The organism is Agromyces sp. GXS1127, from assembly GCF_050565425.1.
GTDB lineage: Bacteria > Actinomycetota > Actinomycetes > Actinomycetales > Microbacteriaceae > Agromyces.
Window position 1 is genome coordinate 113,681 of sequence record NZ_JBOCIG010000003.1, and the last position, 56,878, is coordinate 170,558.

The window sequence follows — 56,878 nt, forward strand, 5'->3', positions numbered from 1 at the left end:
CCTCGATGCCGCGGGGGCACGCGTCGGTGCAGTTGAAGGTCGTGCGGCAGCGCCACACGCCCTCCTTGTCGTTCAGGATGTCGAGTCGGACCTTCGCCTCGTCGTCGCGCGAGTCGAAGATGAACCGGTGCGCGTTCACGATCGCCGCCGGGCCGAAGTACTGCCCGTCGGTCCAGAACACCGGGCACGAGGAGGTGCACGCGGCGCAGAGGATGCACTTGGTGGTGTCGTCGAAGCGCGCTCGCGACGCGACGTCCTGGATGCGCTCCTTGCCGGGCTCCGGCGCCGTGGACGCCTGCAGGAACGGCTGCACCTCGCGGTAGCTCGCGAAGAACGGCTCCATGTCGACCACGAGGTCCTTCTCGAGCGGGAGGCCCTTGATCGCCTCGACGTAGATGGGCTTCGTGATGTCGAGGTCCTTGATCAACGTCTTGCAGGCGAGGCGGTTGCGGCCGTTGATCCGCATCGCGTCGGAGCCGCAGATGCCGTGCGCGCACGAGCGGCGGAAGGTGAGCGAGCCGTCCTGCTCCCACTTGATCTTGTGCAGCGCGTCGAGCACGCGGTCGGTCGCGTACATCTCGACGTCGAAGTCCTGCCAGCGCGGCTCCGTGTCGACGTCGGGGTCGAACCGGCGGATCAGGAAGGTGACGGTGAAGGACTTCGTCGCGGCATCCGTCGACGTGGTCTCGAGCGTGGCGGTCGTCACGTCAGTACTTCCTCTCCATCGGCTGGTATCGGGTGATGGTCACGGGCTTCCAGTCGAGCCGGATGTGATCGGACGCGACCGACGAGTGGGCGTCGCCCGACAGGTAGGCCATCGTGTGCTGCATGAACTTCTCGTCGTCGCGGTTCGGGAAGTCGTCGCGCATGTGGCCGCCGCGGCTCTCCTCGCGGTTGCGGGCGGAGGCCACGACGACCTCGGCGAGGTCGAGGAGGAAGCCGAGCTCGACGGCTTCGAGCAGGTCGGTGTTGAACCGCTTGCCCTTGTCCTGCACGGCGATGTTCCGGTAGCGGTCGCGGAGGCCCGCGATCACCTCGGCGACGTGGTCGAGGGACTCGCTCGTGCGGAACACCTGCGCGCCCTTGTCCATCTCGTCCTGGAGCTCCTTGCGGATCGCGGCGATCCGCTCGGTGCCGTTCGAGTCGCGGAGCACCTCGAGCAGTCGCCGGACGTCGCCCGCCGGGTCGTCGGGAAGCGGCGTGAACTCGACGCCCGAGTTGACGTACTCGACCGCGTTGCGGCCGGCGCGCTTGCCGAAGACGTTGATGTCGAGCAGCGAGTTCGTGCCGAGGCGGTTCGAGCCGTGCACCGACACGCACGCGCACTCGCCGGCGGCGTAGAGACCGGGGACGACCGTGGTGTTGTCGCTCAGCACCTCGGCCTTGACGTTGGTCGGGATGCCGCCCATGGCGTAGTGCGCGGTCGGCATGACCGGCACCGGCTCGTACACCGGGTCGACGCCGAGGTAGGTTCGGGCGAACTCCGTGATGTCGGGGAGCTTCGTCTCGAGGACCTCCGCACCGAGGTGCGTGCAGTCGAGCAGCACGTAGTCCTTGTCGGGGCCGGCGCCGCGGCCCTCCGCGACCTCCTGGACCATGCAGCGGGCGACGATGTCGCGCGGCGCGAGGTCCTTGATGGTCGGCGCGTAGCGCTCCATGAACCGCTCGCCCGAGGCGTTGCGGAGGATCGCGCCCTCGCCGCGGGCCCCCTCGGTGAGGAGGATGCCGAGGCCGGCGAGGCCGGTCGGGTGGAACTGGAAGAACTCCATGTCCTCCAGCGGAAGGCCCTTGCGCCAGATGATGCCGACGCCGTCGCCCGTGAGGGTGTGCGCGTTCGACGTCGTCTTGTAGATCTTGCCGAAGCCGCCGGTCGCGAAGATCACGGCCTTCGCCTGGAAGACGTGCAGTTCGCCCGTCGCGAGCTCGTACGCGACGACGCCCGACGGCTGGGGGACTCCGTCGACCTCGGTCATCACGAGGTCGAGCGCGTAGTACTCGTTGTAGAACTCGATGCCGAGCTTGACGCAGTTCTGGAACAGCGTCTGCAGGATCATGTGGCCCGTGCGGTCGGCGGCGTAGCACGCGCGGCGCACCGGCGCCTTGCCGTGGTCGCGCGTGTGACCGCCGAAGCGGCGCTGGTCGATCTTGCCCTCGGGCGTGCGGTTGAAGGGCAGGCCCATGTTCTCGAGGTCGATGACCGCGTCGATGGCCTCCTTCGCGAGGATCTCGGCGGCGTCCTGGTCGACGAGGTAGTCGCCGCCCTTGATCGTGTCGAAGGTGTGCCACTCCCAGCTGTCCTCCTCGACGTTCGCGAGCGCCGCGGCCATGCCGCCCTGCGCCGCGCCCGTGTGGGAGCGGGTCGGGTACAGCTTCGAGATGACCGCGGTCTTCGCGCCGGGGCCGGCCTCGATCGCCGCCCGCATGCCCGCGCCGCCGGCGCCGACGATCACGATGTCGTACTGGTGGTAGTGGACGCCGTCGACGACCGTGGTCTCGACGTGGTTCTCGCTGGTCACGTGTCTCCTATGCGGCGGGGCAGAACGAGGGGAGGAGCTCGGCGGGGGAGCCGGCGGGGCACGGGTCGAAGGTGAAGACGACGAGGGTGCCGAGCACGAGGAGCACGACCGTGGAGACGAGCAGCGCCCCCTTCAGGATGCGCTGCACCGCGCCCGGGTTCGTGTAGTCGTTCACGATGGTGCGCATGCCGTTGGCGCCGTGGATGAGCGCGAGCCACAGCATCAGCACGTCCCACCACTGCCAGAACGGGTCGGCCCACTTGCCGCCGACGAAGCCGAAGTCGATGGCCTTGACGCCCTCGCCCACCATGAGGTTGACGAAGAGGTGCCCGAAGACGAGCACGACGAGCACGACGCCCGACGCGCGCATGTAGATCCAGCCCCACTTCTCGAGGTTGACGCCGCGCCGGGGCGCCGGACGAGCGGGGGTGCGCGGGGATTCGATGACGGTCATCTCTGCGCTCCTAGTGGCTGAAGACGTTCATGAGGTGCCGAGGCACGAAGCCGAGCATCGTGATCACCCAGAGCGCGATCACGACGTAGAAGAGGACCTTCTGGTTGCGGGTCGCCCACGACCAGAAGTCGACGAGGATGACGCGGAGGCCGTTGAACGCGTGGAACACGATCGCGCCGACGAGCGCGACCTCGCCGAGGCCCATGATGGGCGTCTGGTACGTGCCGATGACGGCGTTGTAGGCCTCGGGGCTCACGCGCACGAGCGCGGTGTCGAGGATGTGCACGAGGAGGAAGAAGAAGATCGCCACCCCGGTGATGCGGTGCAGCACCCACGACCACATGCCCTCGCGGCCGCGATAGAGCGTGCCGCCCGGCTTCTGCTTCGCCGGCTTCTCGGGTGCGATCGGGGTCCGTGTCGTCGTTGCTGACATGGACGTCCCTCCTGGCGGTGTGCGTCGCCCGACTGTGGGCATGACGGGACCGATGGCCCGGCTCCGAGTCTAGTGCGCTCGCAGCGGTGCTCCGGTCGCCGTCGTGTCGAGGCGCCGGCCCCGGGCTGTCCCCGGTGGCCCGCGGCTATCCTGATCGGATGCGACAGGCTCCCCTCGACCGCTTCTACAGCGTCATCCCCGCCGGCGGCGTGGGCTCCCGGCTCTGGCCCCTCTCGCGCGCGGACGCCCCGAAGTTCCTGCACGACCTGACCGGATCCGGGCAGACGCTGCTGCGCGACACCTGGGACCGGCTCGTCCCGCTCTCCGGCGAGCAGCGCATCATGATCGTCACGGGCCGCGCGCACCGCGCCGCCGTCGAGGCGCAGCTGCCCGAGCTCGCCGACGCCAACATCGTCCTCGAGAGCGAGCCCCGCGACTCGACCGCGGCGATCGGCCTGGCCGCGGCGATCCTGGAGCGCCGGGAGCCCGGCGTGATCATCGGCTCGTTCGCCGCCGACCACGTCATCTCGGGCACGTCGCTGTTCCGCTCCGCGGTGACCTCGGCGGTCGCCGCCGCCGAGGCGGGCCACATCGCGACGATCGGCATCACGCCGACCGAACCGGCCGTCGGGTTCGGCTACATCGAGTGCGGCGATCCGCTCGACCTCCCCGGCGCGGGCGAGGTCACCGCGGTGTCGAGCTTCGTCGAGAAGCCCGACCTCGAGACGGCGCGCGAGTACCTCGAGGGCGGGCGGCACCTGTGGAACGCCGGCATGTTCATCGCCCGGGCCGACCGGCTGCTCGAGGAGCTGGCGCTCACGAAGCCCGACCTGCACGCGGGGCTCCTCGAGCTCGCCGATGCCTGGGACGACCCCGAGCTGCGCGGCCCGGCCGTGGACCGCATCTGGCCGCGCCTCGAGAAGATCGCGATCGACTACTCCGTGGCCGAGCCCGCCGCGGCCCGCGGCCGGCTCGCGGTCGTGCGCGCGCACTTCCAGTGGGACGACGTCGGCGACTTCGCCTCGCTCGCCAAGCTCAACACGGCGGGCCGGTCCGGCGAGCTCGCGATCCTCGGCGAGCACGCGCGCGTCCTCTCCGACGCCTCGAGCGGTATCGTCGTGAGTCGAGCCGACCGGGTCATCAGCCTGATCGGCGTGAAGGACATCGTGGTCGTCGATACGCCCGATGCGCTGCTCGTGACCACGAGCGAGCACGCGCAGCGGGTGAAGGCCGTCGTGGACGCGCTGCGCCTCGGCGGATCGAGCGACGTGCTGTAGGCACGGAAGGGTGGTCGGGCGGATGTCGCTGCGACGGGTCGTCACGTTCGGGACCGCGCTGGTCGCGGCATCCGCCATGCTCGCGGGCTGCGCGCCCGCACCGGAGGGCGGCGGCGACGCCGAGGCCGACGGGTGCGTCCGCATGGTGACGAACTCGGGCGGGCTCGAGGACCGCTCGTTCAACCAGTCGAGCTGGGAGGGACTGCAGCAGGCGGAGGACGAGCTCGGCGTCGAGGCCGAGGCACTCGTGTCCACCAGCGAGACCGACCTCGCCCCGAACGTGCGCCAGGCCGTCGACTCCGGGTGCGCGCTCGTCGTGACCGTCGGCTGGGAGCTCGCCGAGTCGACGCGCTCCGAGGCCGAGGCCAACCCCGACGTCTCGTTCGCCATCGTCGACGAGACGGTCGAGGCGGACAACGTCAAGCCCGTCGTGTTCGACACCGCCCAGGCGGCCTTCCTCGCGGGCTACCTGGCGGCGGGAGTCTCGCGGTCCGGCGTCGTCGCGACGTTCGGCGGCGGCAACCAGCCGCCCGTCACGCTCTTCATGGACGGCTTCGTCGACGGCGTCGCCAAGTACAACGAGGTGCACGGCGCCGGCGTGCGCGCCCTCGGCTGGAACAAGGACGAGCAGGACGGTTCGTTCACGGGCGACTTCGAGGACATCAACAAGGGCAAGGTGCTCGCCGAGGGCTTCATCGACCAGGGCGCCGACGTGATCCTGCCCGTCGCCGGCCAGGTGGGGGAGGGCGCGGCGGCCGCGGCGATCGAGGCCGGCGACGTGTCGGTGATCTGGGTCGACAGCGACGGCTACGAGACCCTGCCGGCCGAGTTCCGTCCGATCGTGCTGACGAGCGTCCTGAAGAACACCCAGCAGGCGATGGTCGAGATCGTCGGCGCCGTGCAGGAGGGCGGGTTCACGAACGAGCCGTACGTGGGGACCCTCGAGAACGGTGGCGTCGAGATCGCGCCGTACCACGACCTCGAGTCGCTCGTGACGCCCGGGCTGCAGGGCGAGATCGACGGCCTTCGGCAGGCGATCATCGCCGGCGAACTCGTCGTCGACTCCCCGTCCGCGCCGTGAGTGTCCCCTGCTCGGGGGAGCCCGCAGGCTGCTCATATGAGCAGAAGGTCGCGGCTTCATAACCTTTGCCCGGTCGGGGTCGGACGGCCCATGGCGCCGGTCGAAACATTGGGTAACGTGACCTCACGGTCCCCGAGATCGTTCGGGGTGCACTGTCTTTTGGAGGACACTGTGACGTTCACGTTCAAGAAGGCCGCCGTCGGCGGTCTCGCGACCATCGGCGCGGTCGCGCTCCTCGCAGGCTGCGCGTCGGCTCCCGAGGAGACCGACGGCGACGGCGGCGAGGCGCTCGACTACCTGCCCTGCATGGTCTCCGACGCCGGTGGCTTCGACGACAAGTCGTTCAACCAGCTCGGTGCCGAGGGCCTGGACCGCGCCGCCGAGGAGCTCGGCGTCGAGAGCAAGAAGGTCGAGTCCGCTGCGGAGACCGACTACGCGTCGAACCTGCAGAGCCTCGTCGACCAGGGCTGCAACACGATCGTGACCGTCGGCTTCCTGCTCGCGCCCGCGGCCCTCGAGTCCGCGACGGCGAACCCCGACCTCGAGTACGTCTCGATCGACGACACCGTCGACCAGGACTTCGACGGCACGACCGACGCCGAGAACATCAAGCCCATCATCTTCGACACCGCCCAGGCGGCGTTCCTCGCCGGCTACCTCTCGGCGGGCATGAGCGAGACCGGCTCCGTCGGCACCTACGGCGGCATCAACATCCCGACGGTGTCGATCTTCATGGACGGCTTCGCGCAGGGCGTGGAGTACTACAACGAGGAGAACGGCGCCGATGTCAAGGTGCTCGGCTGGGACCGCGAGGCCCAGGACGGCTCGTTCACCGGCGGCTTCGAGGCGAACGACACCGCTCGCCAGGTGGCGCAGGGCCTGATCGACCAGAACATCGATGTGCTGCTGCCCGTCGGCGGGCCGATCTACCAGTCGGGCGCCGCGGCCATCCGCGACTCCGGCCGCGACATCATGCTGCTCGGTGTCGACGCCGACGTCTACGAGACCGACCCGTCGGTCGGCGACCTGCTGCTCACGTCGATCCGCAAGGGCATCGACGTCGGCGTCGAGGACGCGATCGTCGCCGCCGGCAACGGCGAGTTCGACGCCGAGCCGTTCGTCGGCACGCTCGAGAACGAGGGCGTCGGGCTCGCGCCGTTCCACGACTTCGAGGACGCGGTTCCGGCCGACCTGTCGTCGAAGCTCGACGAGCTCAAGCAGATGATCATCGACGGCGACATCACCGTCGAGTCCTACCTGGCCGGCTGAGCCGACCCAGTCGCGGAGGGAGGCCGGTTGCGTACCGGCCTCCCTTCGCGGTTTCCGGGGCGCGCGTGAGCACGCCCGCCAACAACTGAGCAGTTCGGGGCGCTCATCGGCGCACTTCGGCGCACGACCGCTGCGATTCCCGGCGCGATCATTAGGATCGGTGGCATGAAACTCGAACTCCGAGGAATCACGAAGAAGTTCGGTTCCCTGGTGGCGAACGACCACATCGACCTCACCGTCGAGGCAGGCGAGATCCACTGCCTCCTCGGCGAGAACGGGGCCGGCAAGTCGACGCTGATGAACGTCCTCTACGGCCTCTACCAGGCCGACGAGGGCGAGATCCTGCTGGACGACGAGGTCCAGCACTTCGCCGGTCCGGGCGATGCGATGCGCGCCGGCATCGGCATGGTGCACCAGCACTTCATGCTGATCCCGGTGTTCACGGTCGCCGAGAACGTGATGCTCGGTCACGAGCAGACCCGCAACGCCGGCCTCCTCGACATCGACGCGGCGCGCCGGAAGGTGCGCGAGATCAGCGATCGGTTCGGGTTCGACGTCGATCCCGACGCGCTCGTCGACGACCTCCCGGTGGGCGTGCAGCAGCGCGTCGAGATCATCAAGGCGCTCTCGCGCGACGCCCACGTGCTCGTGTTCGACGAGCCGACCGCCGTGCTGACGCCGCAGGAGACCGACGAGCTCATGGCGATCATGCGCCAGCTCAAGGAGTCGGGCGCGTCCATCGTCTTCATCACGCACAAGCTCCGCGAGGTCCGCGAGGTCGCGGACCGCATCACCGTCGTGCGGCTCGGCAAGGTCGTGGGCGAGGCGGAGCCGACGGCCACCAACGCCGAGCTCGCGTCGCTCATGGTCGGGCGGGCGGTCGAGCTCACCGTGCAGAAGGAGGAGCCGAACCTCGGCGACGAGGCGCTGCAGGTCGAGCACCTTCGCGTCGTCGACCCCCTCGGGCAGCTCGTCGTCAACGACGTCAGCTTCAGCGTGCGCCGCGGCGAGGTCCTCGCGGTCGCGGGGGTGCAGGGCAACGGCCAGACCGAGCTGACCGAGGCGCTCATGGGCCTGCAGCCGCGGGTCGAGGGCGTGATCCGCCTCGACGGCGACGACATCACGCGCAGCTCGGTGCGGCGGATCCTCGACGCGGGCGTCGGCTTCGTCCCCGAGGACCGGACGGAGGACGGCCTCGTCGGCGAGTTCTCCGTCGCGGAGAACCTCATGCTCGACCGGTCCGACGGCGCGCCGTTCGTGAAGGCCGGCAACGTCCAGCGCGCCTACCTGGCGGAGTTCGCCGCCGACAAGGTCGCGGAGTTCGACGTCCGCACGCCCGGCATCGAGACCAAGGCGGGGCGCCTCTCCGGCGGCAACCAGCAGAAGGTCGTCCTCGCGCGCGAGCTCAGCCGCGACCTCAACCTCCTGGTGGCGGCGCAGCCCACGCGCGGTGTCGACGTCGGCTCCATCGAGTTCATCCACAAGCGGATCATCGAGACGCGCGACGCCGGCGTGCCCGTGGTCGTCGTCTCGACCGAGCTCGACGAGGTCACCGCCCTCGCCGACCGGATCATGGTGATGTACCGGGGCAGGGTCGTCGGCATCGTGCCGGGCGACACGCCCCGCGACGTGCTCGGCCTGATGATGGCCGGCGAGAGCCCCGGGGCGTCCGGTGACGTCCCGTCCCCCGAAGGAGCCGCCGCATGAGCGACCGCAACGACCCCGACGTCGCGCTCGAGACGAGCACCGAGGTCCCGCCCGACGAGCCGGTCGTCCAGCCCGACCCGGAGCCCGAGGGGTCGCGTTGGCAGCAGGCGTTCCGCCAGATCGCCACGGGCAACGCGATCATCTCGGTGCTGGCCGTGCTCCTCGCGTTGGTCGTCGGCGCGATCATGATCGCGTTCACCGACGAGCGCGTGCAGGCGGCATCCGTGTACTTCTTCGCGCGGCCCGGCGACACGTTCGTCGCCGTCTGGGACTCGGTCGCGGGTGCGTACTCGGCGCTCTTCCAGGGCGCGGTCTACAACTTCCGCCGCCCCGACTTCGCCTCCGGCATCCGGCCGCTGACCGAGACGCTCAACTTCGCCACCCCGCTCATCGCCGCGGGACTCGGCGTCGGCCTGGCGTTCAAGGTCGGCATGTTCAACATCGGTGGCCGCGGCCAGATGCTGCTCGCGGCATCCGCCGCCGGCTGGGTGGCGTTCTCGTTCGACCTCCCGTTCCCGCTGCACATGATCGTCGCGACGATCGCCGGCATCGTGGCGGGCGCGCTGTGGGCCGGGATCGCCGGTGTGCTGAAGGCCCGCACGGGGGCGCACGAGGTGATCGTGACGATCATGCTCAACTACGTCGCGCTGTACCTCGTCTCGTGGATGCTGCGCACGCCGGGGCTCCTGCAGGCGCCCGGGTCCAACAACCCGAAGACGCCGCCCATGAAGGACACCGCGATCTTCCCCGACATCCTCGGGTCGGGATTCAACCTCCACCTCGGCTTCCTGCTGTCGCTCGGCTGCGTCGTGCTGGTGTGGTGGATCCTCGACCGGTCGAGCCTGGGCTTCCGGTTCCGTGCCGTCGGGCTGAACCCGAAGGCCGCCCGCGTCGCCGGCATCAACGTCAACTCGATGTACGTCTACGCGATGCTGATCTCGGGCGCGCTCGTCGGCCTCGCCGGCGTCGACCAGGTGCTCGGCACCGTGACCACCGGGTTCTCGTCCGGCATCGACGCGGGCATCGGGTTCGACGCGATCACCGTGGCCCTGCTCGGCGGATCGAATCCCTGGGGCATCCTCGCGGCGGGCATCCTATTCGGCGCCTTCAAGGCGGGCGGCTTCGCGATGCAGGCCGCCGAGGGCGTGCCGATCGACATCGTGCTCGTCGTCCAGTCCCTCATCGTGCTCTTCATCGCGGCGCCGCCCCTCGTGCGGGCGATCTTCCGCCTCCCGCAGCCCGGCGCGAAGCCGAAGAAGCGAACGCGCACCGCACCCAAGGAGGAGGTGGCGGCGAAGTGACCGCTCCCAGCCAGCACCACGCCGCCGCGGCTCCCGCCGAGACGCTCGACAAGACCGTCGTCGTCAGCTGGAAGGCGCCGATCTCCTTCGCGGTGATCACTGCCCTGCTCGCCGTTCTCTTCCTGACCACGCAGCACCTGGGGGATGCGACCTTCCGGCTCTCGTCGGGCAACGACCTCATCCAGATCCCCGAGGTCACGCTCAACGGCCCGATCACGACCTGGACGTGCATCGTCCTGCTGACCGCGATCACCGTCGTCTCGGCGGCGATGGTCCGCGCGAAGCGCTCCGTGCCCCTGTGGCTCGTGGTGATCTTCGCGGTCATCGGCCTCGTCGCCTTCCTCACCTGGGCTGCAGCGGGCGCACGCACGCCCGTGATCCCCCTTCCCGGCCTCCTCGCCGGAGCCCTGAGCCTCTCCGTCCCGCTGATCTTCGGCGCCCTGTGCGGCGTGATCAGCGAGCGGGTCGGCGTCATCAACATCGCGATCGAGGGGCAGCTGCTCGCGGGCGCGTTCACATCGGCGGTCGTGGCCTCCGTCATCGGCCAGCAGTGGCTCGGTCCGATCGTCGGCCTGTTCGCCGCCGCGATCTCGGGCGTGCTCGTCGCCTTCGTGCTCGCCGCCTTCGCGATCAAGTACTTCGTCGACCAGGTCATCGTCGGCGTCGTGCTCAACGTGCTCGTGATCGGACTCACCAGCTTCCTGTTCTCGCAGGTGCTGGCACCGAACGCGGCGCTGCTCAACTCGCCGCCGCGCCTGCAGCGCATCCCGATCCCGCTGCTCTCGGAGATCCCGCTCATCGGGCCGATGTTCTTCCGGCAGACGCTCATCGTCTACGCGATGTACGTCATCATCGTGCTCGTCTACGTGGGGCTCTTCCACACCCGCTGGGGCCTGCGCCTCCGATCGGTCGGCGAGCACCCGACCGCGGCCGACACCGTCGGCATCAACGTCGCGCGCACCCGGTTCTGGAACGTCTCGCTCGCCGGCGCCATCGCCGGGTTCGGCGGCGCGTTCTTCACGCTGGGCGCCGTCGGCGCGTTCAACAAGGAGATGACCGCGGGTGCCGGCTTCATCGCCCTCGCGGCGGTCATCTTCGGCCAGTGGGATCCGATCCGGGCCACGCTCGCCGCGTTGCTCTTCGGATTCGCGTCGAACCTGCAGAACACGCTCTCGGTCATCGGCTCGCCGGTCCCGAGCGAGTTCATGCTCATGCTGCCCTACGTCGTCACGATCCTCGCGGTCGCCGGCTTCGTCGGCAAGGTGCGCGGCCCGGCCGCCGCCGGCAAGCCGTACATCAAGTCCTGATCGGAGCGTCACCCATGACCGACCACCAGTCGATCGACTGGGACCACCTGCGCGAGATCGCCCGCGAGGCGATGGCGAAGGCGTACGTCCCGTACTCGCAGTTCCCCGTCGGCGCGGCGGCCATCGCCGACGACGGCCGCGTGGTGAGCGGGTGCAACGTGGAGAACGCCTCGTACGGCGTGACCCTCTGCGCCGAGTGCTCGCTCGTGTCGGCGCTCGTCATGTCGGGCGGCGGCAGGCTCACCGCGTTCACGTGCGTCGACGGCCACGGCAACGTGCTCATGCCGTGCGGGCGATGCCGCCAGCTCCTCTACGAGCACTCGGCCGAGGGGATGGTGCTCGAGACCGTGTCCGGGCTGAAGACCATCGACGAGGTGCTGCCCGACGCGTTCGGGCCCCGACAGCTCGCCGAATACCGGGGCGAGGGCGCATGAGCGCGGTCGAGGCCTTCGACGCCGTCGACCTGATCCGCACCAAGCGCGATCGTGGCGAGCTGTCGACCGACCAGATCGGATGGCTCGTCGACGCGTACACGCGCGGGTACGTCGCCGACGAGCAGATGTCGGCGATGACCATGGCGATCTTCCTGAACGGCATGACGCGCCGCGAGATCCGGGACCTGACCATGGCGATGATCGCGTCGGGCGAGCGCATGGACTTCTCCGGACTCGGCAAGCCCACGACCGACAAGCACTCGACCGGCGGCGTCGGCGACAAGATCACGCTGCCGCTGATGCCCCTCGTCGCCTCCTTCGGGGTCGCCGTGCCGCAGCTCTCGGGGCGCGGCCTCGGGCACACCGGCGGCACGCTCGACAAGCTCGAGTCGATCCCCGGCTGGCGGGCCGAGCTCTCCAACGAGGAGATGTTCGCGCAGCTGCGCGACGTGGGCGGCGTGATCTGCGCCGCCGGCTCGGGGCTGGCTCCGGCCGACAAGAAGCTCTACGCGCTGCGCGACATCACGGGGACGGTCGAGGCGATCCCGCTCATCGCGTCGTCGATCATGTCGAAGAAGATCGCGGAGGGCACCGGCGCCCTCGTCCTCGACGTGAAGTTCGGCTCCGGCGCCTTCCTGCAGGACATCGAGCGGTCGCGCGAGCTCGCCCGGACGATGGTCGAGCTCGGCGAGGATGCCGGCGTCGCGACGTCGGCGCTCCTGACCAACATGAACGTCCCGCTCGGGCTGACGATCGGCAATGCGAACGAGGTGCGCGAATCGGTCGAGGTCCTCTCGGGCGGCGGCCCGGCAGACATCCGCGAACTCACCGTCGCGCTGGCGCGGGAGATGCTCGAGCTCGCCGGCGTCACCGACGCCGACGTCGAGGCGGCGCTCGACGACGGGCGCGCCATGGACACCTGGCGCGCGTCGATCCGCGCACAGGGCGGCGACCCCGACGCGGCGCTGCCGGTGGCGAAGGAGCAGCACGTCGTGACCGCCGACCGCGACGGGGTGCTCGTGCGGCAGGAGGCGCTGCCGTTCGGCATCGCGGCGTGGCGCCTCGGCGCCGGACGGGCCCGGAAGGAGGACCCGGTGCAGCATGCCGCCGGGATCGACCTCCACGCCAAGCCCGGGGACGCCGTGCGTGCCGGGCAGCCCCTCTTCACGCTGCACGCCGACGAACCGGCCCGGTTCGCGCGTGCGCTCGAGGCGGTCGAGGGCGCGTGGGAGATCGGCGACGCCGGTTCGGCCGTCCACGACGGCGGGCCGCTCATCGCGGAGCGAATCGGCCGGTGACGCCGGTGCGGCGCACGTCCGTTGCGTCGCACGCCGTCGCACGCAGGGTTTTCCCTGCATGGCCGGGTGTCCCCGCCGCTATCGTGGTGGGGTGGACACGCACGCGACCGAATACCGGATCGAGGGGGACGGCACCGACATCCGGTCGCTGCCGAAGATCTCGCTGCACGATCACCTCGACGGCGGACTGCGGCCGCAGACCGTCGTCGAGCTCGCCGACGAGGTCGGATTCGAGCTCCCCGCGACGGAGGCCGACGAGCTCGGCCGCTGGTTCGCCGACCAGGCCGACTCGGGCTCGCTCGTCGAGTACCTGAAGACGTTCGACGTGACCACCGCGGTCATGCAGACCCGCGACGGTCTCGCGCGCGTCGCCCGCGAGTTCGTGAACGACCTCGCCGAGGACGGCGTGATCTACGGCGAGATCCGCTGGGCGCCCGAGCAGCACCTCACGCGCGGCCTGTCGCTCGACGAGGCCGTCGAGGCCGTCCAGGGGGGCCTCGAGGAGGGCGTCGACGACGTCCGCCGCCAGGGTGCGCGCATCCGGGTGGGCCAGCTGATCACCGCCATGCGCCACGCCGACCGCGGCCTCGAGATCGCCGAGCTCGCGGTGCGCCACCGCGATCGCGGCGTCGTCGGCTTCGACATCGCGGGTGCCGAGGCGGGTTTCCCGCCGAGTCGTCACCGCACCGCGTTCGACTTCCTCGCCTCGCGGTTCATGCCGGTCACCGTCCATGCGGGCGAGGCCGACGGGCTCGAGTCGATCCGCAGTGCGCTCCTCGACGGCCGCGCGCTGCGCCTGGGCCACGGCGTCCGCCTCGCCGAGGACCTCACGATCGAGCGCCAGGACGACGAGAACACCTACGTGTCGCTCGGTCCGGTCGCGCAGTGGGTCCGCGATCGCGAGATCGCCCTCGAGACGAGCCCGTCCTCGAACCTGCAGACCGGCGCGATCGCCGCGTGGGGCGAGGAACTCGTGGACCACCCGTTCGACCTGCTCTACCAGCTCGGGTTCCGGGTGACGGTCAACACCGACAACCGCCTGCAGTCCGGCACGTCGCTCACGCGCGAGCTCGCCCTGCTCTCCGACGCGTTCGGCTACGACCTCGACGACTTCGAGGTCTTCCAGCTCAACGCCGCGGCCGCAGCCTTCCTCCCGCTCGACGACCGCGAGGACCTCGTCGAGCAGATCCAGGACGGCTTCGACGAGGCCTGAGCCCGGCCGCGCCCGAGGCTCGTCCGCCGACGGCACGGGCCACGCGGCATCCGAGGGCCGAACCGCGCACCGCACCACCAGGAACCAGCTCGCCGAACGGACACCGATGACCCTTCCTCCGCTTCCCGACGACGCGATCGTGCTGCGCGCCGACGTCGCGGACTGGCGCGCGGCCGTCCGCGAGGCCGGGCACGCGCTCGCCCGGTCCGGCGCGACCGCCCCGGGGTACACCGATCGCATGATCGAGGTGCTCGACGAGTTCGGCGCCTACATCGTGATCGCGCCGGGCCTCGCGCTCGCGCACGCGCGACCCGGCCCCGACGTGCGCCGGAGCGGCCTGGCGGTCGTGACGCTCGCCGCGCCGGTCGCGTTCGGGCACCCGCACAACGATCCCGTCCGGGTCGTCCTCGGCCTCGCCGTCTCCAGCGCCGAGGAGCACGTCGCGAGCGTCGCCGACCTGGCGAACGTGTTCAACGAGCGCGACGCGATCGAGCGCCTCGCCGGAGCCGCGACGCCCGCCGAGGTCCGCGCGGTCCTCCCGGCGGACGACGGTCGAACCCGGCCGGGCACGGATGCCGCGGGGGCGCCGTCATGAGGATCGTCGCCGTGTGCGGGCTCGGCGTCGGCACCTCGGCCATCCTGAAGGGCAACGCCGAGCGTGCGCTCGACCGCCTCGGGCTCGCCGCGGACGTGACGGCGAGCGATCTCGCCGGCGTCCGCGAGGCGGCGGCCGACGCACAGGTCGTGCTCACCTCGACCGAGCTCGCCGACCGGGTGCGGGAGGCGCTCGGCCGGACCTGGGCGGAGATCGTCGAGGTCGAGAACTACTTCGACGTCGACGAGATCGGGCGCAAGCTCGACGCGTCGCTGGGCTGAGCCGTCGGGCCGAGCCGTCGCGGTGCGCGTCAGGCGACGAGCGCGCGCATGCCCGCCTCGAGGCGCGACACCGCGTCGGATGCCGCGGCACGGCGCTCCTCGAGGGTGCCCTCGGTCGCGGCGGCGTCGATGTAGACCTTGAGCTTCGGCTCGGTGCCGCTCGGGCGGACCATGACCCGGGCGCCGCCGTCGAGCACCAGGCGGAGCACGTCCGACGGCGGGTAGCCGTCGATGCCGGCGGCGAGGTCATCGATCCGCTCCACCCGGATGCCGCCGACCTCGGCGGGCGGCTCGGCGCGAAGCCGCGCCATCACGTCGGCGATCCGGGAGAGGTCGGTCACGCGGATCGACACCTGCGTCGAGTCGAAGCAGCCGAACCGGAGCGCGAGCTCGTCGAGGCGGTCGGCGATCGTGCGTCCCTCGGCCGCCAGCCGGGCGGCCAGCGAGAGGAACGCCACGGCGGCGGAGATGCCGTCCTTGTCGCGCACGGTTCCCGGGTTCACGAGATAGCCCAGCGCCTCCTCGAAGCCGAACACCAGGCCGGGCGCGCGCGAGATCCACTTGAACCCGGTGAGCGTCGCGCGGAACCCGAGGCCGTGCGCGCGGGCGATCGCCTCGAGCCCGGGGGAGGAGACGATCGAGCACGCGAGCGTGCCGGACGCTGCGCCGGCGCCGGCGCCGGCGTCCGCGGGAGCCGAGGCATCCGTCGCCCCGGCCGTCGGCGCAGCAACCGCACCGTTCGCGACCTGCTCGGCGACCTGCCACCCGAGGAGCAGGCCGACCTCGTTGCCGGTGAGGCGTCGGAAGCCCTCCGGGTCGGCGGCGTCGGGGACCGCGATCGCGAGCCGGTCGGCGTCTGGGTCGTTCGCGATCACCAGGTCGGCCCCAACCGCACGGGCGGCCGCGAACGAGAGGTCCATGGCGCCCGGTTCCTCGGGGTTCGGGAACGCGACCGTCGGGAAGCGCCCGTCGGGCTCGATCTGCTCGCCGACGAGCGACGGCGTCGCGAAACCCGCGGCCTCGAGGACCCGCCGCATCGTCTCCCACCCGACGCCGTGCATCGCCGTGTACACGACGCGCGGCTGGGCGGCGGGGGCGGATGCCACGGCCGTCGTCGCGGCGACGTACGCCTCGACCACGGACTCGTCGGCCGTCTCGTAGCCGCCCCGGGGCAGCTCCGTGACGGGGGTCGTCGCGGCGACGCGGTCGATCTGCGCGGCGATGTCGGCGTCGGCCGGTGCGACGATCTGCGAGCCCTGGTCGACGCCGCCGAGGTAGACCTTCATGCCGTTGTCGTTCGGCGGGTTGTGCGACGCCGTGATCATGACGCCCGCGCTCGTGTCGAGGTGGCGGACCGCGAAGGCGAGCACCGGCGTCGGCAGCAGCCGCGGGAGCAGGACGGCGCGCACGCCGGCCCCGGCCATGACCTCGGCGACGTCGCGCGCGAACACCTCGGAGTTGCGCCGGCCGTCGTAGCCGATCACGACGCTCGGGGCGACGTCGCCGGTCGCGGTCGAGCCGAGGTACGCGGCGAGTCCCGCGGCGCCCTGCGACACGAGCACGCGGTTCATGCGGTTCGGGCCGGCGGCGATCTCGCCGCGGAGTCCCGCGGTGCCGAACGCCAGCCGAGCGTCGAAGCGGTCCGCGAGGTCGGCGGCCGCCGCGGCGTCGCCCTCGCGGACGCGCGCCACGATGGCGGCGAGCTCCGTGCGCGTCTCGGTGTCGGGATCCTGGGCGATCCACGCCTCGGCGCGGGCGATCCGGTCGGCGTCGGTGAGCTGCGGCATCCGTTGCCTTCTCTCTCGAAGTGCGGCGGCCGGGCGGCCGCGCGGGACGTGGAGTGGTCGGGGCGGCGGCGGTTCGCGGGTCGCACTCCGCCGGCGCGGCTCGGCTAGATGGCGGCGACCACCTTCGCGAGCAGGTCGGAGATCTTGGCCTCGGCGGCGCGCCCGGCCTCGATGACCTCCTCGTGGCTGAGCGGCGTGGACTGGATGCCGGCCGCCAGGTTGGTGATGAGCGACATGCCGAGCACCTCCATGCCGGCCTGGCGGGCGGCGATCGCCTCGAGCGCGGTCGACATGCCGACGATGTGACCGCCGATGGCCTTCGCCATCTGCACCTCGGCGGGCGTCTCGTAGTGCGGCCCGCGGAACTGCACGTACACGCCCTCGTCGAGCGACGGATCGATGCCCTTCGCGATGCCGCGCAGGCGGGCCGAGTACAGGTCGGTGAGGTCGACGAACGTGGCGCCCTCGAGCGGCGAGTCGGCCGTGAGGTTGATGTGGTCGCTGATCAGCACGGGGCTGCCGGGGGTCCACGTCTCGCGGATGCCGCCGGCGCCGTTGGTGAGGATCATCGTCGTCGCACCGGTCGCCGCCGCGGTGCGGACCGAGTGGACGACTCGGCGCACGCCGTGCCCCTCGTAGTAGTGCGTGCGCGCGCCGATCACGAGCGCGCGCCGCCCGTCGGCCAGCGCGACCGACCGCAGGGTGCCGACGTGCCCCTCGAGCGCCGGCTTCGAGAAGCCGGGGATCTCCGTCGCGTCGATGGTGTGCGTCGTCTCGCCGATGAGCTCGGCGGCGGCGCCCCAGCCGGAGCCGAGGGTGAGCGCGAGGTCGTGGCGCTCGACGCCGGTGAGCTCCGCGATGCGGGCCGCCGCGTCGCGTGCGACGGCGAACGGATCGGCGGCGGGGTCGTCGAGCGGGTTCTGCTGCTGCATCCCCTCATCGTACGCAAGGGGCGGACGCCGCGGCACGGCGTGCGCGCGGCCGTGCTCGCCTGCGCGAGGCATCCGCTCGGCCGCCCGCGTTCGCGCGCCCGCCCGCGCGTGCGGGAGAATGGTGGCCATGCACACCACCTTCGAGCGCACGCAGAGGATCGCCGTACTCGGGGGTGGACCGGGCGGGTACGAAGCCGCGCTCGCGGCCGCCCAGCTCGGCGCGGAGGTCACGCTCATCGAGCGCGCGGGCGTCGGCGGCTCGGCCGTGCTCACCGACGTCGTGCCGTCGAAGTCGCTCATCGCGACCGCCGAGGCCTCGAACGCGGTGAAGGAGGCGGCCGACCTCGGCGTGCAGTTCTTCGCGCGCGACGGCTCCGAGAAGGCCGTCAAGCCGGATGTCGCGATCAACCTGCAGGCCGTCAACAAGCGGCTGCTCGGGCTCGCGGCGCAGCAGTCGGAGGACATGCGCTCGAACCTCATCGAGGCCGGGGTCAACCTGGTGCAGGGCGAGGGCCGGCTCGACGGGCCGAACGCCGTCATCGTCGCGACCGCGAAGGGCGGCACCGACTTCGACCGCATCGAGGCCGACACGCTCGTGATCTCGACGGGCGCGACGCCGCGCGTGCTGCCCTCGGCGGTGCCCGACGGCGAGCGGATCCTCACCTGGACGCAGCTCTACGCCCTGAAGCAGGTGCCCGAGCACCTCATCGTCGTCGGCTCCGGGGTCACCGGGGCCGAGTTCGCGTCGGCCTACCGCGCGCTCGGCGCGAAGGTCACGCTCATCTCGAGCCGCGAGCACGTGCTGCCCGGCGAGGACGCCGACGCGGCAGCGGTCATCGAGAAGGTGTTCAAGCGCAACGGCATGAAGGTGCTCTCGAAGTCGCGCGCCGACTCGGTCGTCGTCGACGGCGACGGCGTGCTCGCGACGCTCTCCGACGGGCGCGAGGTGCGCGGGTCGCACTGCCTCATGGCGGTCGGCTCGGTGCCGAACACGGCCGACCTCGGACTCGAGGAGGCGGGGGTTCAGCTGGCCGAGTCGGGTCACATCCGCGTGAACCGGGTCGCGCGCACGTCGATGCCGAACATCTACGCCGCCGGCGACTGCACCACGTTCCTGCCGCTGGCCTCGGTGGCCTCGATGCAGGGCCGCACCGCGGTCTTCCACGCGATGGGCGACATCGTGAACCCGCCCGAGAACCGGAACATCACCTCGAACATCTTCACCCAGCCCGAGATCGCCACGGTCGGCTGGACCGAGAACGAGATCGAGCAGGGCGTGGTGCCCGGCACGGTGTACAAGCTGCCGCTGTCGTCGAACCCGCGCGCGAAGATGATGGGCATCCGCGAGGGCTTCGTGAAGCTCTTCGCATCGGCGGGCTCCGGCGCCATCATCGGCGGCGTCATCGTCGCGCCGAAGGCCTCCGAGCTCATCTTCCCGCTCGCGCTCGCGGTCGAGCACCGCCTGACCGTCGACCAGTTCTCCGAGGCCTTCCCGGTCTACCCGTCGCTGAGCGGCTCGCTCACCGACGCCGCGCGCGCCATGCACGTCGTCCGCTGACGGCTTGCTTTTCTCAGGAAATCTTCGGCGTGTCGCGGGTTTCGGCGGCGTGTCTTCCTGAGAACGGTCGCGCCGGCGCCGTGAGTTCCTGAGAAGCGTACGGACCAGAGGTTCGGGTTCCGCGCACCGATGCGGGCCGGCGATCGTGGGGCGGCGCTCGCGCGGCGGCGATCGCGCGGCGGCGCTGGCGAGCGGATGCCGCGGGCGCGGCGCCGCACGGGCAGCCATCCTCCACACCCTGACCTAGCGGGCACCAGGTCCGCGACTTCGCGTACGTCCGCATCGTCGCGCCCGGTCGCACGACACTCGATCTCCGTGACTCCCTCCCCAGCAGCAGTCGTCGCGTCCCTCGGGGGCATCGCCACGAGAGGCGCGATCCTCGAGGCGGGGGTTCGTGGCGCCGACGTCTCGCGGGCCGTGCGTGCCGGTGAGCTCGCGCGCATCCGTCGGGCGCACTACGCCGGCCCAGAGGCATCCGCAGCCGCCGTCACCGCAGTGCGCGTCGGCGGTCGGCTCGGGTGCGTGAGCGCCGCCGCCAGCTATGGGATCTGAGCCACTTCGACACCGCGTGTCCACGTGGCGCTGCCGGCGAACGCGGCTCGGCTTCGCACGAACCGCGCGCTCGTTCCGAGCGACGAGCCGCTCACCTCGGATCGCCACCTCAGCGAGGTCCACCTGCATTGGACCGACATCGCGGTCGGCGCTCGGGAGGGTGAGGATGCGTGGCGGGTTCCGGTCGAGCGGGCGCTCGCCGATATCGCGCGCTGTCGCCCCCGGCCCGAGGTCGCCGCCGCGTTCGAATCGGCCGTGACGCTCGGATTCCTCGAGGCGGAGGCGGCCCAGCGCTTCCTCGAGGACGCGGCACCCGATCGAGTCGGCCCGATCGTGATCGGGGGCCGCGACGGCTCAGGTGTCGAGACGCTGCTCGCGATCGAGCTGCGCGAACTCGGGGTGCCCTTCCTTCAGCAGGTGCCGTTCGACGGCGTCGGCTTCGTCGACTTCCTGGTGGGTGGGCGGCTCGCCGTCGAGACCGACGGCTTCGCGTACCACGGCGATCGCGAGGCGTTCGTCCGCGACCGTCGGCGCGACGAGGAACTGCTGCGTCGGGGCATCCCGACCCTGCGGTTCGCCGCCAGCGACGTGCTCGCGGACCCGAGGGCCGCCGCGCTGCGCGTCGTGCAGGCGCTCTCTGCGCTGGATTGACGCGCGGGCACGGTCGCGCATCGGGCGCATCGGGCGCATCGGGCGCATCGGGCGCATCGGGCGTCCCGCGCGCGATGCGCGGGCGCGGCATCCACCTCTGCCGGGCACCGCACTGTTCTCAGGACCGGTCGGCCGCAATCGCGCGGTTCTCAGGAAGAAACGCCGCCGAATGCGGCGACACGCCGAAGAACTCCTGAGAAACGCAGCCCCCCCGGGCTAGGCGTCGGCGATCGAGAGGAGGAGGTGGCCGCTCGAGACGGTCGCGCCGGGCTCGGCGTTCACGAGGCCGACGACGCCGTCCTTGTGGGCGACGATGGGCTGCTCCATCTTCATGGCCTCGAGCACGAGCACCAGGTCGCCCTTGACGACCTTGTCGCCCTCGGCGACCGCGACCTTGACCACGGTGGCCTGCATAGGCGCGGTCACCGCGTCGCCCGTCGAGGTGTCGACGGCGTGGTGCGCGGCCCGGCGGCGCGGCGCGGGGCCGAGCGAGCCGTTCGACGACGGCGCCCCTGCGAGGCGCTTCGGCATCGAGACCTCGACGCGGCGTCCGTCGACCTCGACGACGAGGCTCGTGCGGGCACCGGGGCCCTTGGTCTCGGCGAGCTCGCCCGTCCACGGCTCGAGCCGGTTGTCGTACTCGGTCTCGATCCAGCGCGTGTACACCGAGAACGGCTCGTCGCCGTCGGGCGCGAAGGCCGCGTTGCGGACGATGTCGCGGTGGAAGGGGAGCACGGTCGGCAGGCCGGCCACGTCGAACTCGTCGAGCGCGCGGCGGGCGCGCTCGAGCGCGTCCTTGCGGGTCGCGCCGGTCACGATGAGCTTGGCGAGCAACGAGTCGAACGCGCCCGAGATCTCGTCGCCGCTCGTGACGCCGGAGTCGACGCGCACGCCGGGGCCGCCCGGGAAACGGAGCTGGTGGATCGGGCCGGGAGCGGGCAGGAAGTTGCGGCCCGGGTCCTCGCCGTTGATGCGGAACTCGAACGAGTGGCCCGTCGTGACGGGGTCGGGGTAGTCGAGGGTGCCGCCCTCGGCGAGGCGGAACTGCTCGCGCACGAGGTCGAGGCCCGTGACCTCTTCGGAGACGGGGTGCTCGACCTGGAGGCGGGTGTTCACCTCGAGGAACGAGACCGTGCCGTCCTGGCCGATGAGGAACTCGCAGGTGCCCGCGCCGACGTAGCCGACCTCGCGGAGGATCGCCTTGGAGGACTCGTAGAGCAGCCGGTTCTGCTCCTCGGTGAGGAAGGGCGCCGGCGCCTCTTCGACGAGCTTCTGGTGGCGGCGCTGCAGCGAGCAGTCGCGCGTGGAGACCACGACGACGTTGCCGTGCTCGTCGGCGAGGCACTGCGTCTCGACGTGACGCGGCTTGTCGAGGTACTTCTCGACGAAGCACTCGCCGCGGCCGAACGCGGCGACGGCCTCGCGCGTGGCGGAGTCGAACAGCTCGGGGACCTCGTCGCGCGTGCGCGCGACCTTGAGCCCGCGCCCGCCGCCGCCGAACGCGGCCTTGATCGCGACGGGCAGCCCGTGCTGGTCGACGAACTCGAGCACCTCCGCGGCATCCGCCACGGGGTTCAGCGTGCCAGGTGCGAGCGGCGCGCCGACCTTCTCGGCGACGTGGCGGGCCGAGACCTTGTCGCCGAGGCGCTCGATCGCCTCGGGCGACGGTCCGATCCAGATGAGCCCGGCGTCGATGACGGCGCGGGCGAAGTCGGGGTTCTCGGCGAGGAAGCCGTACCCGGGGTGCACCGCGTCGGCGCCGGAACGGCGGGCCACCGAGAGCAGCTTGTCGATCACGAGGTAGGTGTCGGCGCTCGTCGAGCCGTCGAGGGCGTACGCCTCGTCGGCGAGCTTGACGTGACGCGCGTCGCGATCCTGGTCGGCGTAGACGGCGACGGAGGCCAGCCCGGAGTCGCGGGCGGCGCGGATGACGCGGACGGCGATCTCGCCGCGGTTGGCGATGAGGACCTTGGTGATGCGACGCATGATGACCAAGCCTATTGGCGGATTCCCAGCCGCCTTTGGGTGGTGCGCACAAAAAAGGCTCGCAGGTGTTTCGGTGAGGCACAACGAATCGGATGTCGCGACGCCCGCATCGGCGCCGCGCCGCGGGGCTCAACGGGCGCCGAGGTCCCAGAGATCGATCCAGCCGACGCCGAGTTCGCGGACCAGGTCGCGCAGGGTCGAGAGCGAGAGTCCGACGACCGTCGACGGGTCGCCCTCCACCGAGCGGATGAACGGCCCGCCGAGGCTGTCCACGGTGAACGCGCCGGCGACGGCGAGCGGCTCGCCGGAGGCGATGTAGGCGTCGATCTCGGCGTCGTCGAGCCGGGCGAACGAAACCGTCGCCGACGCGGCCCGGCCGACCGCGCCGCGCACGGCGCCGCCACGGTGGTCGATGACCCAGTGGCCCGACCAGAGCACGCCCGAGCGCCCGTTCTGCTGCACCCAGCGTTCGCGCGCGACTTCGGGGCGGTGCGGCTTGCCGTGCAGGACCCCGTCGACCAGGAACGCCGAGTCCCCGCCGAGGATGAGGCCGTCGATGGGTCCGCCGTCGACGTCGCGCCCCACGATGGCCTCGGCCTTGAGCCGGGCGAGCAGCTGCACCAGGTCGTGCGGGGCGAGCGGGGCGTGCTCGGCCTCGTGCGCCGCGACCGCGGCGTCCTCGTCGACGCCGGGCGCGACCAGCAGCGGCTCGATCCCGGCCTGCCGCAGCAGCTGTCGGCGGGCGGGCGACGTCGAGGCGAGGTAGAGGCGCATGCGTCCATCCTGCCGCGTGCCGCCGCGGTCCCGGCGCGGCCCCGGTTCCCGGCGCGCCCCGCTCTCGGCCCGCTCGCTCCCGGCGTGCGCACGGACCGGTGTGCGATGCTCGGACGATGGCCAGTCCCCGTCGTCGTCGCCCATCGCGCCGCACCGGCTCCGCGGGCGCGCGGCGCCCCGCGCCCCCTCGTCCCGTCGAGCCCGGCCCGGTGCTCGAGCTCGACGTCGAGCGCATCGCCCACGGCGGCGTCGCGGTCGCGCACCACGAGGGTCGCGTCGTCTTCGTCGCCGACGCGATCCCGGGCGAGCGGGTGCGCGTGCAGGTGACGGATGCCGGCCGCGACCGCTTCTGGCGAGCCGAGACCTTGGAGGTGCTCGACGCGTCGCCCGACCGCCGCGCGCACGTGTGGGCCGAGGCGTCCGTCGACCGGGCACCCGAGGATCGCGCGGGCGGAGCCGAGTTCGGGCACATCGTCATGCGCCGGCAGCGCGAGCTGAAGGCCGACGTGCTGCGCGACGCCCTCGCGCGGATGGGCGGCGTCGAGCGGGACGTGTCGGTCCGCGTGGTCGACGCCGACCTCGCCCCGGGGGTCGACGCCGAGGCCGGCACCGGATGGCGCACCCGGGTCCGTCTCCACGTCGACGCCGACGGCGCGATCGGGCCGTACGCCGCCCGCAGTCACCGGGTCGTCCCCGTCGGATCGTTGCCGCTCGCCGTCGCCGAGCTCGAGGCGATCGCGCCGGTCGCAGGAGCCGATGGGGGAGCCGCAGCCGGTCGCGGTCTCCGGCAGGCCTCCGCGATCGACCTCGTCGCGCCGTCCGCCGGCTCCGCCGAGCTCGTCGTCCGCACGACCGGAGAGCGCCGATCCGAGCATCCGCCGACCGTCGTCGAACGTGTCGGCGACCGGGACTTCGTGCTCGACCGCGGCGGATTCTGGCAGGTCCACCGCGGGGCCGCCGCGACGCTCACGCGGGCCGTGCAGGCGGCGATCGATCCCGATCGGTTCGACCCCGAGGCCGACAACCAGGACCTCTACGGCGGCGTCGGCCTCCTCGCGGCCGCGGTGGGCGACCGGTTCGGCCCGACCATGCGCATCACGACCGTCGAGGCCGACCACCGCGCGACCGAGCACGCGGGCGCGAACCTCGCCGAGTGGGTCGGCGCGCGAGCCGTCTCCGACCGCGTCGACCGCTACCTCGACCGCGTCGCGGGAACGACGGATGCAGGGTCGCGCGGCCTGCGCGGCGCCACGGTCGTGCTCGACCCGCCGCGGTCCGGCGCTGGGCGAGCGGTCGTGGAACGTCTGGCCGAACTGCGTCCGGCGCAACTCGTGTACGTCGCCTGCGACCCGGTCGCGCTCGCGCGCGACGTCGCGACGTTCTTGGAGCACGGCTACGAGCTCGAGACGCTCGAGGCGTTCGACCTCTTCCCGAACACGCACCATGTCGAGGCCGTCGCCCGGTTGACGGCTATCGTGTGATGACGACGGGCTGCCGACGGCCGGAGACCGGCGGGCCGACGGCCGGGAGCCGACGGCCGGAGGACCGGTGCCCGGGCGGGGCCGGCCGAGGCAACCGCTCGACAGGGAGGACGGCGTGACGGGGGAGTGCGCGTGACGACGAAGACGGGCGAGGTCGGGCCGACGGAAACGACGACGGTGGCGATCGTCGACGACCACGAGGCGGTCCGCATCGGACTGCAGGCCGCGTGCCGCGACGCCGGGTACGAGGTCGTCGCCGACACCGCCGACGTCCCGACGCTGCTCGCGGCGTTCGACGACCCTGCGGTCGACCCGCCGAAGGTCGTGCTGCTCGACCTGTCGCTCGGCGACGGGTCGACGGTCACCGACAACGTCCGAGCCGTCCTCGCGACCGGCAGCCAGGTCCTGGTGCACAGCATCGCCGACCGGGTCGCCGCGGTGCGCGAGGCGCTCGCGGCCGGGGCCGCCGGCGTCATCCCCAAGTCCTCGCCGACGGCGGCGGTGATCGCCGCCATCGCGACCGTCGCCCGTGGCGACGCCCTGAACAACCTGGAGTGGGCGAGCGCGATCGAGGCCGATCGGGACTTCGCGAAGGCCCAGCTCGGCCGGCGCGAGCACGACGTGCTCCACCTCTACGCCTCGGGCCTGCCGCTGAAGCTCGTCGCGCAGCAGCTCGGCATCGCGCACTCGACGGCCCGCGAGTACCTCGACCGCATCCGGGCGAAGTACGTGGAGGTGGGCCGTCCCGCGCCCACCAAGGTGGATCTCCTGCGCCGGGCCGTGGAGGACGGCATCCTCCCCGGGCTCGACGCCGAGGCGGGCGGGGATGCCCGCCGCTGACTGGCGGGCGAGTCGGCTCGTCCCGCGCCGTGCGGCGGTGAGCCGGGCGCAGGTCGAGACCGTCGCGGGGCGCGCGCTCGGGGCGTTCGGCCTGGTCTTCGGCGCGCAGACGGTGCCGACCGCGGTCACGCAGTCGGCGTACCTCGTCGACGGTGCGGGCGTGGCGATGATGGCGCTCGTGTACGGCGCGATCGCGGCGCTCGCCGCGGCCACCTTCACGCGCGTGGCGGTGCGTGCGGCCGCGCTCGCCTTCGCCGCCGTCTACGTCCTCGCGCTCCTCGCGTGGCCGTTCCTCGTGGTCGACGCCGCGGCCATGGCGGGCGGGACCCCGTGGCTCTACTTCCTCTGCAACGTCGCGACGACCGCGGCCGTGATCGCGCTGCCGGTCACGCCGGCCGCCGCGTACACGACCGCCGTCCCCGCGCTCTACGGCGTCGTGCGACTGAGTCCGTCGGGCGGCGGGGCCGACGCGCTGCTCGCCGTCCTCGACACCATGTACGCCGTGATCCTCGGCGTCGTGGTGCTCGTCATCATCACCATGCTGCGGCAGGCGGCGGTCGCGGTGGATGCCGCCCAGGAGGCCGCCCTCGAACGCTACGACGCGGTCGCGCGCCGGCACGCGAACGAGATCGAGCGCGTGAAGATCGACGCGCTCGTGCACGACAGCGTGCTCACGACCCTGCTGTCGGCCGCGGCATCCCGCACGCCGGCCGAGCGCACGCTCGCGGCCCGGATGGCCGCGGACGCGGTGCGCCGCCTCGACGAGGCGGCGGTCGAGGCTCCCGGCGTCGACGACCGCGTCGCGCTGACCGTGCTCACTCGCCGCCTCCGCGCCGGCGTCGCCGGCTTCTCCGCGCCGTTCATCGTCCGCATCGAGGACACGGTCGGCGTCGAGCTCCCGGTCGAGGCGATCGACGCCCTGTCATCGGCGGCGATGCAGGCCATGGTGAACAGCGTCCAGCATGCGGACGGGCCCATCGGCCGGGTCCGCCGCGAACTCGAGGTCCGCGGCGTCGGGGCGGGAGGATGCGTCATCCGCGTCATCGACAACGGGGCGGGCTTCGACCCGGCGACCGTCCCCGCCAGTCGGCTCGGCCTCAGGGTCTCGATCGAGGAGCGCATGGCGAACGAGGGCGGATCGGCTCGGATCGAGTCGGTCCCCGGCGAGGGGACGACCGTGACCCTCGCCTGGCCGTCCGGTGTGGGAGTGGGCGGCGCATGATCTCCGTGCCCCGGTGGCTCCTCATGGCCCTCGCCGCGATGTTCTCGGGCTACCACGTCGTGCTCGGCGTGTCGTCGCTGTCGACGGATGTCGCGGCCTCGCCGTGGCCGATCATCGTCGCCCTCGTGCTCTACGCACTCGCGACCGTCCTCAGCCTGTGGCCCGCACGGCGGGCCCGGATGCCGGACTGGCTGGCGGCGCTCGACCTCGCCGTCGCGATCGTGCTGCCCGTCCTCGTGACGAGCCAGCTCGACCCGAACCGGGACAACGGCTACGCGACCTGGTACGTGGCCGCCGTGGGCACCCTGATGACGATCGCCGCCGCCCGCCGTCAACTGGTCGTCGCCTGGATCGGGGTCGTCGTGCTGGCGATCCAGACGTTCGCGTGGGCCGGCCTTCCCGCCCTCGGCGATCTCGGCGTCATCGGCAGCCTCGTCTGGGTGGCCATCGCGCACATGCTGTCGGCGGCGCTGGCGGGCGCCGCGCGCGCGACTCGCCGGTACGCCCAGGCGGAGCGCGAGGCCGCGGCCTGGCAGGCCGCACAGGATGCGCACCTGTTCGAGGGTCGCATGCGGCTCGCCCAGACCCAGCGCCTCGCGTCGCCCATGCTGCGCCGGATCGCCGACGCGCAGCACGCCCTGAGCGACGCCGAGCGTGCGGAATGCCGCACGCTCGAGGCGGCGATCCGCGACGAGATCCGGGGGCGGATGCTGCTGACGGACGCCGTGCGCGTCGCGGTGCGGAACGCGCGCGATCGCGGCGCCACGGTGACCCTGCTCGACGAGGGCGGCATCGACGACCTGGATGAGGCGGAGCGCGACCGGATCCTGTCGCAGCTCGCCGAGGTCGTCGAGGCCACGCGGGCCGACCGGATCATCGCCCGGACGGCCGCGGAGGGATCGCCCGTGGCGGTCACCGTCGTCGGCCTGAGCGGCGGGAACGGCGAGACGGTCGAGTCGGAGGACGCGGAGGTCGAGCTCTGGCTCGAGATCCCGCGAGCCGGCTGAGCCCGACGCGCGGCCGCGCCGCTCCCGGACATGGAAGCGGGGGGTCGGCCCCTACCGACCCCCCAGCAAGCCCGAGTCACGGCGACAACCCGAATATCGCCCTGACTCGCCCCCAGAGCGCCACCGGTTACCCAGCCGGTGACGGATACGACTCCGATGGAGTGCGTAGGTCCATCGTACGGAACCGGGCCCTCGTGCGAAGTCAGCATTTCGGGGGACATGGGGGACATATCCGGCAGGGATCGGGGTGCGGAGACGGCATCCGACCCCCGGAACGGGGGACACCCGCCGCGGCCGGCAACCACCGGCCCGGGTATGGCGAGGGCGGGCGCCCGGGGCGCGCCGACGTCAGCGGGCGGAGCCCACCCAGCGGCCGCGGCCGACCTCGATGCGCGGCCGGAGCGCGTTGCGCGGGTGCGACCAGTCGTTCCGCGGCGCCGGCTCCTCCTCGGACCGCGCCTCGCGGACGGTCTGGACGAGCACCGCCGTCACGGCGGCGGCCTCCTCGGCCGTCACGTCGCGCGTGAGGAACCGCAGGTCGAGGGCCTCGCCGTCGCCCTCGGGGGGTGCGCTGGTCATCGTGCCTCCTAGAGCGGGATGTTGCCGTGCTTCTTCGGCGGCAGGCTCGCCCGCTTGGTGCGGAGCGCGCGCAGCGCCTTCGTGACGGAGACGCGGGTGGCCGCGGGCTCGATCACGCCGTCGAGCTCGCCGCGCTCGGCGGCCAGGAACGGCGACGCCACGTTGTACGTGTACTCGTTCGCGAGCTTGGTGCGGACGGCCGCGACGTCCTCGCCGGCCTCCTCGGCCCGCTTGATCTCGCCGCGGTAGAGGATGTTCACCGCGCCCTGCCCGCCCATGACCGCGATCTCGGCGGTCGGCCAGGCCAGGTTGATGTCGGCGCCGAGCTGCTTGGAGCCCATCACGATGTACGCGCCACCGTAGGCCTTGCGCGTGATGACCGTGACGAGCGGGACCGTCGCCTCGGCGTAGGCGTAGAGCAGCTTCGCGCCGCGGCGGATGACGCCGGTCCACTCCTGGTCGGTGCCGGGCAGGTAGCCGGGCACGTCGACGAGGGTCAGGATCGGGATCGAGAACGCGTCGCAGAAGCGGACGAAGCGCGACGCCTTCTCGCCCGCGGCGATGTTCAGCGTTCCGGCCATCTGGCTCGGCTGGTTCGCGATGATGCCGACCGAGCGGCCCTCGATGCGCGCGAAGCCCACGACGATGTTCGGGGCGAACAGCGGCTGTACCTCGAGGAAGTCGCCGTGGTCGACGATCCCCTCGATGATCGAGTGCATGTCGTAGGGCTGGTTCGGCGAGTCGGGGATGATCGCGTTGAGCCTGCGGTCGTCGTCCGTGATCTCGAGCTCGACCTCTGCCTCGTAGACCGGCGCCTCCGACATGTTGTTGTCGGGCAGGAACGACACCAGCGTGCGTGCGTAGTCGAGGGCGTCGGACTCGTCGCTCGCGAGGTAGTGCGCGACGCCCGAGATCGTGTTGTGCGTGAGCGCGCCGCCGAGCTCCTCCATCCCCACGTCCTCGCCGGTGACGGTCTTGATCACGTCGGGGCCGGTGACGAACATCTGGCTGGTCTTGTCGACCATGATCACGAAGTCGGTGAGCGCGGGGGAGTAGACGGCGCCGCCGGCGGCGGGGCCGCAGACGATCGAGATCTGCGGGATCACCCCGGAGGCGGCGGTGTTGCGGCGGAAGATCTCGCCGTACTTGCCGAGCGCGACGACGCCCTCCTGGATGCGGGCGCCGCCCGAGTCGAGGATGCCGATGATGGGCACGCCCGTCTTCAGCGCGTGCTCCATGACCTTGATGATCTTCTCGCCCGCGACCTCGCCGAGCGAACCGCCGAAGATCGTGAAGTCCTGCGAGTAGACCGCCACCGGGCGTCCGTGGATGGTGCCGAGACCGGTGACGACGGCGTCGCCGTACGGCCGCTTGGCGTCCATGCCGAAGGCGTGGGTGCGGTGGCGCACGAATTCGTCGAGCTCGACGAACGAGCCGGGGTCGAGGAGCTCGGCGATGCGCTCGCGCGCGGTCATCTTGCCCTTGGCGTGCTGCTTCTCGATGGCCGCCTCGCCCGAGGCGGTCACGGCCTCGTGGTAGCGCTGCTTGAGGTCGGCGAGCTTGCCCGCGGTGGTGGAGAGGTCGGGGCCGTCGGTCGTCGATTCGGTCACGCCGTTCACTCTACCGGCGCCCATCCGGGCCGGTTCGTTGACGGATTCCCACAAAAAGGCGCGGGCGGATGGTGGTGATCGCCACCGCCGCGCCGCAGCCGGACACTACCCTGAACCTCGACGGAAGGAGGGCGGATGGACTGGGAGCGATCGCGCCGGGCGGTGCCGAGGTTCGAGTGGCTCGATTCGACCGGGTCGACGAACGACGTCCTCCGCGAGGCCGTCACCGGGCCGGATGCCGCGGGCTGGCGCCACGGCGGGACCGTCGTGACCGACGACCAGACGCGCGGTCGCGGGCGGCTCGGACGGACCTGGCTCGCGCCGACCGGCAAGACGCTCGCGATCTCCGTCCTCGTCCGCCCCGCCGACCTCGGCGGTCCGCCGCTGCCGCCCGATGCGCTCGGCTGGCTGCCGCTCATCGCCGGCGCCGCGATGACCGAGGCCGTTCGCGGAGCGCTCGCCGCGGCATCCGTCGACCGCGGCGGCGAGGAGGACGGCACCGGCGGCGTCGAGGCGTGGCTGAAGTGGCCGAACGACGTGCTCGTCTCGGGATTCAAGGTGTGCGGCATCCTGTCTGAGCTCGTCGCCGACGGCACGGTGGTGATCGGCGGCGGCCTCAACCTGACGCTCGACGAGCACGACCTGCCCACCCTGACGTCGACCTCGCTCCAGCTCGCCACCGGCGTCCGGCCCGATGCCGACGCGGTGCTCGCGGACTACCTCGAGCGACTGCTCGCGCTCGTCGCCGCCTTCGCCGCTGCGGGCGGCGACCCCGTGGCGAGCGGCGTCGCCGAACGCGTGAGCGCGCTGTGCGGCACGCTCGGACAGGACGTGCGCGTGGAGCTGCCCGGGGGCGCTGAGCTCGTCGGAGTCGCCGAGCGCCTCGACGACGACGGGCGACTGGTGGTCCGGGACGACGAGAACGGCGACGAGCAGGCTGTCGCCGCGGGAGACGTCACGCACCTGAGGTATTAATGGGCCTATGGGGGAGACGGCCGAGATCCCCGGGCCCGAAGGCTCGGAGCACGTCGTGGCGCGACTGCGTCGCCACGGCCGCGTCCTCGTCCTGCCCGCGCTGCTGCTGATCGCGGTCGCCGGCGTCACCGCCTACGCGGTGCCGTGGCTCGACGAGGGCTGGCCGCAGCTCGCGGCGATCGTCGCCGGCGCACTGCTGGTCGTCCTCGGTGCGCTGCTGCCGTACCTCGCGTGGCTGAGCTCGCGGACCACGATCACGACGCGACGCGTCATCGTGCGGCGGGGGCTGTTCGTCCGGGTCCGGCGCGAGCTCTGGCATCGCTCCGGCTACGACGTGCAGGTCACCCGGTCGTGGCTGCAACGCTCGGCCGGCTCCGGCGACGTGCGGCTCGAGACCGGGCACGAGGTGGCGGTCGTGCTCCGCGACGTCCCGAAGCCGCTCTCCGTGCAGGCGGCGCTGCACGAGCTCATGGCGCAGGCGCACGCGCTCGGCGGGCCCGCGGTCGGCCCGGCCGCGCGACCCGCGGCGTTCGCCCCCGCCGACACCGTCTCGTGGGGCGGTCGCTGAACCGCACGTGCACGACGTGCCGAGCCGGAGCGCGTACGCTGGTCCGCGGCCCGCGCACGGTGGCGGGTCGTACGGGACGAAAGGCGACACGGCACTTTGGGCGAGGAATGCATCCACGGATTCGACGAGGGCCTCTGCGCGATCTGCTCGCCGCCGCCTGAGCCCGCGGTCGCACCGAAGCCCGCTCGAGCGACGCGCTCGACGACCGGTCGGAGCACCCCGCGCGAACGCGCGACGCTCCGCGAGCCCGCGCCCGCGGCATCCGCCCGCCCCGCCCGTGGGAGGAGCAGCGCCTCGGCGCCGCCGGTCGACGTCGCCGCCACGCGGATCTACCACGTCACGCACGTCGAGAACCTCGGCCGCATCCTCGGTGCCGGCGCCCTGCTCGCCGACGCGGGCGATCCTCCCGCGACGCCGGCGGTCGACGTCGCGGCGCCCGCCGCGCGCGAATACCGACGCACGGCGACCGTGCCGGGCGCCGACGCGACCGTCGCCGAGTACGTGCCGTTCCTGCTCAGCACCGACGCGCACGTGTGGGACGCGATCCGCACCGGGACGCCCGACCCGCGGCTCGCTCCCGAGGCCGTCGAGCGGGCTGCGGCCGACCACGTGATCCTGGTGTCGTCGGTGGCGGCCGCCGTCGGCGCGCGACGCGAGACGCCCGGCGAGGTCGTCGTGAGTGCGACGGATGCCGCGGTCGGCGGCGCCGCGCTCGCGGCGGACTGGGCGGCGGTCTCCCGCGCGGTCGTGCGACTCACCCTCGCCGACGACGGCGAGGGGCTCCGCACCGGGGAGCTGCTCGTGCGCGGGAGCGTTCCGCTCGAGCGGATCGCGCTCATCGCCGTGTCGAACGACCGGGTCCGCGATCGCGTGCGGGCCGCCCTCCAGGCCGTCGGCGCGAAGACGCGCGTCGCGGTCTACCCGCCCTGGTTCCTCGGCTCGGGCGACTGAGCCGGGGACGACCCGGCCGGACCGGGTTCGAGCGGCGGCTCCTCGAAGAGGGCGCGCTGCGCCTCCTCGACCCGCGCGAGGTTCGAGAGGCCGTCGCTGCGGTGGTGCCCGTAGACCCAGTACCGGTACAGCAGGAACCGGAACGCCGTGCCCAGCCCGAGGCCCACGACGTTCGAGGAGATGTTGTCGGCGAGCAGGCTCGTGAACCCGAGCAGGTGGTGGCTGATCCACAGGCACGCGAGCGAGATCGCCATGCCGCCGAGCGAGACGAGGAGGTACTCGGCGAACTCGCGGATCACGTGCCGGCGGCGGTGGCGCCGGAAGGTCCAGTAACGATTGCCGAGCCAGTTGAAGACGATCGCGACGCTCGTCGAGACGGTCTTCGCGCCGATCGCGGTCTGCGCCCAGGTGTCGGCGCCGAACACCCCGAGCCGCAGCGCGTTGAAGAGCGCGACGTCGATCACGAACCCGATCAGCCCCACCACGCCGAACTTGAGGAGGTACGCGAGGAATCCGTGCCACGCCCGGGCGACGAGGGCGCGGAGGGTCTCGGGCACTCCCCGATCCTACCGAGCGGTCGCCCTAGACTTGGATGTCGCGGCGATCGGCGCCGCGGGAACGGATGGTGCGTCAGGTGCGAGTCGGAGTGATCGGCGCAGGGCAGCTCGCCCGCATGATGATCCCCGCGGCGATCGAGCTCGGCGTCGAGCTCCGGGTGCTCGCGGAGGCCGACGGCATGGCGGCGGGCCTCGCGGCCGACCGGGTCGGCGACTACACCGACCTCGACGCGGTGCTGCCGTTCGCACGCGAGGTCGACGTCGTCACCTTCGACCACGAGCACGTCCCGCAGGACGTGCTGCGCGCGCTCGTCGACGCCGGCATCGCCGTCCATCCCGGACCCGACGCGCTGCGCTTCGCGCAGGACAAGCTGCTCATGCGGGAGCGGCTCTCCGAGCTCGAGCTCCCCGTGCCCGACTGGGCGCGCGTGTCGACGCCCGAGGAGCTCGACGCGTTCATCGCCGAGCACGGGGGCTCGGCCGTCGTGAAGACCCCGCGCGGCGGCTACGACGGCAAGGGCGTCCGCGTCGTGCGCGGCGCGGCCGAGGTCGTCGAGTGGTTCGCCGCGATCGCGGAGGACGGCCGCGACGGCGCGCTCCTCGTCGAGGAGCTCGTCGACTTCCGCCGCGAGCTCGCCCAGCTCGTCGCCCGCCGCCCGTCGGGCGACGTCGTCGCCTGGCCGCTCGTCGAGACCGTCCAGGTCGGCGGCGTCTGCAGCGAGGTCATCGCGCCCGCCCCGCACTCGGCGGGCAGGCTGGCGGATGTCGCGGCCGACGTCGCCGTCGCGATCGCCGAGGGCCTCGGCGTCACGGGCGTGCTGGCCGTCGAGATGTTCGAGACGACCGACGACCGCGTCCTCGTCAACGAGCTCGCCATGCGCCCGCACAACTCGGGCCACTGGAGCATGGACGGCGCCACCACGGGGCAGTTCGAGCAGCACCTGCGCGCGGTGCTCGACCTGCCGCTCGGCGGCACCGGATGCCACGCCGACTGGTCGGTCATGGTGAACCTGCTCGGCGGCCCGGTCGAGGGTTCGCTCACCGACCGCTACGCGGAGGCGCTCGCCGCGCACCCGACAGCGAAGATCCACAACTACGGCAAGGAGCCGCGCCCGGGCCGCAAGGTCGGGCACGTGACCGTCATCGGCGACGACCTCGACGACGCGGTGTACGAGGCGCGCGCGGCCGCTGCGGCCCTGCAGGACTGAGCGGGGCGCCCGGGGCGCGGCGGGCGGCGCGAGCCCGCGCCATCCGTCGCCCCGGAGCGCCGCTGCGGGGAACTCGCAGCCGCTGGCCCTACTATCGTTCGAGTGACCGCAGGCAATCCCACCTCCCCGCTCGTCGGCGTCGTCATGGGCTCCGACTCCGACTGGTCCGTGATGAAGGACGCGTCCGAACTCCTCGACGAGTTCGGCGTCGCGCACGAGGTCGAGGTGGTATCCGCGCACCGCACACCCGAGAAGATGATCGCGTACGGCAAGGAGGCCGCAGGCCGCGGCATCCGCGTCATCATCGCCGGCGCCGGCGGCGCTGCGCACCTGCCCGGCATGCTCGCCTCGGTCACGACGCTCCCGGTCGTCGGCGTTCCCGTCCCGCTGTCGCGCCTCGACGGGCTCGACTCGCTGCTCTCGATCGTGCAGATGCCCGCCGGCGTGCCGGTCGCGACGGTCTCGATCGGGGGCGCGAAGAACGCCGGCCTGATCGCCGTGAAGATCCTCGCCACGTCCGACGACGCGCTCCGCGATGCGCTCGCCGAGTACGCCGCCTCGCTCGCGGCGCTCGTCGAGGAGAAGAACGAACGGCTGAAGTCGAGCCGATGACCCTCGCCGACAGCCCGATCCGCTACCCGGACACCGGTTCGCGCCCGCTCATGACGCGGCGCGGATGGTGGCTCGTCGGGCTGAACGTCCTGATCCCCGGCTCGGCCCAGGTGCTCGCGGGCAACCGCCGGCTCGGCCGGTTCGGGCTCGGGGCGACGCTGGTGCTGTGGGCGCTCGTGGTGGTCGCCTTGGTGCTGCGGTTCGCGGCTCCGGCCGCGCTCTACACGCTCGTCTCGAACAGCGTCCTGCTCTGGGTGATCGCGCTGGGGCTCGTGTTCTACGGCGTGCTCTGGGTGGTGCTCACGCTCGACACCCTGCGCCTCGTGCGACTGGTGAAGACCGAGCCGGCCGCTCGCGCGTGGATCGGCCTGTCGGCCGCAGCGATCATGGTCGCGGTCTCGGGCGGGGCGGCATACGGCGCCTACGTCGCCACCACCGCCAGCGGGTTCCTCTCATCCGTGTTCGTCGCCGGGCCCAGCGAACCGCCGGTCGACGGGCGCTACAACATCCTGCTGCTCGGCGGCGACTCCGGCCCCGACCGCGAGGGCATGCGGCCCGACTCCATGACGGTCGCGTCCATCGACGCGGACACCGGACAGGCCGTGCTCATCGGCCTGCCGCGCGACCTCGAGGACATCCCGTTCCCGTCGGACTCGCCGCTCGCCGCGGTCTACCCCGAGGGATACGGATCGATCGACGGCTGCGAGGTCGACGTCTGCCTCCTCAACTCGATCTACACCGAGGTCGAGCTGAAGAGCCCCGAGATGTACCCCGACGCGGCCGCGCAGGGCAGCCGGCCCGGCATCGAGGGCATGCGGGATGCCGCGGAGGGCGTCACGGGACTCACGATCCAGTACTACGTGCTGATCGACATGCAGGGCTTCGAGGCGCTCATCGACGCGCTCGGCGGCGTCGACATCACGGTCGAGGAACGCCTCCCGATCGGCGGTGACGAGAACCTCCAGAACGTGGACGGCTGGGTCGAGGCGGGCCCCCAGCACATGGACGGCTACACGGCGATGTGGTACGCCCGTGCACGCCACGGCACCAGCGACTACGACCGGATGGAACGCCAGCGCGTGCTCCAGGAGGCGATCCTCACGCAGTTCACGCCCGCGAACGTGCTGACCAAGTTCGAGGCCGTCGCCGAGGCCGGGGCGGACACGGTGAAGACCGACATCCCGCAGTCGATGCTGGGCTACTTCGTCGATCTCGCGAGCAAGACCCGGGAGCTGCCGGTGCAGACCCTGGAGCTCACCCCCGTGAGCGGCATCGACCCGGCGGCACCCGATTGGGACCAGATCCATGCCATGGTGCAGGACGCACTGGTGCCGGTGACCGCCGAACCGACCGAGGAGCCGTCCGAGGGCTGATCGGGGTCGTCCCCCGGCCCGACGCGGCATGCCTCGCCGACGAAGCGCCCCCGGCCCGGCGCGGCCTCAGAGGTCGGCGTGGAGCTGCCACACCCGCTCGGCCGAGTCGCGCCAGCTGAAGGCGTTGGCGCGGTCGCCGCCGGCGATCGAGAGCCGTTCGGCGAGGTCGGGTTGCTCGAGCACCGCCGTGACCGCGGCGGCGAGCCGCTCGACGTAGCCGCCGCCGACCCCGACGGGGACCGACAGGCCGGCCTCCGCCGCGACCTCGACGTAGGCGGGGGTGTCGGAGTGGATGACGGGCGTCCCCAGTGCGAAGGCCTCGATCAGGGCGGTGCCGTCGCCCTCGTCGCGGCTGGGCGCGACGAATGCGGCGGCGCCGGCGAGCACGACCGCGAGCTCGCCGGGAGTGGCGGGCTCCATCGCGCGCACCCGCCCCGGGGCGACGCCCGCCTCCTCGGCCACGGTCGCGAGGTGCTGGTCGCCGTACGACTCGGGGCCGATGACCACGAGCGGGATGTCGGGAACGCCGGATCGGCCGAGCGCCTGGAGGAGGTCGACGAGGCCCTTGCGAGGCTCGAGCGTGCCCTCGGCGACGAGATAGGCCGACGGCAGCCCGAGTTCCTCGGCGACGGCCGACGCCCCGAGTGGGACGCGCAGGCCGCTCCGCGGGGCCGTGCCGATGACCCGGATCCGGTCGCCGAAGTCCGCGATGCGCGCGAGCCGCTCGGCGAGTGCGTGCGTCGGCACGACGATCGCGTCGGCGTGCCTCCGCGCGCGCTTCAGCATCGCCTTCTGCCAGGCGACCGACGTCGTCGTCAGCGACTCGGGGTGGGTCCATGCGAGGAGGTCGTGCACGGTGACGATCACCTGCTCACCGCCGACCGTGCGATCGTGCCGCCGGAGCGGCGCGAACAGGCTCGGGGCGTGGATCATGCCGCCGCCCGGGGAGGTGGTGACCCCGAACTGCCACGCCGCCGCGAGCTCCCTGCGCGCCAGGCTCGACTTGTAGAGGCCGGACAGCCCGGGCAAGGTCGCGAGGACGCGGTCGTAGTCACTCGGCAACGAGCTCGACACGATCCCCTCGACCTCGCATTCGGCGGGGGCGGTCTCGATGAGCGCGCGCGTCAACGCCTCGGCGTACCGGCCGACGGCGCCGGGTACCGGGGCGACGAGCTGGTCGACGATCACCCGGAGCGTGGTGGGCATGCCCCTCCTTCGAGGTCGGTCGGCGTCAACTGTACCGGGGCGGTCCTGGCGGAATGCCGGGCACGGCGCCCGCTGTGGACAGCCGACCGGCCTCGGACAGGGCAAGATGGGTTGGTCCCCCCTTCGAACGGATCCGAGAGTCGATGCCTTCACGTTCCGCCAGCCCGCGCGTCGTCGCCGTGGTCGTCGCCTACAACCGCCGAGACCTGCTCGTCGAGGTGCTCGCGGCGCTCGCCGCGCAGGAGTCGCCGCTCGCGCGCGTCGTGGTGGTCGACAACGCCTCGACCGACGACTCCGCGAGCGTCGCGCGCGAGGCCGGAGACCTCGTCGACCTCGTCCGGCTTGCCCGGAACACGGGCGGCGCCGGCGGGTTCGCGGCGGGCATGGCCGTCGCCCTGGCCGACCATGCGCCCGACTGGCTCTGGCTGATGGACGACGACACGGTTCCCACCGAGTCGGCCCTCGCCGAACTGCTCGCCGCGCTCGACGGCACCGATGCCGTGGTCGCGGGTTCGCGCGTCGAGTGGTTCGACGGCACCGAGCACCCGATGAACACGCCGCGGCCGAAGCCGTTCGCCGGACGCGCCGAGCGCGCGGCCGCCTCGGCCCGCGGTGCGATGCCCATCCGGAGCACGTCGTTCGTCTCGATGCTCGTGCGCGCCGACGTGGTGCGCGAGATCGGGCTGCCCATCGCCGACTACTTCATCTGGAACGACGACTTCGAGTACTCGACGCGGGCGCTCCGCGGCCGTCGGGGGCTGCACGTGCCCGCGTCGGTCGTCGTGCACAAGACCCGCGTGCTCGGGTCGACGGATGCCGACCCCGGGCATCGCTTCTACTACGAGGTGCGCAACAAGCTCTGGATGTTCCGCCGTTCGCAGGGCCTCGCGCCGTGGGAGAAGGTGCTGTACGGCGGCTCGAGCGCCCTGCGCTGGCTCCGCACGGGCCTCCGCTCGACCGACCGGGCGACGCTCGCAGACGGCTGGCGCCGCGGATGGCGGGACGGCACGCGCTTCCGGCCGAGGCCCAACGCCGACGCGCTGGCCGGGCTCGGCCGGGCGAGCGACGCCGTCGCGGCGACGGAGCGCTCGTGAGCGAGCCGTTCAGCCTCCTCATGGCGGTCTATCGCGGGGACCATCCGGTGCACTTCGCCAAGGCGTTCGCGTCGAGCGTCGGAGGCCAGTCGCGACCGCCGGCCCAGGTGGTCCTCGTCCAGGACGGACCGGTCTCACCAGGACTCGAGGGGGCCATCGAGACCGCGATCGCGGATTCCCCCGTTCCCGTGGTGCTGCACCGGATCGAGCAGAACGCGGGCCTCGCCACGGCGCTCGCCACCGGGCTCGCGCTCAGCGACCACGACATCGTGGCGCGCATGGACGCCGACGACATCTCGCTGCCCGAGCGATTCGCCGCGCAGCTGCCGCTCATCGAGGACGGGCTCGACCTCGTCGGCACCGGCATGCTCGAGTTCCTCGACGATGACGGCTCGATCGTCGGTCGCCGGGTGCCGAGGACCGGGCAGGCCGAGATCGAGCGCTATGCGCGCTTCCACGACCCGTTCAGCCATCCGACCGTCGTCTATCGGCGTTCGGCCGTCGAACGGGCCGGGGGCTACCAGCCACTCGGGCTGATGGAGGACTACTGGCTGTTCGCCCGGATGATCCACGCCGGCGCGCGCGTCGGCAACATCGCCGAGCCGCTGGTGATGTACCGCGTCGGTGCCGGCGCGTACGCCAGGCGCGGCGGGCGCGCCCAGTGGCGGAGCGAACTCGCGCTGCAGCGCGCCCTCCGACGGATCGGGTTCACCACGCGACGTGAGCACCTGCGGAACGTCCTGGTCCGGGGCGGGTATCGGTTCGTCCCCGAGCCGGTGCGGAAGCTCGCCTACCGCCGGTTCATCGCGCGGGGGCCGGCATCGCGACCTTCGGAGGAACTGTGAGCGTACTGGTCACCGGCGGGGCCGGATACATCGGAGCGCACGTCGTGCGCCTGCTCGTCGGATCGGGACGCGAGGTGGTCGTGGTCGACGATCTCTCCACCGGTGCGGCGGATCGCGTCGGGGACGTCCCGCTGCTCCGGATCGACCTGGCGTCCGACGAGGCGATCGGCGACCTCGCCCGCGCCATCCGGACCCACGACGTCGACGCCGTCGTGCACATCGCGGCCAAGAAGCAGGTCGGCGAGTCGATGCAGCGACCCGCGTGGTACTACCGGCAGAACGTGGGCGGCATGGCGAACCTCCTCGAGGCGGTCCAGGAGACCGGCGTCGAGCGTCTCGTCTTCTCGTCGTCGGCCGCCGTCTACGGCGTGCCCGACGCGACCGTGGTCGACGAGTCCGTCGAGCCGGCGCCGATCAACCCGTACGGCGCGACGAAGCTCGTCGGCGAGTGGATGCTGGCCGACGCGGGCCGCGCCACCGGGCTCCGGCACACGAGCCTGCGGTACTTCAACGTCGCCGGCGCGGGGTGGCCCGAACTCGGCGACCCCGAGGCGCTGAACCTCGTCACCATCGTGTTCGACCGCATGGCCCGCGGGCTGCGCCCGCTCGTCTACGGCGACACCCACGCCACGGCCGACGGGACCGGGGTGCGCGACTACGTCCACGTCCTCGACCTCGCGGACGCGCATCTCGCCGCGCTCGACCAGCTGGACGCTCCCGGTCGACGCCACGCGGTGTACAACGTCGGTACCGGGATCGGGGCGAGCGTGCTCGACGTGATCCGGCGCATCTCCGAGGTCTCGGGCGTCCCGCTCGAGCCCGAGGTGATCGCCGCCCGGGCGGGCGATCCCGCGGAACTGGTCGCGGACGCGTCGCGTATCGCCGACGACCTCGGCTGGCGCGCCCGGCACGGGCTCGACGAGATCATCGCGTCGGCGTGGGCGGCGGATCGCGCGCGTCGTTCCCGGCCGCACGACTGACCCGGCCGCACGGCCCACCCGGCCGCACGGCTGCCGCCGCAGCGCGTCGAGGTGCGTCACCCGCGTCGACGCACCTCGGGTCCGATCAGTCGGCGGTGCCGAACGTCCGGCGCCAGGCCTCGGGCGAGGTGATCTCGGGCACGCTCGCCCGGTACTCCGACTGGAGCCGGTCCCACTCCTGCTCCAGCCGCCGATGCAGGTTCAGGCTCTCCCGCCACAGCCGGCGGAAGGTCCGCCGGTCACGGTGATACCAGTTCGCGCCCGCGCCGTCGGCCGTCGAGATCAGCGCGCTGTCGAAGCCCGGGACGCGATACCAGGTCGCATCGTGCTTCGCGAGCTCCACCTGCGGGCGGGCGACGTTCCGGTCCGCCGGGTCGCGAAGCGCGTGACGCAGCGCGGACTTCGCGGTCCAGGCGATCAGCCTGGGGCCGGTCGGTGCCGCGCCGGTCTGGTCGATCGGGTAGATGCGCTTGCCCTCGGTGGTCGACGGGAGGTCCTCGTCGAACGGGTGCACCGCCGTCTCGGGGAAGTCGGCGGCCGCGGCGCGCACCTCGGCGAGCTTCGTCGGCATGGCCGGGTGCAGGGCGCCGGGCCCGTCGAGGACGTCGGCGAGCGCACGGTGGCGCAGCGTCACGGCGTAGTACTGCATCGAGAGCAGGTGCTTGAGGTCGATGCGGCGACTCGATCGCAGCAGGCGTCCTCCCTTGGGCACGGTCGAGTGGATGAGCGCGGCCACCATGCGGTTGCGGGCGTGGAAGTACGCCTGCCAGTCGATGCTGTCGTCCTTGTCGATCCACGAGATGTGCCAGAGCGCCGCTCCGGGCAGCGAGACGGTCGGGATGCCCGCCGCCTTCGCGCGCAGGCCGTATTCGGCGTCGTCCCACTTGATGAACACCGGCAGGGACAGGCCGATGCGGCGGACGACCTCGAGCGGGATGAGGCACATCCACCACCCGTTGTAGTCGGCATCCATGCGCGCGTGCATCCAGGGCGACTGGCGGAGGTTGGCCTGCGCGAAGTCGTGACGCTCCTGCTCGGGCGTCGAGGGGCCCCAGAAGAACGCCGACTGGTCCACCTTCTCGGCGAACCCGTGGAGCACCGTCCGCGAGTTCAGGTCGAACATGTGGCCGCCGACGATGGTCGGGCGGCTCGTCGCGCGGGCGAAGCGCAGCGCCCGGAGGATGCTCTCGGACTCGACCGACACGTCGTCGTCGAGGAGCATGACGTAGCCGGCGCCCTCGACCTCGAGGCTCTCGGCCATCGCGCGGCTGAAGCCGCCCGAGCCGCCGAGGTTCGGCTGGCGCAGGACCGTGAGCTTGTCGCCCAGGCGCGCCGCGACCTCGTCGAAGCCCGGCTGGTCCTGGACGAGTCGCGTGCCCTGATCGGTGAGGAAGATCATCGACAGTTCGGCGAGCAGTTCGGGATCGGCCGCGAGGGTCTCGAGGGTCCGGACGCAGTAGTCGGGCTTGTTGAAGGTGGTGATGCCCAGCGTGAGGCCGCCCGGGGTGCCGCTGTCCGGGAGATCGGCCGACCACGAGCCGCGTTCGAGCACGGCCCCGTCGTCGCCTGCGACGATGTCGAACCAGTACCAGCCCCCGTCGGCGAACCGCTCGAGCGGGAGCTCGAAGTCGAGCACGGTGCTGTCGGTGCCCTCCGACCGCTTCCAGGCCACGCGCTGCGCGATGCCGCGCGGGTTCGACCGGTAGACGAGCACCGTCGCCTCGCCGCGCACCTCGAGCCGGAGCCGGACGGTCTTCAGCACGGTGCTGTGCTGCCAGTAGGACGCCGGGAAGGCGTTGAAGTAGCTCGCGAAGGACACGCGCGCGCCGGCCCGGATGCGGATCGAGTGCCGGCTCTGCACGTCGTCGATGTGGCCGTGCGAGGTGACCTGCACGGGCTCGCCGTCGAGCGTGGTCCAGGTCTCCGGGTCGGCGTAGAGCGCCAGGACGTCGGGGTCGCGGTCCGCGGGGAAGACGACGTTCTGGATCGTGGTCGACGTGGTCGGGTTGGACACGGAGCTCCTTCAATCGGTTCGAGGCCGTGGGCAAGGATACCCGGCCGTTCCGAACGGCCCGTTCGCGCCGGTCGGGCGGACCCCGTCCGTTCAGGCGACGAGGGCGCGGTAGTGCTCGTCGAGCTCGCGGACGCTGACGTCGAGGCTGCGCTCCTCGACGGCGAAACGGCGCGCGGCACGCGACATCCGCTCGTGATCGGCGGGGGAGAGGCGCAGGAGCTGCGCCATCGCGGACGCGAGCGCGGATCGGTCGCCCTCGGGCACCAGCAGCCCGGTCTCGTCGGGGCGCATCATCTCGGGCGTGCCCCCGGACCGGTAGGCGATGACCGGCACGCCGCACGCCTGGGCCTCGACGAGGACGAGGCCGGCGGCCTCCTGCCCGCCGTCGAGCGTCCGCGTGGGCAGCACGAGCATCGACGCCGACTGGAGCTCGGCGCGCAGGGCGGCCCGATCGAGTCGTCCGAGCAGACGGACGTGCCGGTCCGCCGCGGTCTCGCCGACGAGCCGGTCGCCGAGCGGCCCCGAGCCGATGATCCGGAGGTCGTGCGGCGCGCGATCGGCGACGCGACGGGAGGCCTCGACGAGGTCGAGGACGCCCTTCCGCTCGACGAGCGCTCCGGCGAAGACGACGCGCGGCGGACCGTCGGTCTCCGCTGCGGCCTCCCCGGGGCGGAACACGTCGGTGTCGACGCCCTGGTAGTGCACCTCGATCCGATCGGCCGGGAGGCCGGCGAGCACGGCCCGATCGGCGAGGTGGCGGCTGACCGCCAGGATGCGTGCGCTCGCCGCGCCGGCCGCGGCGACGTTGCGGTGATGCCAGCGTTGCATCGCCGTCGCCGCGGGGCGGATCGCGGTCTCGACGTCGGCGCCGTGGACCGTGGTGAGGAGCGGAACCCGGGCCCGTCGAGCCGCGCCGACGGCCGGCGTCGACCACGTCGCGAAGTGCTGGTGGACCAGATCGGGATGCCACGCCGAGATCTGCCGCGACCAGCGCGGCAGCGCGGTCGGGAGCAGCAGCTCCCGGCGACGGAACCCCAGCGACGGCGCCGGGACCGCCTCGACGACCTCGACGGCCGCGGCGACGGCGGGGTCGCCGAGTTCGGCGACCCCGGTGAAGAACCGGAAGTGGTGCGCGCTCGACAGGCGCATCGCATGCTGGACCGCGAAGTAGGTCGGCGGCACCCGCAACGTGCTCTTGGTCAGCGCGACGCGCACGTCACGACTTCCCGATGACCCGGTAGCCCACCCCCGGCCAGCGCTCCGCCGAGCTCACCCGGCGCCCGTCCACGAACGACCGGATGCCCGGGAGGTCCGCCGGCCCGAGGTCGCGGTACTCGGCGTGGTCGGCCTGCACGACCGCCGCGTCGACGGCCTCGCCCGGGTGGTACGCGGCGAAGCCCAGCGCGGCGAGCTCGTCGTCGGAGTAGAGCGGGTCGTGCACCGAGACCTCGGCACCGCGCGCGGTGAGCGACCGGACCGTGTCGAAGACGCCGGAGAAGGCCGTCTCCTTCACGCCGCCGCGGTAGGCCGCGCCGAGCACGACGACGCGCTGGCCGGCGAGGTCGCCGTGCACTCCCTCGAGCAGGGCGACCGCGTACTCCGGCATCGCCGCATTCGCCTCGCGCGCCACCCGGACCACCGTCGCGGCCGGGTCGTTCCACAGGTACAGGCGCGGGTAGACGGGGATGCAGTGACCGCCGACGGCGATGCCCGGCTGGTGGATGTGGCTGTACGGCTGCGAGTTGGACGCCTCGATCACCTGGTACACGTCGATGCCGTGCTCGCCCGCGAAGCGGGCGAACTGGTTCGCGAGGCCGATGTTCACGTCGCGGTAGGTCGTCTCGGCGAGCTTGGCGAGCTCGGATGCCTCGGCCGAACCGAGGTCCCAGACGCCGTTCGCGCGGGCGAGGTCGGGGCGCTCGTCGAAGTCGAGCACGGCCTCGTAGAACTCGACGGCGCGCCGCGCGCCCGCCTCGGTCAGGCCGCCGACGAGCTTCGGGTACTTGCGCAGGTCCTCGAAGACCCGTCCCGTGAGCACGCGCTCGGGCGAGAAGACGAGGTGGAAGTCCTCGCCCTCGACGAGGCCGGACGCCTCCTCGAGCATCGGCTTCCAGCGCGTCCGGGTGGTGCCGACGGGGAGGGTGGTCTCGTAGGCGACCAGCGTGCCGGCCGTGAGGTGCTCGCCGAGCGATCGGGTCGCGGCATCCATCCACCCGAAGTCGGGCCGGGCCTCCTCGTCGACGAAGAGCGGGACCACGAGGACCACCGCATCGGCACCGGGGACGGCGTCGGCGTAGTCGGTGGTGGCCCGCAGCCGGCCGGCCGGGACGAGTTCGGTGAGCTTCTCCTGCAGGTGCGCCTCGCCGGGGAACGGTTCCACGGCCGAGTTCACGAGCTCGACAGTGCGGGGGTTCACGTCGACCCCCACGACCTCGTGCCCCTTCGAGGCGAACTGGACGGCGAGCGGCAGGCCGATCTTGCCGAGGGCGATGACGGCGATCTTCACGCGTGGGCTCCTTGGGTGATGGGGTCGGGTCAGTTGCAGGCGGAGATCTCGTAGAGCCTGGCCTCGCCCTGCTCAGCGATGAGGGTGACGGCCTCGGAACGGGCCAGATCGTTCAGACCAGCGTAACGATCGGCGTCTCCGCGTCCGCTGATCACGTAGCGGTCTCCGAAGTCGAGGACGTAGTCGATGCCGAGGTCGTCGAGTTCGTCGCACACCGCAGTCGCATCCTGTGCCAGCGACGCGGCGACGTCCCAGCGTTCGTCTCCGTACACGCCTTGGAGGTGGGGGAGCAAGGCGGTGCGCCCCGTGTAGGCGTAGACGAGCGCGGCGCCGCTCCACGGATTGCCGGCCACCATCCCGTCGGGCGGCACGATCTCCTCCACCTCCTCGAAGATGGCGACCTCGTCGGGGGAGACGATGGCCGAATCGTCGTCGAACGCGAATGCCTCGTCGCGCAGGAACGGCACCTGCGTCGACAGGGTGCGCCACTGGCTGCCCGCGACCAGTACCGCGAAGACCAGCGCGAGCGCTGCGAGTGCGGCGAAGCGGTGACGAGCGAGGCTCGTGCGCGCGAGCCATCCGCGAACCGCGTCGTGCGCGACCGACGCGCCGAGCGCGGCGAGGGGGATCCCCAGGACCCCGAGGAGCGCGGCGACGCGGTTCGCATCGTTGTACCAGACCCCGACGATCGACGTCCGCAGGGCCTCGTTCCACACGGCGGCGACCACGAGGTACAGCAGGATCGCGACCAGTTGCCCGCCGATGACCCAGAACCGGCGGCGGCGCACCTCCGCCCACGCGCCGAGCAGGAAGAGCCCGGCGAGGACCCAGGGCATCGGGCGTCCGAGCGGTGCCAGCAGGAGGGCTTCTCCGAACGCCTGCGGAATCGACTCGAACGGCTGCCAGTGCGTCGCGTTCGGCCGGACGATCGTCCAGAGGACCGCCATCGCGATCACGTAGCCGGCGGCGAGCGCGATCGGGACGACGCGGTCCCGCCGCCGAGTCGCTCGCCGGACGGCTGACCACGCGGCCGCCGCGATGATCGGTGCCCCCAGGGCCGCCAGGGAGAACACCGTGTTGGGATGGGCCAGCGCAGCACCGCCCACGCCGAGCGCGAACAGCAGCCATCCGAGGACCGCAGGCGTCGCCCAGGACGGCTCCGCGACGCGGAGCAGGACGGCGAGCTGCGCCAGGAGCACCGGCAGGACCACGATGCCCAGCAGATTGGGGTACAGCACGCCCCACGAGAGCAGACCGAACGGGAACATGGCGAACCCCGCCGAGAGGGCGCCGCCGTATGCGACGATGGCGCCCGAAGCCGGCCGGAGGACGTGCGCCAGGTGCATGACGGCGATCGGCCAGGCCCCCACGATGACGGCGATCGTGAGGGCGTTCGTCGCGACCACGACGTCGACCCCGGCGAGCGCGGCCACCAGCGCTGCGCTGCCGTGCCAGACCGTCGGATAGAACCCCGACGATCGTTCGGGCGTGGACAGCGTCATCTCGAGCGGCGACGCCGTGCCGTTCTCGAGGACGAACCGGGTCGCGTTCAGGTGGAACACCGCGTCGTAGAGCTGGTTCGGATGATCCGGAGCGCCGATGGCGGCCGTCAGCGCGACGAGCAGGATGCCGCCGCCGACGGCGCCACCCAGGAGGGCGGGACCGAGCGTCCGGGCCACCCGGGCACTGCTCGGTTCGGTCCGGCCGTACGCCCGGCGAAGCAGGAGGGCGGCCACCGTGAGCGCGACGGCCACCGCCACGACCGGGAGGAGGGACCAGGCCGCGTTCACGAGACCCGCTGCGATACTGGCCACGGCGAGGACCCCGAGCGACGCCGGCGCACTCATCGCCACGAGGGAGAGCCCCCGCGCTCCCGCCGCCCACGCGATCGGCAGGCCGGGGCCGAAGAGGAGGAACACGGCGACGACGATCGCCGGAACGGCCTCGAACCAGGTCATCGTCCCTCCGGCGTCCGATCACCGGCGGGCATCACGGGCGGATTCACTCGTCGACGCCGCCGCTCTGCAGGGCGGAACCGTCGCGGAGCGCCGGGGCGAGCTTGTTGTCCACCATGCTCAGAGCCGCACCGATCGCCATGTGCATGTCGAGGTACTTGTAGGTGCCGAGCCGGCCGCCGAACAGCACATCGCGCTCGCCTCGCGCGAGGTCGCGGTACGCGAGCAGTCGCTCGCGGTCGGTCGCGGTGTTCACCGGGTAGTAGGGCTCGTCGCCCGATTCGGCGAACCGGGAGAACTCGCGCATGATCACGGTCTTGTCGGTCGGGTAATCGCGCTCCGGGTGGAAGTGACGGAACTCGTGGATGCGCGTGAAGGGGACGTCCTCGTCGGGGTAGTTCATGACCGAGGTGCCCTGGAAGTCGCCGATCGGCAGGACCTCCTGCTCGAAGTCGAGCGTTCGCCATCCGAGCTCGCCCTCGGCGAAGTCGAAGTAGCGGTCGACGGGACCGGTGTAGACCACGGGGAGCTGCCCGAGCACCTTGCTCCGCGAGAACCCGTGCGAGTCGTCGAAGAAGTCGGTGCCGAGGGTCACCTCGATGCGCGGGTGGTCGGCCATCCGCTCGAGCCACGCGGTGTACCCGTCGACGGGGAGGCCCTCGTGCGTGTCGTTGAAGTAGCGGTTGTCGTACGTGTAGCGCACCGGCAGCCGGGAGATCACGGCGGCGGGCAGGTCCTTCGGATCGGTCTGCCACTGCTTCGCGGTGTAGTGCTTGATGAACGCCTCGTAGAGGGGCCGGCCGATCAGCTGGATCCCCTTGTCGTTGAGGTTCTGCGGGTCGGTCCCGGCGAGCTCGCCCGCCTGCTCCCGGATGAGGGCCTTCGCCTCCTCCGGACCGTGGGCCGCTCGGAAGAACTGGTTGATGGTGCCGAGGTTGATCGGCATCGGGAAGACCTCGCCCGCGTGCCGCGTGTAGACCCGGTGCACGTAGTCGGTGAACGCCGTGAACCGGTTCGCGTACTCCCAGACCCGTTCGTTCGAGGTGTGGAAGAGGTGGGCGCCGTAGCGGTGCACCTCGATGCCCGTCGTCGGCTCGTCCTCGCTGTACGCGTTCCCGCCGATGTGGGCTCGCCGATCGATCACCTGCACTCGGAGGCCGAGCTCCTCGGCGAGTCGTTCGGCGACCGTGAGCCCGAAGAATCCGGAGCCCACGACAAGAAGATCGGCGTTCACGTACGTCTCCTGAGGTGGTGGGGGGCGGCAGGCGCGCGGAAACGGCCGCGCGCGCGACACCTCAGGATAGCCGAGCCCGGGAACGGGCCCCTGAACGCGGGCCGAACCGGCCCGCGGCATACGATTGGAGGCATGCCCGGACGCCCCCGCATCCTCTCCATCTCCTTCTCGCACTTCCCCAGCGATGCGCGCGTGCTGCGCCAGCTGGCCATCCTGCGGGAGTTCGGCGACGTGACGACGGTCGGCTACGGCGACGGGCCCGACGGCGTCGTCGAGCACCTGTCCATCCCCGCCCACCTCCCATCGCTTCCTCAGACGCCGACCGGCGTCGCGGCCCTCGCACTGCACCGATTCCGCGCCGTCGAGCTCGCCGCCCCGGCCGTTCGTGCGGCACTGGAGCTCATCGGCGAACGACGCTTCGACGTCATCGTCGCGAACGAGGCGCGCGCCCTCCCGTTGGCGCATGCCGTCCGTCGCGGTGCGCGGATCTGGGGCGACATGCACGAGTGGGCACCCGAGGAGCGGACCCATGTCCTCAGCTGGCGCCTGCTGGTCGCCCCCTACATGCGCTGGGTCTGTGCTGGGTATCTGCCCGGCACCGATGCGGTCACGACCGTGAACCGGTCCATCGCGGACCTCTACGAGACGCAGTTCGGCATCGCCTGCGAGGTGGTGCGCAACGCGATCCCGAGGCAGCCCCTGCAGCCGAGTCCGCCCGAACCCGGGCGCATCCGCCTCGTCCACAGCGGCGGCGCCGTCCCCGGGCGCAACATCGAAGCACTCATCGACGCGACCCTCATGCTCGACGATCGGTTCACCCTCGACCTGTACCTCGTCCAGGCGAAGCAGGATGGAGGGTACTTCGACGACCTGGGGCGGCGCGCCTCGGGCGCGGATCGGGTGACGATCCATCCTGCCGTGACGCCCGCTGAGCTTCCCGGGGTGCTCAACCGGTACGATCTGGGCGTCTACGCGCTGCCGCAGGCCACGGTGAACCATCGGCTGATGCTGCCGAACAAGTTCTTCGACTTCGTGCAGGCGAGACTCGGCCTGGTCTTCGGACCGGCGGTCGAGACCGACGCGTTGATCGATCGGTACGGGCTCGGGGTCGTCACGGCAGGCTACTCGGCCGCCGATATCGCCGACGCGCTCCGGCCACTCGACGGCGACGCCGTCCGCGACTTCAAGGCCGCATCCGATCGCGCATCGGCCGAGTTGAGCTCGGAAGCCGACGAGTCGACGGAACGGGCGATCCTCGCCAGGCTCGTCGCCTCCGCCGCCTGACCGCGGTCACCTCGCGGTCCACCCGACCGAGTACAGTCGTACGGTGCGAATCCTGAGTGTCGTGGGCGCGCGCCCGCAGTTCGTCAAGCTGGCCCCGATCGCCCACGCGATGGCGGGGCGTGCCGAGCACGTGATCGTGCACACCGGGCAGCACTACGACGAGGCCATGTCCGACGTGTTCTTCCGTGATCTCGGCATCCCCGAGCCCGACGTCAACCTCGAGGTCGGCTCCGGTCGGCACGGTGCGCAGACCGCCGCGATGCTGGCCGGGCTGGAGCCGGTGTTCGAGGAGTACGCGCCCGACTGGGTGCTCGTCTACGGAGACACCAACTCGACGCTCGCGGCCGCCGTCGCGGCCGTGAAGATGCACCTGCCGCTCGCGCATCTGGAGGCGGGCCTGCGATCGTTCAACCGCCGCATGCCCGAGGAGCACAACCGCGTCCTCACCGACCATGCGGCCGACCTCCTGCTCGCGCCGAGCGAGGTCGCGATGCGGCATCTCGCGCACGAGGGCCTCGCGGAGCGCAGCGTCATGGTCGGCGACGTGATGACCGACGTCCTGTTCGCCACGAGGGACGCCGTCGCCGGGGAGCCGCTCCCGCTCGACGGGGTCGAGCCGGGCGCCTTCTACCTCAGCACGATCCACCGCCCCGACAACACGGACGACCCGACCAGGCTGACGGCGATCCTCGACTCCCTCGCCTCCCTCGACCGCCCGGTCGTGCTCCTCGCGCACCCGCGGCTGCGTGCGCTGGCCGAGCAGCACGGGCTCTCGCTCGACCGCGGGGCGCTGCACGCGATCCCTCCGCTGGCCTACCCGCAGCTCGTCGCGGCCGCCGCGGCGAGCGCCGGCGTCGTGACGGACTCCGGCGGCCTGCAGAAGGAGGCGTTCCTGCTCCGGGTGCCCTGCACGACCATCCGTCCCGAGACCGAGTGGGTCGAGACGGTCGAGCTCGGCTGGAACCGGCTGGTCGACCCGGAGACCCAGGACCTCGCGGCCGCCGTCGTGCGACCGCTCCCGGCGGCGACGGATGCCACGCCCTACGGCGACGGACATGCGGCGCGGCGCGTGGTCGACGCGCTCGTCGGGGTTCAGGCGGACTGAGCGCGACGGCGGCCGGTCGCCGTGTCGAGCACGGCCGCGGCGGCGATCCGTCCGGTCCGAGCCAGTGACGCGTTCCGTTCGACCCAGTCCGCCCGCGCTGCGCGGCGCACCGTCCGTTCGTCGGCGCCGTCGGCCGCGATCGCCGCTCGCATGGCCTCGGCCACGGCGTCGGCGTCGTACCCGGGTGCCCACCCGAGCGCGGCGTCGTCGATGAGGCGCGACCCCGCACCGTCGATCGCGCCGGCGAAGACGATCGGCGCGCCGCACGCCGCGGCGGCGTAGATCTTCGTGGGCTTGGCGAAGTCGTACCCGAGGCCGGGGACGATGCTCGCGAGCGCCGCGGTCGAGGTCCGGAGGCGTTCGGCGGCGACCGCCGGCGGGACCACTCCGTGGAACGAGACGGCGTCCTGCGGGAGGCGGGCGGCCCGGGTCCGCAGGTTCGCCTCGTCGGAGCCCTGGCCGTAGAAGTGGAGCGTCGCATCCGGGTGATCCCGGCGGACCAGCTCGAGCGCGTCGATGAAGATCGAGGCGCCCTGCCACTCGGACATGGTCCCGGTGTACACGAAGGTCGGCGACGACGGCCGGCGCTCGTCGCCGACCTGGAACACGTCGGTGTCGACGCCGTTCGGCGCGACCGTGATGCGCTCGCGCGCGGCGCCGAGGTCGGCCACGCGATCGGCGACCTCGGGGGAGACCGCGACGACGCGCGCGGCCCGGCGGAGGACCCAGGCCTCCACGGCTCGGAGCACTCGGGCGACGACGCCGGAGGCGCCGGTGGCCGCCACCGCATCGGACCACACATCGGCGGCGTAGTACACGAACGGGCGGCGACGCAGCAGCGAGCAGACGGCGACGACGGCGCCCGTCGTCGGCGGCGGCTCGGCCACGACGACGTCGCCGGGGGTGACGAGCAGGCGGAAGAACAGCGGCACGTCGAAGCTCAGGTACTGAACGTAGCCCCGGACGTTGCCCCCCGGGTCGCGCAGCACGGGCGCACGGCGGACGTCGATCGGTCCGTCGTCGGCAGGGCCGGACGGCGGCGTGGTGGTGATGACGCGCACGCTCGCGCCGGCGTCGTCGAGCCCGCGGGCCAGCGCGCGGAGCCGGAAGGCGGCGGCGCCGACCTCGGGTGGGAACAGGCGCGTGGCGATGACCGCGCGCACGCGCGCGCCCGTCATGCGGGCGGGAGCGCGCGGGACTCGCCGGTGCGGGCGGAGTCCACGACCGCCTCCGCCACGCGCAGGGTCGTGAGCCCCTCGCGCATGGTCACGGTGTTCGCGGCGCGCCCCAGGATGGCGTCGCGGAACGCCTCGTGCTCGGAGCGGAGCGGTTCGCGCTTGGTCAGGGCGAAGCGGGTCATCGACCCCTCGGAGACCCCTCGGAACGCGGCGACGGACTCCCATTCGGTCGCCTGCGTGCCGTTCTCGAAGAAGCTGAGGTCGGCGCTCACGGTGTCGGCGACGAACGCACCGCGCTCGCCCGTGACAACGGTCACCCGCTCCTTCATCGGAGAGAGCCAGTTGACGAGGTGGTTCGTGATGGTCCCGTTCGCGAGCTGGCCCGTCGCCGAGACCATGTCCTCGTGCGGCCGACCGGATCGCGTGGTCGTCCGCGCGGCGATGGACGTGTACGGCGACTGTGCGAGCCACGCGGTGAGGTCGATGTCGTGCGTGCCGAGGTCCTTGACCACGCCGACGTCGGCGATGCGGGCCGGGAACGGCCCCTGACGCCGTGTGGCGATCTGGTAGAGCTCGCCCAGCTCGCCGTCGGCGAGTCGCCGGCGAAGGTCCTGGAGCGCCGGGTTGTACCGCTCGATGTGTCCGACGGCACCGACCAGCCCGTTGCGTTCGAACGCCGCCGCGACACGCTCGCCGGCCCGGCTGTCGCTGGCGATCGGCTTCTCGACGAGCGTGTGCACGCCGGCGTCGGCGAGTTCGAGCGCGACCGCCTCGTGGTACCCCGTGGGCACCGCCACGACCGCCGCATCGATCCGCTGGTCGATGAGTGCGGCAACGGACTCGAGCACCGGCAGGCCGCCGGCGACGCCGTGCGGGTCCCCCTGCGCGTCGGCGACCGCGACGAGCTGCACGCCTTCGATCTCCCGGCTGACCCGGACGTGATGACGCCCCATCATGCCGAGTCCGACGACGCCGATGCGGAGGTCCGCCATCACGCACCCGCCTTCGCGAGCGCGTTCACGGCCTCGACGATGCGCTCGAGGTCGCCCTCGGACAGCGAGGGGTGGACGGGCAGCGAGAGCACCTCGCGCGAGGCGCGCTCGGTCTCCGGCAGGTCGAGGTCGAAACCGAACGACGGGAGCCGGTGGTTGGGGATCGGGTAGTAGACGCCTGAGCCGACCTGGTACTGCTCGCGCAGCGCGGCGGCGAAGCCGTCGCGGTCCTCCGGCACGCGGATCGTGTACTGGTGGTAGACGTGCTCGGCGCCGTCGGCGACGGGCGGGGTGGTGACCCCCTCGAGGTTCGCGTCGAGGAACGCCGCGTTCTGCCGGCGACGCTCGGTCCAGCCCCACACCTTGGTGAGCTGCACGCGCCCGATCGCGGCGTGGATGTTCGTCATCCGGGCGTTGAAGCCGACGACCTCGTTCTCGTACTGCTTCTCCATGCCCTGGTTGCGCAGCAATCGCAGGAGGCGCTCGACGTCGGCCTCGCCGGTCGACACCATGCCGCCCTCGCCGCTCGTCATGTTCTTGGTGGGGTAGAGGCTGAACATCGCGAACCGGCCGAACGTGCCGACGCGGCGCCCGTCCAGCGCGGCACCGTGGGCCTGCGCGGCATCCTCGAACAACGCGAGCCCGCGCTCGGCGGCCAGGGACTCGAAGGCGGTCATGTCCGCGGGGTGGCCGTAGAGGTGGACGGGCATGATGCCGACCGTGCGCTCGGTGATGCGGGACGCGACATCCGCGGGGTCGAGGCAGAAGTGGTCGGGCTCGATGTCGGCGAAGACCGGCGTGGCACCCGTCAGGGCGACCGAGTTCGCCGTCGCGGCGAACGTGAAGGAGGGCACGATCACCTCGTCGCCGGGGCCGACGCCCGAGGCGAGCAGCCCGAGGTGCTGGCCCGCCGTCCCCGAGTTCACGGCGACGACGGCGCGTCCGTCGAGGAGCACATCGCCGAACTCCTGCTCGAAGGAGGCGACCTCGGCCCCCTGCGCGAGCATGCCGGATGCGAGCACCGCATCGACCGCGGCGCGCTCCTCGGAGCCGACGATGGGCTTCGCCGGCGGGATGAATTCGTTCGTCATGCGTCCAGTTCCCTCAGGGTCTCGCCGTGCTGTTCGAATCGTCGTCCGGTCGCCGGGCAGGTCCACGCGCCGTCCTCCTCCACGAGGGGCACGCCGGCCGGGCCGACCCAGCCGACCCGCCGTGCGGGCACCCCGACGACGAGTGCGTAGTCGGGCACGTCCTTGGTGACGACGGCGCCGGCCGCGACGGTCGCCCAGCGACCGACTCGCACGGGTGCGATGCACACCGCGCGTGCGCCGATCGAGGCGCCGTCCTCGACGGTGACGCCGACGGGCTCCCAGTCCGAGGCGCTCTTCAGGGTGCCGTCGGGGTTGATCGCGCGCGGGTAGGCGTCGTTCGTGAACACGACCGCCGGCCCCACGAACACCCCGTCGCCGAGCCTCGCGGGCTCGTACACGAGCGCGCCGTTCTGCACCTTGCAGTGGTCGCCCATCACGACGCCCGTGCCGATGTAGGCCCCGCGACCGATGATGCAGCCTGCGCCGATCCTGGCGTCCTCCCGCACCTGCGCGAGGTGCCAGACCTTCGTGCCTTCTCCGACGGATGCCGCGGGCGACACGTCTGCTCCGGGCGCGACAAACACCACTCCGGGTTCCTTTCAGGGTGACTCCGCTCCCGCAGACCCGCGGGGACGCCGGAGCGAATCTACCATGCGGACCTCGGGCATCATCAGGAGCACCCAGAGCCCGAGGAATCCGGCTGCGGCGACGACCGACCACCACCATCCGGGCTCCGCCGTGCCGAGCCAGACCACGAGTGCCGTGGCCGCCAGCGCGCCGACGGTCGCGCGCGCCGCCGTCCAGCCCCATCGCATCCGCTCCGTCGTCCAGACCCACGCGATCGGGCCGAGGCCGATGACCACCGCCCCGACGAGGTACCCGACGGCGACGCCGAGCACGCCGAGGCCGGGCACCAGCAGCCACGTCGCGACTAAGCCGAGGAGCATGCCGACCGCGCTCAGGAGGGCCGGGATCCGCACGCCGCGCCGCGTGCCGGCGCTCAGGGCGTTGACCGCGGCGACGTTGACCGTGACGAGGAAGGTCGCGGCCAGCAGCACCACGAGCGGTGCGCGGGCGTCGGCGTACCTGGCGCCGAAGAACAGCAGCACGATCGGCTCGGAGGCGACGGCGATCGTGCCGAGGATCGCACCCATGACGGCGACGAGCCCGCGGCTCACGAGGTCGGTCTGGCGGCGCACCGACGCGTGGTCCGCCCGCCCGGTCGCCTGGGCCATCGTCGGGAACAGCACGAGCGAGAGGGAGCGTGCGACCATCGAGGCGGGGGTCGCGAGCGTCAGCGCGGCGGCGTAGGCGCCGCCCTCGTCGGGCGTGCCGACGGAACCCGCGACCACCATGCTCAGCTGGAGCAGGCCCGTGCTCGCCAGCGTCCCGAGCGTCGACCACGCCGTGAACCCGAGCATCTCGCGACGCAGGTCGGCGGGCAGCGGGTCGCGAGCCCGCGGGTGACGCCTGGGTATGCCGGCGAGCGCGTAGAGGGCGTAGCCGATCGTGAGCGGCAGCAGCAGGAGCGCACTGGCGTCGAGGACGATGACGACGAGGAGCAGCACGATCGCGGTCGATGCGGCGATCGCGTCCCAGAGCGTGGCACGCCCGACCTGGTGCACGGCGAAGTGCAGGCCCCGCACATAGCTGTACATCGCCCATGCGACGACGAGCGCTGCCACGAGCGCGGCCTGCAGGCCGTCGCCCGGCGCGAGCGACCACCAGGAGAACGCGGCGGCGCCGAGCGCGAGCGGCACGGCCGCCGCGAGCGAGATGATCGCGAGGTGGCGGGCGATCCCGTGCACCGCGGCCTCGTCTCCGGCACCGCGGGCGCGGGCGACGAACTTCGTCGCCGCGGCGGCCGTACCCGTGGGCCAGAGCAGGCTCGTGAACAGCGCGAGCGAGATGGCGCTGTTCGTGGCCGCGAGCAGCGCGGGCGTGAGCAGCCGGCCGATGAGGACGCTGTAGACGAAGCGCACGAGGCCCTGGATCGCCACCCCGACGATCGAGAGTCCGCCGCGTCCGGCGAAGCCGCGCTCCTCTGGCCGGTCGAGGTCGAAGCGGATCCGGACGCTCATCGGTCCGTCGCGGGGTGCGCGTGCATGGCACCACGCTAACCGTTCGATGCGGGTGTGTCAGACTCGTAGTCATGCCTCGCACCTGGGTGGTCATCCCCATGTTCAACGAGGGCAGCGTCGTCGAGTCCGTGATCCGAGAGGTGCGGAAGACCTTCCCCCATGTCGTCTGCGTGGATGACGGGAGCCGGGACGACTCCGCAGCCCGAGCCGAATCCGCCGGCGCCGTCGTCGTGCGCCACCCCATCAACCTCGGTCAGGGAGCCAGCCTCCAGACGGGCTTCTCGTACGCGCTCCGCGATCCCGAGACCACCGACGTCGTGACCTTCGACGCCGACGGCCAGCACCAGGTCGCCGATGCGCTGGGCATGGTCGAGCGCCTGCGTGAGGGCGACTACGACATCGTGGTCGGCTCGCGGTTCCTCGACGGCCGGACGAAGGTCGGGGCGATGAAGCGGCTCGTCCTGAAGACCGCGGCCTGGTGGACTCGCGTCACGACGGGCATGGCGCTGACGGATGCGCACAACGGCCTGCGCGTGATCGACCGGCGGCTGCTGGAACGCATCCGCATCAGGCAGAACCGGATGGCGCATGCCTCCGAGCTCGTCGACCAGATCGGGGAGCTCGACGCGAAGTGGACCGAGTATCCCACCCACATCGTCTACACCGACTACTCGAAGTCGAAGGGGCAATCACTGCTCAACTCGGTGAACATCCTCGTCGACCTGCTCTTCAAGTGAGGACCGCCTCGTGCTGATCGTCTTCCAGATCCTCGCCGTGATCGCCGTGATCCTCGCGATCGCCTTCATGCTCCGCCCCGGCGGTGCACGGCACCAGGCCATCCGGCGCATCATCTTCCTCGCCTTCATCCTGATCGTCGCGTCGTCGGTCTTCTTCCCGCAGTTCTGGACGGCGCTGGCGAACCTC

General features: G+C 72.1%; 52 protein-coding genes and 1 pseudogene (2 of these 53 cut by a window edge). 31 read left to right on the forward strand and 22 right to left on the reverse strand.

All coding sequences use genetic code 11. The features are described from left to right. The 4 genes in view from ACQ393_RS06030 to sdhC are tightly spaced (at most 10 nt apart) and all read right to left on the reverse strand, a layout consistent with a single transcriptional unit that may run on beyond the window. Positions 1–706, reverse strand: the 5' portion of a protein-coding gene (locus ACQ393_RS06030) for a succinate dehydrogenase iron-sulfur subunit (protein WP_430645924.1). Its footprint begins 53 nt before the window's first position; only the first 706 of its 759 coding nucleotides appear in the window; it begins with the start codon at positions 704–706; its stop codon lies beyond the left edge, outside the window. A 1-nt stretch (position 707) separates the two neighbouring features. Beyond that, a complete protein-coding gene (sdhA, locus tag ACQ393_RS06035) occupies positions 708–2,516 on the reverse strand; it encodes a succinate dehydrogenase flavoprotein subunit (protein WP_430645925.1) in 1,809 nt (602 codons plus the stop codon). A gap of 7 nt (positions 2,517–2,523) precedes the next feature. After that, complete coding sequence (locus tag ACQ393_RS06040) at positions 2,524–2,970, reverse strand: succinate dehydrogenase hydrophobic membrane anchor subunit (protein WP_430645926.1); 447 nt, start codon at positions 2,968–2,970, stop codon at positions 2,524–2,526. A 10-nt stretch (positions 2,971–2,980) separates the two neighbouring features. Further along, the gene (gene sdhC, locus ACQ393_RS06045) at positions 2,981–3,403 is read right to left on the reverse strand and encodes a succinate dehydrogenase, cytochrome b556 subunit (RefSeq protein ID WP_430645927.1); all 423 of its coding nucleotides are present in this window, start codon (positions 3,401–3,403) and stop codon (positions 2,981–2,983) included. A gap of 158 nt (positions 3,404–3,561) precedes the next feature. Between sdhC and ACQ393_RS06050 the strand changes: the two genes are divergently transcribed. From ACQ393_RS06050 to ACQ393_RS06100, 11 genes are all read left to right on the forward strand, one after another. Continuing rightward, the gene (locus tag ACQ393_RS06050) at positions 3,562–4,680 is read left to right on the forward strand and encodes a mannose-1-phosphate guanylyltransferase (RefSeq protein WP_430645928.1); all 1,119 of its coding nucleotides are present in this window, start codon (positions 3,562–3,564) and stop codon (positions 4,678–4,680) included. Between the two features lie 22 nt (positions 4,681–4,702). Beyond that, on the forward strand, positions 4,703–5,761 hold the full coding sequence (locus ACQ393_RS06055; RefSeq protein WP_430645929.1) for a BMP family lipoprotein: 1,059 nt from the start codon (positions 4,703–4,705) through the stop codon (positions 5,759–5,761). A 171-nt stretch (positions 5,762–5,932) separates the two neighbouring features. Further along, complete coding sequence (locus tag ACQ393_RS06060; protein WP_430645930.1) at positions 5,933–7,030, forward strand: BMP family lipoprotein; 1,098 nt, start codon at positions 5,933–5,935, stop codon at positions 7,028–7,030. A gap of 165 nt (positions 7,031–7,195) precedes the next feature. After that, positions 7,196–8,737: an ABC transporter ATP-binding protein gene (locus ACQ393_RS06065; protein WP_430645931.1), complete on the forward strand. Its 1,542-nt coding sequence runs from the start codon at positions 7,196–7,198 to the stop codon at positions 8,735–8,737. Next, on the forward strand, positions 8,734–10,038 hold the full coding sequence (locus ACQ393_RS06070; protein ID WP_430645932.1) for an ABC transporter permease: 1,305 nt from the start codon (positions 8,734–8,736) through the stop codon (positions 10,036–10,038). Before ACQ393_RS06065 ends, ACQ393_RS06070 begins: the two co-directional genes overlap by 4 nt. Continuing rightward, entirely contained in the window at positions 10,035–11,345 is a 1,311-nt protein-coding gene (locus ACQ393_RS06075) for an ABC transporter permease (protein ID WP_430645933.1), read from the forward strand. Before ACQ393_RS06070 ends, ACQ393_RS06075 begins: the two co-directional genes overlap by 4 nt. A gap of 14 nt (positions 11,346–11,359) precedes the next feature. After that, entirely contained in the window at positions 11,360–11,779 is a 420-nt protein-coding gene (locus ACQ393_RS06080) for a cytidine deaminase (RefSeq protein ID WP_430645934.1), read from the forward strand. Further along, entirely contained in the window at positions 11,776–13,077 is a 1,302-nt protein-coding gene (locus ACQ393_RS06085; protein WP_430645935.1) for a thymidine phosphorylase, read from the forward strand. Before ACQ393_RS06080 ends, ACQ393_RS06085 begins: the two co-directional genes overlap by 4 nt. Positions 13,078–13,168: 91 nt before the next feature. Next, positions 13,169–14,290, forward strand: a complete 1,122-nt coding sequence (locus ACQ393_RS06090) for an adenosine deaminase (RefSeq protein ID WP_430645936.1) — start codon at positions 13,169–13,171, stop codon at positions 14,288–14,290. 106 nt (positions 14,291–14,396) lie between these two features. Further along, positions 14,397–14,885, forward strand: coding sequence for a PTS sugar transporter subunit IIA (locus ACQ393_RS06095; protein WP_430645937.1), 489 nt, complete (start codon positions 14,397–14,399; stop codon positions 14,883–14,885). Beyond that, the gene (locus tag ACQ393_RS06100) at positions 14,882–15,166 is read left to right on the forward strand and encodes a PTS sugar transporter subunit IIB (RefSeq protein ID WP_430645938.1); all 285 of its coding nucleotides are present in this window, start codon (positions 14,882–14,884) and stop codon (positions 15,164–15,166) included. The genes ACQ393_RS06095 and ACQ393_RS06100 overlap by 4 nt, the downstream gene beginning before the upstream one ends. A gap of 29 nt (positions 15,167–15,195) precedes the next feature. On the opposite strand, the gene ACQ393_RS06105 is transcribed toward ACQ393_RS06100, so the two are convergent. Then, positions 15,196–16,953 carry a phospho-sugar mutase gene (locus tag ACQ393_RS06105; RefSeq protein WP_430645939.1) on the reverse strand — a complete coding sequence of 586 codons (1,758 nt, stop codon included), beginning with the start codon at positions 16,951–16,953 and terminating at the stop codon, positions 15,196–15,198. A 104-nt stretch (positions 16,954–17,057) separates the two neighbouring features. Continuing rightward, positions 17,058–17,885 carry a purine-nucleoside phosphorylase gene (locus ACQ393_RS06110; RefSeq protein ID WP_430645940.1) on the reverse strand — a complete coding sequence of 276 codons (828 nt, stop codon included), beginning with the start codon at positions 17,883–17,885 and terminating at the stop codon, positions 17,058–17,060. 127 nt (positions 17,886–18,012) lie between these two features. Between ACQ393_RS06110 and ACQ393_RS06115 the strand changes: the two genes are divergently transcribed. From ACQ393_RS06115 to ACQ393_RS06125, 3 genes are all read left to right on the forward strand, one after another. Beyond that, a complete protein-coding gene (locus tag ACQ393_RS06115) occupies positions 18,013–19,443 on the forward strand; it encodes an NAD(P)H-quinone dehydrogenase (protein WP_430645941.1) in 1,431 nt (476 codons plus the stop codon). Between the two features lie 315 nt (positions 19,444–19,758). Further along, positions 19,759–19,995 (forward strand): type IV toxin-antitoxin system AbiEi family antitoxin domain-containing protein, encoded by a 237-nt coding sequence (locus ACQ393_RS06120; protein WP_430645942.1) that lies wholly within the window; start codon positions 19,759–19,761, stop codon positions 19,993–19,995. A gap of 24 nt (positions 19,996–20,019) precedes the next feature. Beyond that, entirely contained in the window at positions 20,020–20,646 is a 627-nt protein-coding gene (locus ACQ393_RS06125) for a DUF559 domain-containing protein (RefSeq protein ID WP_430645943.1), read from the forward strand. A gap of 216 nt (positions 20,647–20,862) precedes the next feature. On the opposite strand, the gene ACQ393_RS06130 is transcribed toward ACQ393_RS06125, so the two are convergent. Together ACQ393_RS06130 and ACQ393_RS06135 are read right to left on the reverse strand one after the other, a co-directional pair. Then, positions 20,863–22,632 (reverse strand): acetyl/propionyl/methylcrotonyl-CoA carboxylase subunit alpha, encoded by a 1,770-nt coding sequence (locus ACQ393_RS06130; RefSeq protein WP_430645944.1) that lies wholly within the window; start codon positions 22,630–22,632, stop codon positions 20,863–20,865. Positions 22,633–22,761: 129 nt separating this feature from the next. Further along, positions 22,762–23,406, reverse strand: a complete 645-nt coding sequence (locus tag ACQ393_RS06135; protein ID WP_430645945.1) for a Maf family protein — start codon at positions 23,404–23,406, stop codon at positions 22,762–22,764. A gap of 203 nt (positions 23,407–23,609) precedes the next feature. Here ACQ393_RS06135 and ACQ393_RS06140 point away from each other — a divergent pair. The 4 genes and pseudogenes from ACQ393_RS06140 to ACQ393_RS06155 form a co-directional block, all read left to right on the forward strand. Continuing rightward, positions 23,610–24,887: pseudogene (locus ACQ393_RS06140) on the forward strand (class I SAM-dependent RNA methyltransferase); the annotation flags it as partial. A gap of 132 nt (positions 24,888–25,019) precedes the next feature. After that, positions 25,020–25,727 (forward strand): response regulator, encoded by a 708-nt coding sequence (locus tag ACQ393_RS06145; RefSeq protein ID WP_430645946.1) that lies wholly within the window; start codon positions 25,020–25,022, stop codon positions 25,725–25,727. Further along, positions 25,714–26,949: a sensor histidine kinase gene (locus ACQ393_RS06150; RefSeq protein WP_430645947.1), complete on the forward strand. Its 1,236-nt coding sequence runs from the start codon at positions 25,714–25,716 to the stop codon at positions 26,947–26,949. Before ACQ393_RS06145 ends, ACQ393_RS06150 begins: the two co-directional genes overlap by 14 nt. Continuing rightward, complete coding sequence (locus tag ACQ393_RS06155) at positions 26,946–27,956, forward strand: hypothetical protein (RefSeq protein ID WP_430645948.1); 1,011 nt, start codon at positions 26,946–26,948, stop codon at positions 27,954–27,956. The genes ACQ393_RS06150 and ACQ393_RS06155 overlap by 4 nt, the downstream gene beginning before the upstream one ends. A 348-nt stretch (positions 27,957–28,304) precedes the next feature. Here the strand turns inward: ACQ393_RS06155 and ACQ393_RS06160 are convergent, their stop codons facing one another. After that, positions 28,305–28,535, reverse strand: a complete 231-nt coding sequence (locus tag ACQ393_RS06160; RefSeq protein ID WP_430645949.1) for an acyl-CoA carboxylase epsilon subunit — start codon at positions 28,533–28,535, stop codon at positions 28,305–28,307. An 8-nt stretch (positions 28,536–28,543) separates the two neighbouring features. Next, on the reverse strand, positions 28,544–30,169 hold the full coding sequence (locus ACQ393_RS06165) for an acyl-CoA carboxylase subunit beta (protein WP_430645950.1): 1,626 nt from the start codon (positions 30,167–30,169) through the stop codon (positions 28,544–28,546). A 111-nt stretch (positions 30,170–30,280) separates the two neighbouring features. On the opposite strand from ACQ393_RS06165, the gene ACQ393_RS06170 reads away from it, so the two are divergent. The 3 genes from ACQ393_RS06170 to ACQ393_RS06180 all read left to right on the forward strand — a co-directional run bounded on the left by ACQ393_RS06170 (position 30,281) and on the right by ACQ393_RS06180 (position 32,639). Then, entirely contained in the window at positions 30,281–31,120 is an 840-nt protein-coding gene (locus tag ACQ393_RS06170; RefSeq protein WP_430645951.1) for a biotin--[acetyl-CoA-carboxylase] ligase, read from the forward strand. 7 nt (positions 31,121–31,127) lie between these two features. Further along, positions 31,128–31,688 carry a PH domain-containing protein gene (locus ACQ393_RS06175; protein WP_430645952.1) on the forward strand — a complete coding sequence of 187 codons (561 nt, stop codon included), beginning with the start codon at positions 31,128–31,130 and terminating at the stop codon, positions 31,686–31,688. 96 nt (positions 31,689–31,784) lie between these two features. Next, positions 31,785–32,639 (forward strand): DarT ssDNA thymidine ADP-ribosyltransferase family protein, encoded by an 855-nt coding sequence (locus tag ACQ393_RS06180; RefSeq protein WP_430645953.1) that lies wholly within the window; start codon positions 31,785–31,787, stop codon positions 32,637–32,639. On the opposite strand, the gene ACQ393_RS06185 is transcribed toward ACQ393_RS06180, so the two are convergent. Beyond that, on the reverse strand, positions 32,606–33,196 hold the full coding sequence (locus tag ACQ393_RS06185) for a GtrA family protein (protein WP_430645954.1): 591 nt from the start codon (positions 33,194–33,196) through the stop codon (positions 32,606–32,608). The two genes, ACQ393_RS06180 and ACQ393_RS06185, sit on opposite strands and share 34 nt — an antisense overlap. Before the next feature lie 65 nt (positions 33,197–33,261). On the opposite strand from ACQ393_RS06185, the gene ACQ393_RS06190 reads away from it, so the two are divergent. From ACQ393_RS06190 to ACQ393_RS06200, 3 genes are all read left to right on the forward strand, one after another. Beyond that, entirely contained in the window at positions 33,262–34,404 is a 1,143-nt protein-coding gene (locus ACQ393_RS06190) for a 5-(carboxyamino)imidazole ribonucleotide synthase (RefSeq protein ID WP_430646298.1), read from the forward strand. Positions 34,405–34,548: 144 nt separating this feature from the next. Continuing rightward, positions 34,549–35,016: a 5-(carboxyamino)imidazole ribonucleotide mutase gene (purE, locus tag ACQ393_RS06195; RefSeq protein WP_430646299.1), complete on the forward strand. Its 468-nt coding sequence runs from the start codon at positions 34,549–34,551 to the stop codon at positions 35,014–35,016. After that, the gene (locus tag ACQ393_RS06200; protein ID WP_430645955.1) at positions 35,013–36,389 is read left to right on the forward strand and encodes an LCP family protein; all 1,377 of its coding nucleotides are present in this window, start codon (positions 35,013–35,015) and stop codon (positions 36,387–36,389) included. Before purE ends, ACQ393_RS06200 begins: the two co-directional genes overlap by 4 nt. A gap of 66 nt (positions 36,390–36,455) precedes the next feature. Here ACQ393_RS06200 and ACQ393_RS06205 read toward each other — a convergent pair whose 3' ends face one another. Then, on the reverse strand, positions 36,456–37,595 hold the full coding sequence (locus tag ACQ393_RS06205; RefSeq protein WP_430645956.1) for a glycosyltransferase: 1,140 nt from the start codon (positions 37,593–37,595) through the stop codon (positions 36,456–36,458). 143 nt (positions 37,596–37,738) lie between these two features. Between ACQ393_RS06205 and ACQ393_RS06210 the strand changes: the two genes are divergently transcribed. The 3 genes from ACQ393_RS06210 to galE are packed head-to-tail and all read left to right on the forward strand — an operon-like array spanning position 37,739 to position 40,514. Further along, positions 37,739–38,689 (forward strand): glycosyltransferase, encoded by a 951-nt coding sequence (locus ACQ393_RS06210; protein ID WP_430645957.1) that lies wholly within the window; start codon positions 37,739–37,741, stop codon positions 38,687–38,689. Next, entirely contained in the window at positions 38,686–39,534 is an 849-nt protein-coding gene (locus tag ACQ393_RS06215; RefSeq protein ID WP_430645958.1) for a glycosyltransferase, read from the forward strand. The genes ACQ393_RS06210 and ACQ393_RS06215 overlap by 4 nt, the downstream gene beginning before the upstream one ends. Then, positions 39,531–40,514, forward strand: coding sequence for a UDP-glucose 4-epimerase GalE (gene galE / locus ACQ393_RS06220; RefSeq protein ID WP_430645959.1), 984 nt, complete (start codon positions 39,531–39,533; stop codon positions 40,512–40,514). Before ACQ393_RS06215 ends, galE begins: the two co-directional genes overlap by 4 nt. An 85-nt stretch (positions 40,515–40,599) precedes the next feature. On the opposite strand, the gene ACQ393_RS06225 is transcribed toward galE, so the two are convergent. From ACQ393_RS06225 to glf, 5 genes are all read right to left on the reverse strand, one after another. Then, complete coding sequence (locus ACQ393_RS06225; RefSeq protein ID WP_430645960.1) at positions 40,600–42,528, reverse strand: glycosyltransferase; 1,929 nt, start codon at positions 42,526–42,528, stop codon at positions 40,600–40,602. Positions 42,529–42,618: 90 nt separating this feature from the next. Further along, entirely contained in the window at positions 42,619–43,743 is a 1,125-nt protein-coding gene (locus ACQ393_RS06230) for a glycosyltransferase (RefSeq protein ID WP_430645961.1), read from the reverse strand. Position 43,744: 1 nt separating this feature from the next. Then, positions 43,745–45,034, reverse strand: coding sequence for a nucleotide sugar dehydrogenase (locus ACQ393_RS06235; RefSeq protein WP_430645962.1), 1,290 nt, complete (start codon positions 45,032–45,034; stop codon positions 43,745–43,747). 29 nt (positions 45,035–45,063) lie between these two features. Beyond that, positions 45,064–46,992 carry a DUF6541 family protein gene (locus ACQ393_RS06240; RefSeq protein ID WP_430645963.1) on the reverse strand — a complete coding sequence of 643 codons (1,929 nt, stop codon included), beginning with the start codon at positions 46,990–46,992 and terminating at the stop codon, positions 45,064–45,066. Between the two features lie 43 nt (positions 46,993–47,035). Then, entirely contained in the window at positions 47,036–48,223 is a 1,188-nt protein-coding gene (gene glf / locus ACQ393_RS06245) for a UDP-galactopyranose mutase (protein ID WP_430645964.1), read from the reverse strand. Between the two features lie 132 nt (positions 48,224–48,355). Here glf and ACQ393_RS06250 point away from each other — a divergent pair, with 132 nt between their 5' ends. Both ACQ393_RS06250 and wecB read left to right on the forward strand, forming a co-directional pair. After that, positions 48,356–49,507: a glycosyltransferase gene (locus tag ACQ393_RS06250; RefSeq protein WP_430645965.1), complete on the forward strand. Its 1,152-nt coding sequence runs from the start codon at positions 48,356–48,358 to the stop codon at positions 49,505–49,507. A gap of 43 nt (positions 49,508–49,550) precedes the next feature. Further along, positions 49,551–50,612, forward strand: a complete 1,062-nt coding sequence (gene wecB / locus ACQ393_RS06255; RefSeq protein ID WP_430645966.1) for a non-hydrolyzing UDP-N-acetylglucosamine 2-epimerase — start codon at positions 49,551–49,553, stop codon at positions 50,610–50,612. Here the strand turns inward: wecB and ACQ393_RS06260 are convergent. From ACQ393_RS06260 to ACQ393_RS06280, 5 genes are read right to left on the reverse strand one after another with little or no spacing between them, the layout of a single operon-like run. Then, entirely contained in the window at positions 50,600–51,775 is a 1,176-nt protein-coding gene (locus ACQ393_RS06260; protein WP_430645967.1) for a glycosyltransferase family 4 protein, read from the reverse strand. The genes wecB and ACQ393_RS06260 overlap by 13 nt on opposite strands. Before the next feature lie 11 nt (positions 51,776–51,786). Next, entirely contained in the window at positions 51,787–52,782 is a 996-nt protein-coding gene (locus tag ACQ393_RS06265; RefSeq protein ID WP_430645968.1) for a Gfo/Idh/MocA family protein, read from the reverse strand. Beyond that, entirely contained in the window at positions 52,782–53,873 is a 1,092-nt protein-coding gene (locus tag ACQ393_RS06270) for a DegT/DnrJ/EryC1/StrS family aminotransferase (RefSeq protein ID WP_430645969.1), read from the reverse strand. Before ACQ393_RS06270 ends, ACQ393_RS06265 begins: the two co-directional genes overlap by 1 nt. After that, positions 53,870–54,460: an acyltransferase gene (locus ACQ393_RS06275; protein ID WP_430645970.1), complete on the reverse strand. Its 591-nt coding sequence runs from the start codon at positions 54,458–54,460 to the stop codon at positions 53,870–53,872. Before ACQ393_RS06275 ends, ACQ393_RS06270 begins: the two co-directional genes overlap by 4 nt. A gap of 12 nt (positions 54,461–54,472) precedes the next feature. Beyond that, entirely contained in the window at positions 54,473–55,954 is a 1,482-nt protein-coding gene (locus tag ACQ393_RS06280; RefSeq protein ID WP_430645971.1) for a lipopolysaccharide biosynthesis protein, read from the reverse strand. A gap of 71 nt (positions 55,955–56,025) precedes the next feature. Here ACQ393_RS06280 and ACQ393_RS06285 point away from each other — a divergent pair, with 71 nt between their 5' ends. Together ACQ393_RS06285 and ACQ393_RS06290 are read left to right on the forward strand one after the other, a co-directional pair. Next, complete coding sequence (locus ACQ393_RS06285) at positions 56,026–56,691, forward strand: glycosyltransferase family 2 protein (RefSeq protein WP_430645972.1); 666 nt, start codon at positions 56,026–56,028, stop codon at positions 56,689–56,691. Positions 56,692–56,701: 10 nt separating this feature from the next. Further along, positions 56,702–56,878 carry the 5' portion of a DUF2304 domain-containing protein gene (locus ACQ393_RS06290; RefSeq protein WP_430645973.1) on the forward strand. 198 nt of this gene lie beyond the right edge of the window, so only the first 177 of its 375 coding nucleotides appear in the window; the start codon lies at positions 56,702–56,704; its stop codon lies off the right edge, out of view.

What these genes read in the sequence shown, in the direction of transcription:
- ACQ393_RS06040 (WP_430645926.1), bottom strand. Translation starts at nt 2,970, where the DNA reads ATGACCGTCATCGAATCCCCGCGCACCCCCGCTCGTCCGGCGCCCCGG.
- sdhC (WP_430645927.1), bottom strand. Translation starts at nt 3,403, where the DNA reads ATGTCAGCAACGACGACACGGACCCCGATCGCACCCGAGAAGCCGGCG.
- ACQ393_RS06050 (WP_430645928.1), top strand. Translation starts at nt 3,562, where the DNA reads ATGCGACAGGCTCCCCTCGACCGCTTCTACAGCGTCATCCCCGCCGGC.
- ACQ393_RS06055 (WP_430645929.1), top strand. Translation starts at nt 4,703, where the DNA reads ATGTCGCTGCGACGGGTCGTCACGTTCGGGACCGCGCTGGTCGCGGCA.
- ACQ393_RS06065 (WP_430645931.1), top strand. Translation starts at nt 7,196, where the DNA reads ATGAAACTCGAACTCCGAGGAATCACGAAGAAGTTCGGTTCCCTGGTG.
- ACQ393_RS06070 (WP_430645932.1), top strand. Translation starts at nt 8,734, where the DNA reads ATGAGCGACCGCAACGACCCCGACGTCGCGCTCGAGACGAGCACCGAG.
- ACQ393_RS06080 (WP_430645934.1), top strand. Translation starts at nt 11,360, where the DNA reads ATGACCGACCACCAGTCGATCGACTGGGACCACCTGCGCGAGATCGCC.
- ACQ393_RS06085 (WP_430645935.1), top strand. Translation starts at nt 11,776, where the DNA reads ATGAGCGCGGTCGAGGCCTTCGACGCCGTCGACCTGATCCGCACCAAG.
- ACQ393_RS06095 (WP_430645937.1), top strand. Translation starts at nt 14,397, where the DNA reads ATGACCCTTCCTCCGCTTCCCGACGACGCGATCGTGCTGCGCGCCGAC.
- ACQ393_RS06100 (WP_430645938.1), top strand. Translation starts at nt 14,882, where the DNA reads ATGAGGATCGTCGCCGTGTGCGGGCTCGGCGTCGGCACCTCGGCCATC.
- ACQ393_RS06105 (WP_430645939.1), bottom strand. Translation starts at nt 16,953, where the DNA reads ATGCCGCAGCTCACCGACGCCGACCGGATCGCCCGCGCCGAGGCGTGG.
- ACQ393_RS06110 (WP_430645940.1), bottom strand. Translation starts at nt 17,885, where the DNA reads ATGCAGCAGCAGAACCCGCTCGACGACCCCGCCGCCGATCCGTTCGCC.
- ACQ393_RS06115 (WP_430645941.1), top strand. Translation starts at nt 18,013, where the DNA reads ATGCACACCACCTTCGAGCGCACGCAGAGGATCGCCGTACTCGGGGGT.
- ACQ393_RS06130 (WP_430645944.1), bottom strand. Translation starts at nt 22,632, where the DNA reads ATGCGTCGCATCACCAAGGTCCTCATCGCCAACCGCGGCGAGATCGCC.
- ACQ393_RS06135 (WP_430645945.1), bottom strand. Translation starts at nt 23,406, where the DNA reads ATGCGCCTCTACCTCGCCTCGACGTCGCCCGCCCGCCGACAGCTGCTG.
- ACQ393_RS06150 (WP_430645947.1), top strand. Translation starts at nt 25,714, where the DNA reads ATGCCCGCCGCTGACTGGCGGGCGAGTCGGCTCGTCCCGCGCCGTGCG.
- ACQ393_RS06155 (WP_430645948.1), top strand. Translation starts at nt 26,946, where the DNA reads ATGATCTCCGTGCCCCGGTGGCTCCTCATGGCCCTCGCCGCGATGTTC.
- ACQ393_RS06160 (WP_430645949.1), bottom strand. Translation starts at nt 28,535, where the DNA reads ATGACCAGCGCACCCCCCGAGGGCGACGGCGAGGCCCTCGACCTGCGG.
- ACQ393_RS06165 (WP_430645950.1), bottom strand. Translation starts at nt 30,169, where the DNA reads ATGGGCGCCGGTAGAGTGAACGGCGTGACCGAATCGACGACCGACGGC.
- ACQ393_RS06170 (WP_430645951.1), top strand. Translation starts at nt 30,281, where the DNA reads ATGGACTGGGAGCGATCGCGCCGGGCGGTGCCGAGGTTCGAGTGGCTC.
- ACQ393_RS06175 (WP_430645952.1), top strand. Translation starts at nt 31,128, where the DNA reads ATGGGGGAGACGGCCGAGATCCCCGGGCCCGAAGGCTCGGAGCACGTC.
- ACQ393_RS06190 (WP_430646298.1), top strand. Translation starts at nt 33,262, where the DNA reads ATGGTGCGTCAGGTGCGAGTCGGAGTGATCGGCGCAGGGCAGCTCGCC.
- purE (WP_430646299.1), top strand. Translation starts at nt 34,549, where the DNA reads ATGGGCTCCGACTCCGACTGGTCCGTGATGAAGGACGCGTCCGAACTC.
- ACQ393_RS06200 (WP_430645955.1), top strand. Translation starts at nt 35,013, where the DNA reads ATGACCCTCGCCGACAGCCCGATCCGCTACCCGGACACCGGTTCGCGC.
- ACQ393_RS06205 (WP_430645956.1), bottom strand. Translation starts at nt 37,595, where the DNA reads ATGCCCACCACGCTCCGGGTGATCGTCGACCAGCTCGTCGCCCCGGTA.
- ACQ393_RS06210 (WP_430645957.1), top strand. Translation starts at nt 37,739, where the DNA reads ATGCCTTCACGTTCCGCCAGCCCGCGCGTCGTCGCCGTGGTCGTCGCC.
- ACQ393_RS06240 (WP_430645963.1), bottom strand. Translation starts at nt 46,992, where the DNA reads ATGACCTGGTTCGAGGCCGTTCCGGCGATCGTCGTCGCCGTGTTCCTC.
- ACQ393_RS06250 (WP_430645965.1), top strand. Translation starts at nt 48,356, where the DNA reads ATGCCCGGACGCCCCCGCATCCTCTCCATCTCCTTCTCGCACTTCCCC.
- ACQ393_RS06265 (WP_430645968.1), bottom strand. Translation starts at nt 52,782, where the DNA reads ATGGCGGACCTCCGCATCGGCGTCGTCGGACTCGGCATGATGGGGCGT.
- ACQ393_RS06270 (WP_430645969.1), bottom strand. Translation starts at nt 53,873, where the DNA reads ATGACGAACGAATTCATCCCGCCGGCGAAGCCCATCGTCGGCTCCGAG.
- ACQ393_RS06280 (WP_430645971.1), bottom strand. Translation starts at nt 55,954, where the DNA reads ATGAGCGTCCGGATCCGCTTCGACCTCGACCGGCCAGAGGAGCGCGGC.
- ACQ393_RS06285 (WP_430645972.1), top strand. Translation starts at nt 56,026, where the DNA reads ATGCCTCGCACCTGGGTGGTCATCCCCATGTTCAACGAGGGCAGCGTC.